At 63.5% G+C, this 57,671-nt stretch carries 48 protein-coding genes and 4 tRNA genes (1 of these 52 cut by a window edge); 35 read left to right on the forward strand and 17 right to left on the reverse strand.

The features are described from left to right. The 4 genes from recO to nagZ form a co-directional block, all read left to right on the forward strand. A protein-coding gene (gene recO, locus ABQJ48_RS04710; RefSeq protein WP_367836319.1) for a DNA repair protein RecO crosses the window boundary here: on the forward strand, positions 1–780 show its 3' portion. Its footprint begins 117 nt before the window's first position; the window shows 780 of its 897 coding nt (coding positions 118–897); its start codon lies beyond the left edge, outside the window; its stop codon occupies positions 778–780. Further along, positions 777–1,541, forward strand: a complete 765-nt coding sequence (pdxJ, locus tag ABQJ48_RS04715; RefSeq protein ID WP_367836321.1) for a pyridoxine 5'-phosphate synthase — start codon at positions 777–779, stop codon at positions 1,539–1,541. Before recO ends, pdxJ begins: the two co-directional genes overlap by 4 nt. Continuing rightward, complete coding sequence (gene acpS, locus ABQJ48_RS04720) at positions 1,541–2,008, forward strand: holo-ACP synthase (RefSeq protein WP_367836322.1); 468 nt, start codon at positions 1,541–1,543, stop codon at positions 2,006–2,008. The genes pdxJ and acpS overlap by 1 nt, the downstream gene beginning before the upstream one ends. Positions 2,009–2,078: 70 nt before the next feature. Continuing rightward, a complete protein-coding gene (gene nagZ, locus ABQJ48_RS04725; RefSeq protein WP_367836323.1) occupies positions 2,079–3,107 on the forward strand; it encodes a beta-N-acetylhexosaminidase in 1,029 nt (342 codons plus the stop codon). A gap of 112 nt (positions 3,108–3,219) precedes the next feature. On the opposite strand, the gene ABQJ48_RS04730 is transcribed toward nagZ, so the two are convergent. The 4 genes from ABQJ48_RS04730 to earP all read right to left on the reverse strand — a co-directional run bounded on the left by ABQJ48_RS04730 (position 3,220) and on the right by earP (position 7,593). Beyond that, the gene (locus ABQJ48_RS04730) at positions 3,220–4,614 is read right to left on the reverse strand and encodes a sigma-54-dependent transcriptional regulator (RefSeq protein WP_367836324.1); all 1,395 of its coding nucleotides are present in this window, start codon (positions 4,612–4,614) and stop codon (positions 3,220–3,222) included. Between the two features lie 335 nt (positions 4,615–4,949). After that, positions 4,950–5,156 carry a CsbD family protein gene (locus ABQJ48_RS04735; RefSeq protein WP_367836325.1) on the reverse strand — a complete coding sequence of 69 codons (207 nt, stop codon included), beginning with the start codon at positions 5,154–5,156 and terminating at the stop codon, positions 4,950–4,952. 275 nt (positions 5,157–5,431) lie between these two features. Then, positions 5,432–5,989: an elongation factor P gene (efp, locus tag ABQJ48_RS04740; protein ID WP_367836327.1), complete on the reverse strand. Its 558-nt coding sequence runs from the start codon at positions 5,987–5,989 to the stop codon at positions 5,432–5,434. 416 nt (positions 5,990–6,405) lie between these two features. Beyond that, positions 6,406–7,593 carry an elongation factor P maturation arginine rhamnosyltransferase EarP gene (gene earP, locus ABQJ48_RS04745; RefSeq protein WP_367836328.1) on the reverse strand — a complete coding sequence of 396 codons (1,188 nt, stop codon included), beginning with the start codon at positions 7,591–7,593 and terminating at the stop codon, positions 6,406–6,408. A 260-nt stretch (positions 7,594–7,853) separates the two neighbouring features. Between earP and uvrC the strand changes: the two genes are divergently transcribed. From uvrC to ABQJ48_RS04780, 7 genes are all read left to right on the forward strand, one after another. Then, the gene (gene uvrC, locus ABQJ48_RS04750) at positions 7,854–10,046 is read left to right on the forward strand and encodes an excinuclease ABC subunit UvrC (RefSeq protein WP_367836329.1); all 2,193 of its coding nucleotides are present in this window, start codon (positions 7,854–7,856) and stop codon (positions 10,044–10,046) included. Between the two features lie 283 nt (positions 10,047–10,329). Then, complete coding sequence (gene pgsA, locus ABQJ48_RS04755; RefSeq protein ID WP_367836535.1) at positions 10,330–10,923, forward strand: CDP-diacylglycerol--glycerol-3-phosphate 3-phosphatidyltransferase; 594 nt, start codon at positions 10,330–10,332, stop codon at positions 10,921–10,923. 228 nt (positions 10,924–11,151) lie between these two features. Next, positions 11,152–11,227: transfer RNA gene (locus ABQJ48_RS04760), tRNA-Gly, on the forward strand. 62 nt (positions 11,228–11,289) lie between these two features. Continuing rightward, a tRNA-Gly gene (locus ABQJ48_RS04765) sits at positions 11,290–11,365 on the forward strand. A gap of 112 nt (positions 11,366–11,477) precedes the next feature. After that, a tRNA-Cys gene (locus ABQJ48_RS04770) sits at positions 11,478–11,551 on the forward strand. A gap of 354 nt (positions 11,552–11,905) precedes the next feature. Next, positions 11,906–12,655 carry a TraB/GumN family protein gene (locus ABQJ48_RS04775; protein WP_367836330.1) on the forward strand — a complete coding sequence of 250 codons (750 nt, stop codon included), beginning with the start codon at positions 11,906–11,908 and terminating at the stop codon, positions 12,653–12,655. 151 nt (positions 12,656–12,806) lie between these two features. Then, a complete protein-coding gene (locus tag ABQJ48_RS04780; RefSeq protein WP_367836331.1) occupies positions 12,807–13,307 on the forward strand; it encodes a GNAT family N-acetyltransferase in 501 nt (166 codons plus the stop codon). Positions 13,308–13,371: 64 nt separating this feature from the next. Here the strand turns inward: ABQJ48_RS04780 and ABQJ48_RS04785 are convergent, their stop codons facing one another. Genes ABQJ48_RS04785 through ABQJ48_RS04795 form a run of 3 tightly spaced genes read right to left on the reverse strand, consistent with a single transcriptional unit; the run spans position 13,372 to position 15,420 of the window. Further along, positions 13,372–14,259, reverse strand: coding sequence for a cytochrome c oxidase assembly protein (locus ABQJ48_RS04785; RefSeq protein ID WP_367836332.1), 888 nt, complete (start codon positions 14,257–14,259; stop codon positions 13,372–13,374). A 9-nt stretch (positions 14,260–14,268) separates the two neighbouring features. Beyond that, positions 14,269–14,730 carry a copper chaperone PCu(A)C gene (locus ABQJ48_RS04790; protein WP_367836333.1) on the reverse strand — a complete coding sequence of 154 codons (462 nt, stop codon included), beginning with the start codon at positions 14,728–14,730 and terminating at the stop codon, positions 14,269–14,271. Between the two features lie 18 nt (positions 14,731–14,748). Beyond that, a complete protein-coding gene (locus ABQJ48_RS04795; RefSeq protein ID WP_473094100.1) occupies positions 14,749–15,420 on the reverse strand; it encodes an SCO family protein in 672 nt (223 codons plus the stop codon). A gap of 420 nt (positions 15,421–15,840) precedes the next feature. On the opposite strand from ABQJ48_RS04795, the gene otsB reads away from it, so the two are divergent. Both otsB and otsA read left to right on the forward strand, forming a co-directional pair. Further along, a complete protein-coding gene (gene otsB, locus ABQJ48_RS04800) occupies positions 15,841–16,590 on the forward strand; it encodes a trehalose-phosphatase (protein WP_367836336.1) in 750 nt (249 codons plus the stop codon). Between the two features lie 55 nt (positions 16,591–16,645). Next, positions 16,646–18,106, forward strand: a complete 1,461-nt coding sequence (gene otsA / locus ABQJ48_RS04805) for an alpha,alpha-trehalose-phosphate synthase (UDP-forming) (RefSeq protein ID WP_367836338.1) — start codon at positions 16,646–16,648, stop codon at positions 18,104–18,106. 129 nt (positions 18,107–18,235) lie between these two features. Here the strand turns inward: otsA and ABQJ48_RS04810 are convergent, their stop codons facing one another. Beyond that, positions 18,236–20,071: an ABC transporter ATP-binding protein gene (locus tag ABQJ48_RS04810; RefSeq protein WP_367836340.1), complete on the reverse strand. Its 1,836-nt coding sequence runs from the start codon at positions 20,069–20,071 to the stop codon at positions 18,236–18,238. A 704-nt stretch (positions 20,072–20,775) separates the two neighbouring features. Between ABQJ48_RS04810 and ABQJ48_RS04815 the strand changes: the two genes are divergently transcribed. From ABQJ48_RS04815 to ABQJ48_RS04825, 3 genes are all read left to right on the forward strand, one after another. Further along, positions 20,776–21,840, forward strand: a complete 1,065-nt coding sequence (locus ABQJ48_RS04815; protein WP_367836342.1) for a glycosyltransferase family 4 protein — start codon at positions 20,776–20,778, stop codon at positions 21,838–21,840. Positions 21,841–22,110: 270 nt separating this feature from the next. After that, complete coding sequence (locus tag ABQJ48_RS04820) at positions 22,111–22,956, forward strand: hypothetical protein (protein WP_367836344.1); 846 nt, start codon at positions 22,111–22,113, stop codon at positions 22,954–22,956. A 152-nt stretch (positions 22,957–23,108) separates the two neighbouring features. Next, positions 23,109–23,573 (forward strand): DUF2214 family protein, encoded by a 465-nt coding sequence (locus tag ABQJ48_RS04825; protein WP_367836345.1) that lies wholly within the window; start codon positions 23,109–23,111, stop codon positions 23,571–23,573. 239 nt (positions 23,574–23,812) lie between these two features. Here ABQJ48_RS04825 and ABQJ48_RS04830 read toward each other — a convergent pair whose 3' ends face one another. The 5 genes from ABQJ48_RS04830 to ABQJ48_RS04850 form a co-directional block, all read right to left on the reverse strand. Beyond that, positions 23,813–25,693: an ABC transporter ATP-binding protein gene (locus ABQJ48_RS04830; RefSeq protein ID WP_367836347.1), complete on the reverse strand. Its 1,881-nt coding sequence runs from the start codon at positions 25,691–25,693 to the stop codon at positions 23,813–23,815. Positions 25,694–26,111: 418 nt separating this feature from the next. Beyond that, a tRNA-Val gene (locus ABQJ48_RS04835) sits at positions 26,112–26,186 on the reverse strand. 48 nt (positions 26,187–26,234) lie between these two features. Beyond that, positions 26,235–26,969: a DNA polymerase III subunit epsilon gene (dnaQ, locus tag ABQJ48_RS04840; RefSeq protein ID WP_367836348.1), complete on the reverse strand. Its 735-nt coding sequence runs from the start codon at positions 26,967–26,969 to the stop codon at positions 26,235–26,237. 100 nt (positions 26,970–27,069) lie between these two features. Next, positions 27,070–27,516 carry a ribonuclease HI gene (rnhA, locus tag ABQJ48_RS04845; protein WP_367836350.1) on the reverse strand — a complete coding sequence of 149 codons (447 nt, stop codon included), beginning with the start codon at positions 27,514–27,516 and terminating at the stop codon, positions 27,070–27,072. Continuing rightward, positions 27,513–28,454, reverse strand: a complete 942-nt coding sequence (locus ABQJ48_RS04850; protein ID WP_367836352.1) for a class I SAM-dependent methyltransferase — start codon at positions 28,452–28,454, stop codon at positions 27,513–27,515. Before ABQJ48_RS04850 ends, rnhA begins: the two co-directional genes overlap by 4 nt. A 19-nt stretch (positions 28,455–28,473) precedes the next feature. Here ABQJ48_RS04850 and gloB point away from each other — a divergent pair, with 19 nt between their 5' ends. The 7 genes from gloB (at position 28,474) to ABQJ48_RS04885 (ending at position 38,755) form a co-directional block, all read left to right on the forward strand. Next, positions 28,474–29,265 (forward strand): hydroxyacylglutathione hydrolase, encoded by a 792-nt coding sequence (gene gloB, locus ABQJ48_RS04855; RefSeq protein ID WP_367836353.1) that lies wholly within the window; start codon positions 28,474–28,476, stop codon positions 29,263–29,265. 155 nt (positions 29,266–29,420) lie between these two features. Next, the gene (locus ABQJ48_RS04860; RefSeq protein WP_367836355.1) at positions 29,421–31,115 is read left to right on the forward strand and encodes a transglycosylase SLT domain-containing protein; all 1,695 of its coding nucleotides are present in this window, start codon (positions 29,421–29,423) and stop codon (positions 31,113–31,115) included. 199 nt (positions 31,116–31,314) lie between these two features. Continuing rightward, positions 31,315–32,556 carry an MFS transporter gene (locus ABQJ48_RS04865; protein WP_367836356.1) on the forward strand — a complete coding sequence of 414 codons (1,242 nt, stop codon included), beginning with the start codon at positions 31,315–31,317 and terminating at the stop codon, positions 32,554–32,556. A 422-nt stretch (positions 32,557–32,978) separates the two neighbouring features. Then, the gene (gene carA / locus ABQJ48_RS04870) at positions 32,979–34,133 is read left to right on the forward strand and encodes a glutamine-hydrolyzing carbamoyl-phosphate synthase small subunit (protein ID WP_367836357.1); all 1,155 of its coding nucleotides are present in this window, start codon (positions 32,979–32,981) and stop codon (positions 34,131–34,133) included. 207 nt (positions 34,134–34,340) lie between these two features. Further along, complete coding sequence (gene carB, locus ABQJ48_RS04875; protein ID WP_367836359.1) at positions 34,341–37,595, forward strand: carbamoyl-phosphate synthase large subunit; 3,255 nt, start codon at positions 34,341–34,343, stop codon at positions 37,593–37,595. A gap of 154 nt (positions 37,596–37,749) precedes the next feature. Beyond that, positions 37,750–38,226, forward strand: a complete 477-nt coding sequence (gene greA, locus ABQJ48_RS04880) for a transcription elongation factor GreA (protein ID WP_367836361.1) — start codon at positions 37,750–37,752, stop codon at positions 38,224–38,226. 19 nt (positions 38,227–38,245) lie between these two features. Further along, the gene (locus ABQJ48_RS04885) at positions 38,246–38,755 is read left to right on the forward strand and encodes a DUF4149 domain-containing protein (RefSeq protein WP_367836363.1); all 510 of its coding nucleotides are present in this window, start codon (positions 38,246–38,248) and stop codon (positions 38,753–38,755) included. Positions 38,756–38,898: 143 nt separating this feature from the next. On the opposite strand, the gene ABQJ48_RS04890 is transcribed toward ABQJ48_RS04885, so the two are convergent. Then, entirely contained in the window at positions 38,899–39,426 is a 528-nt protein-coding gene (locus ABQJ48_RS04890; RefSeq protein ID WP_367836364.1) for a YhbY family RNA-binding protein, read from the reverse strand. A 188-nt stretch (positions 39,427–39,614) separates the two neighbouring features. Here ABQJ48_RS04890 and ABQJ48_RS04895 point away from each other — a divergent pair, with 188 nt between their 5' ends. The 11 genes from ABQJ48_RS04895 (at position 39,615) to phoR (ending at position 51,979) form a co-directional block, all read left to right on the forward strand. Next, complete coding sequence (locus ABQJ48_RS04895) at positions 39,615–40,277, forward strand: RlmE family RNA methyltransferase (RefSeq protein WP_367836366.1); 663 nt, start codon at positions 39,615–39,617, stop codon at positions 40,275–40,277. 189 nt (positions 40,278–40,466) lie between these two features. After that, complete coding sequence (ftsH, locus tag ABQJ48_RS04900; RefSeq protein WP_367836367.1) at positions 40,467–42,356, forward strand: ATP-dependent zinc metalloprotease FtsH; 1,890 nt, start codon at positions 40,467–40,469, stop codon at positions 42,354–42,356. 82 nt (positions 42,357–42,438) lie between these two features. Then, positions 42,439–43,362: a dihydropteroate synthase gene (folP, locus tag ABQJ48_RS04905; protein WP_367836369.1), complete on the forward strand. Its 924-nt coding sequence runs from the start codon at positions 42,439–42,441 to the stop codon at positions 43,360–43,362. 3 nt (positions 43,363–43,365) lie between these two features. After that, positions 43,366–44,724 (forward strand): phosphoglucosamine mutase, encoded by a 1,359-nt coding sequence (gene glmM, locus ABQJ48_RS04910; RefSeq protein WP_367836371.1) that lies wholly within the window; start codon positions 43,366–43,368, stop codon positions 44,722–44,724. A 400-nt stretch (positions 44,725–45,124) separates the two neighbouring features. Continuing rightward, positions 45,125–46,156, forward strand: a complete 1,032-nt coding sequence (gene pstS / locus ABQJ48_RS04915; RefSeq protein ID WP_367836372.1) for a phosphate ABC transporter substrate-binding protein PstS — start codon at positions 45,125–45,127, stop codon at positions 46,154–46,156. Positions 46,157–46,327: 171 nt separating this feature from the next. Beyond that, on the forward strand, positions 46,328–47,326 hold the full coding sequence (pstC, locus tag ABQJ48_RS04920) for a phosphate ABC transporter permease PstC (protein ID WP_367836374.1): 999 nt from the start codon (positions 46,328–46,330) through the stop codon (positions 47,324–47,326). Continuing rightward, on the forward strand, positions 47,323–48,219 hold the full coding sequence (gene pstA / locus ABQJ48_RS04925) for a phosphate ABC transporter permease PstA (protein ID WP_367836375.1): 897 nt from the start codon (positions 47,323–47,325) through the stop codon (positions 48,217–48,219). The genes pstC and pstA overlap by 4 nt, the downstream gene beginning before the upstream one ends. 38 nt (positions 48,220–48,257) lie before the next feature. Further along, on the forward strand, positions 48,258–49,094 hold the full coding sequence (gene pstB / locus ABQJ48_RS04930) for a phosphate ABC transporter ATP-binding protein PstB (RefSeq protein WP_473094099.1): 837 nt from the start codon (positions 48,258–48,260) through the stop codon (positions 49,092–49,094). 27 nt (positions 49,095–49,121) lie between these two features. Continuing rightward, positions 49,122–49,826, forward strand: a complete 705-nt coding sequence (gene phoU / locus ABQJ48_RS04935; protein WP_367836377.1) for a phosphate signaling complex protein PhoU — start codon at positions 49,122–49,124, stop codon at positions 49,824–49,826. Positions 49,827–49,852: 26 nt separating this feature from the next. Next, positions 49,853–50,554, forward strand: a complete 702-nt coding sequence (gene phoB / locus ABQJ48_RS04940; RefSeq protein WP_367836378.1) for a phosphate regulon transcriptional regulator PhoB — start codon at positions 49,853–49,855, stop codon at positions 50,552–50,554. Between the two features lie 111 nt (positions 50,555–50,665). Next, entirely contained in the window at positions 50,666–51,979 is a 1,314-nt protein-coding gene (gene phoR / locus ABQJ48_RS04945) for a phosphate regulon sensor histidine kinase PhoR (RefSeq protein ID WP_367836379.1), read from the forward strand. Positions 51,980–52,078: 99 nt separating this feature from the next. On the opposite strand, the gene ppk1 is transcribed toward phoR, so the two are convergent. Then, positions 52,079–54,142 (reverse strand): polyphosphate kinase 1, encoded by a 2,064-nt coding sequence (ppk1, locus tag ABQJ48_RS04950; RefSeq protein ID WP_367836380.1) that lies wholly within the window; start codon positions 54,140–54,142, stop codon positions 52,079–52,081. A 181-nt stretch (positions 54,143–54,323) separates the two neighbouring features. On the opposite strand from ppk1, the gene ABQJ48_RS04955 reads away from it, so the two are divergent. Next, on the forward strand, positions 54,324–55,958 hold the full coding sequence (locus ABQJ48_RS04955) for a Ppx/GppA phosphatase family protein (protein WP_367836382.1): 1,635 nt from the start codon (positions 54,324–54,326) through the stop codon (positions 55,956–55,958). 63 nt (positions 55,959–56,021) lie between these two features. Here ABQJ48_RS04955 and ABQJ48_RS04960 read toward each other — a convergent pair whose 3' ends face one another. Both ABQJ48_RS04960 and ABQJ48_RS04965 read right to left on the reverse strand, forming a co-directional pair. After that, entirely contained in the window at positions 56,022–56,834 is an 813-nt protein-coding gene (locus tag ABQJ48_RS04960) for a GNAT family N-acetyltransferase (protein WP_367836383.1), read from the reverse strand. A gap of 200 nt (positions 56,835–57,034) precedes the next feature. Further along, positions 57,035–57,493 (reverse strand): SixA phosphatase family protein, encoded by a 459-nt coding sequence (locus ABQJ48_RS04965; protein ID WP_367836384.1) that lies wholly within the window; start codon positions 57,491–57,493, stop codon positions 57,035–57,037. Positions 57,494–57,671: the final 178 nt, after the last annotated feature.

The raw sequence follows: 57,671 nt of genomic DNA on the forward strand, positions 1-57,671 counted from the left end.
GCTGAGCGTGCCGAAGGCGAGCCGCGCAAAACGCCGGCGCGCCGCGCATCGCGCGCCGCCACATCCGAATACCGGATCGCGGAGCAACCCGCCTTCGTGCTGCATAGTTATCCGTATCGCGAGACCAGCCTGATCATCGACGTGCTGTCACGCGATCACGGCCGTCTCGCGCTCGTCGCGAAGGGCGCGAAACGGCCGCACTCCGCGTTGCGCGGCGTGTTGCAGACCTTCCAGCCGCTTGCGCTGTCGTGGTCGGGCAAGTCCGAAGTGCGCACGCTGACCGGCGCGGAATGGGTCGGCGGCATGCTGCCGCTGACCGGCGACGCGCTGCTGTGCGGCTTCTACGTCAATGAACTGCTGGTCAAGTTCTGCGCGCGCGAAGACCCGCATCCGCAACTGTTCCATCACTACGTCGTCACGATGACGCGTCTCGCCCACGACGAGCCGCCGGTGCAGGTGCTGCGTTCCTTCGAACGCGTGCTGCTGCGCGAAACCGGTTACGCGATGGCGCTCGACCGCACGGTCGCGCGCCAGGCGGTGCTGCCCGAAAGGCGCTATGTGTTCGATCCGGAGCGGGGCGTGCGTGAAGCATCCGACGACTGGCCGGCGCAATGGCCGGTAGTCGTGGGACAAACCTTGCTCGACATGGAACAGGACGATTACCATCGACCCCAGACCGTGACGCAGAGCAAAACGCTGATGCGCTTTCTGCTCAACACTTACCTTGGCGGCACGCCGCTCGCGACGCGCCAGATCCTGATCGACTTGCAGAACCTATGAGCTTCTTCCTTACGTCGCCGACCGTAATCGACCTGGGCGTGAACATCGATCACGTTGCTACGCTGCGCAACGCGCGCGGCACGTCCTACCCCGACCCCATCCGCGCAGCGCTGATGGCCGAAGAGGCCGGCGCCGACGCGATCACGCTGCATCTGCGCGAAGACCGACGCCATATCGTCGACGCCGATGTACACAAGCTGCGCCCTTTGCTGAAGACGCGCATGAACCTCGAATGCGCAGTCACCCAGGAGATGCTCGACATTGCCTGCCAGGTGCAGCCGCACGACGTTTGCCTCGTGCCGGAAAAGCGCCAGGAGCTCACCACCGAAGGCGGCCTCGACGTGGCCGGCAAGTTCGAAGCAGTGCGTGCTGCGTGCAAGCAGCTCGCCGAAGCGAACTCGCGCGTGTCGCTCTTCATCGATCCAGACGAGACGCAGATTCGCGCCGCGCACGAAGCCGGCGCGCCGGTGATCGAACTGCACACGGGCCGTTACGCGGAAGCTCACGATCCCGCCGAACAGCAGCGCGAATACGAACGCGTGGTAAGGGCCGTCGAATTCGGCATCACGCTCGGCATCAAGGTCAACGCGGGCCACGGCCTGCACTACACCAACGTGCAGCAGATCGCCGCGATCGACGGGATCGTCGAGCTGAACATCGGTCATGCGATTGTGGCGCACGCGATCTTCGCCGGCTGGGACAACGCGGTGCGCGAGATGAAGGCGATCATGGTCGCCGCACGTCTGGGCGCGCGCGCCTGATGCGGCCCGAGACGGCGGTCGCGCGCACGGCGATCTATGGCATCGGCACCGACATCGTCCAGGTCAGCCGCGTCGCCGCGGTGATGACGCGCACCGGCGGCCGCTTCGCGGAGAAGGTGCTCGGGCCCGACGAACTGCGCGTCTATCACGCGCGCCAGGCGCGCTCGGCGGCGCGAGGCCTCGCGTTCCTCGCCACGCGGTTCTCGGCGAAAGAAGCGTTTTCCAAAGCGATTGGTCTCGGCATGCACTGGCCGATGACCTGGCGAGCGTTGCAAACGCTCAACAAGCCGAGCGGCGAACCGATGGTGGTGGCATCCGGCGAACTGGCCGACTGGCTCGCCGCGCGCGGCATCACCGCGCGCGTGACGATCAGCGACGAGCGCGACTATGCGGTGTCCTTCGTCGTTGCGGAGACCACGCATGCGGGCGCGCCGGGCGTGCCGGATGCGTCGGCAGCAGCCGGATAAAAAATAGCTCGACCGCGGCACACCCCCGCCGCGTGCTCTTTTGCCCAACGCTCTTTTCCAGCGGAACTCGATGAAAACAACTCCCGGACCGGTGATGCTCGACGTAGTCGGCAAAACGCTGACTGACGACGACAAACGCCGCCTTGCCCATCCGATGACCGGCGGCGTGATCCTGTTCGCGCGCCACTATGAAAGCCGCGCGCAATTGACCGCGCTCACCGAATCGATCCGCGCGGTGCGCAAGCATCTGCTGATCGCCGTCGACCACGAAGGCGGCCGGGTGCAGCGCTTTCGCACCGACGGCTTCACCGTGCTGCCGGCGATGGGCAAGCTCGGCGCGCTCTGGGACAGCGATGTGCTGCATGCGACGAGGGTAACCACCGCGGTCGGCTATATCCTCGCGGCGGAACTGCGCGCATGCGGCATCGACATGAGTTTCACGCCGGTGCTCGATCTGAACTACGGACAATCGGAGGTGATCGGCGACCGCGCGTTCCATCGCGACCCGCGCGTGGTGACGCTGCTCGCGAAGAGTCTGAATCACGGCCTGGTGCTGGCCGGCATGAGCAATTGCGGCAAGCACTTCCCGGGGCACGGCTTCGCGCACGCGGACTCGCACATCGCGATGCCCGTCGACGACCGTCCGCTCGAGCAGATCCTGCGTGACGACGTCGCGCCATACGACTGGCTGGGCTTGTCGCTCGGCTCGGTGATTCCCGCGCACGTCGTCTACCCGCAAGTGGATTCGAAGCCGGCGGGTTTCTCGCGGATCTGGCTGCAGGACATCCTGCGCAAGAAGCTGCGTTTCGAAGGCGCGATTTTCAGCGACGATCTGTCCATGGAAGCCGCACGTCAGGGAGGCACGCTGACCGAGGGCGCCACTGCCGCGCTGCAGGCCGGTTGCGACATGGTGCTGATCTGCAATCAGCCGGAAGAGGCGGAGAAGGTGCTGGATGCGCTACGCTTCACGCCGTCGAAGGAGTCGCGCCGGCGCATCAAACGCATGCGCCCGCGTGGCAAGGCGCTGACATGGAGCAAGCTGGTCGCCGACCCCCGTTACCTGGACGCGCAGACCTTGCTGCGCAATGCGTTCGCATAGGGCGCCGAAGTCCGGCAGTCTTTGCGAGCGGGTAGAACAAAAAACAGGCGCCTCGATACGATCGAGGCGCCTGTTTTTTTGCCGGGTTCGTTTCCGAGCCGATCGACCAGGCTCAATTCAACCGCATGCGTTGCAACTTGTTGTACAGCGTCTTCGGGCTGATCCCCAGTAGCGACGCCGCCCGGTGACGTGTGCCGCCAACCGCGTCGAGCGTAGCGCGAATCAGCATCTCCTCGACGTCCGCGAGCGGCGTGCCGACGGTAACCTGCACGCGGCTGCCGTTCAGATCGCGGCCGTTGGCCGACGCCGACTCGTCGGCGCGCAGCGACTCCAGCACGTCGCCCGACGCGCGATACGCGCGCCGCACGCGGTCCTGCAACTCGCGCACGTTCCCGGGCCATTCATACGCCAGGCACTCACGCAGGAAGTTCGGTCCGATCTGCTTGGCAACCTCGGACGTGCCGCGCGCGGCCGCCTCGCGCGTCAACTGGTGATTCAATTCGTCGACCAGGGCTTGCGCAATCAGCGCCGGATCGTCGCCGCGTTCGCGCAACGGCGGCAGCGTCACCGCGGCCGCTTCGAGACGCAAGGCGAGGTCCTGGCTCAGTGTGCCGTCGGCTACCGCCGCGCGCGCGGACTTGCGGGTCGACGCGATGAGCCGGAAGTCCGTACCCACCTGCCTCGTGCCGCCGACCCGCATGAAGGTCTGCGAGTCGAGTGCACGCAACAGCGCTTCCTGCTGGGCGCGCGGCAAGTCGGCGATTTCGTCGATGAAAAGCGTGCCGCCGCTCGCCTCCTCGAACAGACCCGGCTCGCGCTGCTCGGCGCCGCCGAACGCGCCGCGTTCGTGACCGAACAGCAAGCTGTCCAGCGAACGATGCGCGCCGACGCTGCCCGCGCCACGGCAATCGAACCTGACGAACGGGCCTTTGCGGCGCCGGCTCATATCGTGCAGCGTGCGCGCCGCGATCTGCTTGCCGGTGCCGGGTTCGCCGCAAATCAGCACGGCTGCTTCGGTCGGCGCGATGCGTTCGATGGTGTCGTACACATGCTGGATCGCGCCGCTGCGCCCGAGCATCGAGCCAAAGCGTCCGAGTTGCCGCAGCGACGCACGCAGCGTCTGCACTTCCTCGGTCAGTTCGTAGGGACGCGGAATGCGCGCAAGCAGACTGCGCAAGCGCGGGATGTTGACCGGCTTGAGCAGGTAGTCCCAAATGCCATGCCGCAAACCCTCGATGGCGCTCTCCACCGTTGCGTTGCCGGTCATGACGATCACGGGCAAGGCGCCGCCTGGTGGATGCGCGGGAAGATGCTGCAACAGGTCGAGCCCGCTGCCGTCCGGCAGATTCAGGTCGACCAGCACGACATCCGGGATGAACCGGGTCAGCGCCGCCCGGGCCTCGGCGATCGTCGTCGCGGTGTCGACAGAGAAGCCGTCGGCGGCGAGGATGGCCGACAGGCCCGAGAGGCTGTTGGGATCGTCTTCAACAATCAGGGCGTGTGGCATGGCGAGCGCAGTTTTAAGTGGATGGGTACCCGTTGCACCCCGTGGCTAGTGCTTCGGCTGGCGTTCTAAACGGAACGATGGCTGGCCGGTACGATCGCCCGGGTGCCGCCGCACTAGCTCGGCGCATGCCATCGGGATGCAGCAGCCGCCGCGTGGTTGGCAGCGGGGTAGCGCCCGGCCAAACGGAGGCCGGGTGCGGCGGACGGCGATTCGATTCACGTCGTGTCGGTCCTTTGTATTGCCTCGCCGCGTCCGCTGGCCGCCGTCCGTTCAAGACGACCCGTTACGGCCACGAAGCGCGGGCGAAAGGCGTTGTAGTTCTTGCATCCGGGCGGTCAGAAGTCGCGGTTGCTGTCGAAAAACCGGCGCACCTCCAGTTCCGCCTCGTCGCGGGTTTTGCCATAGCGTTCCTGGATAAGCCCGGCAAGTTTGTCGGCGCGTCCCTCGGCCTTCGTGAGTTCGTCGTCCGTCAATTCTCCCCATGCGGTTTTTGCCTTGCCGATCATCTGCTTCCACTTGCCTTCAGCAATATCGTTGTTCATGGCGCGTCTCCCAGTTCTGGCCATCAAGTCTGCTGGCGTATTTGGGAGACGAGCATGAACTGTGCCAACGAATCCTGCCCGACTTCATCCATGGTTTATACACGGCGAAATGAGAACACCGCGGGGCGAACTGGCAATTTCGGGAATGTGCCGGTAAAGTTTTCCTCCAACATACACTTTCGCTGCAAAAAGAAAAAGCGCCCCAGCGGGCGCTTTTTGCGATTTTTCCACATGGCCGACGCTGCGTCGGCCGAGCGGGTGCAGCGTGCGGTGCTTTAGGCGCGGCTGCGATACTCGTGGGTACGGGTATCGATTTCGATCTTGTCGCCGATGTTGCAGAAAAGCGGCACCTGCAGTTCGAAGCCGGTGGTCAGCTTGGCGTTCTTCAACACCTTGCCCGACGACGTATCGCCCTTGACAGCCGGTTCCGTGTAGATGATCTCGCGCACCAGCGTGGTCGGCAGCTCGACCGAGATCGCCTTCTCGTTGTAGAACACGACTTCGCAAGCCATGCCGTCTTCGAGGTAGTGAAGGGCGTCGCCCATCATCTCGCTTTCGACTTCGAACTGGTTGTAGTCGGCGTCCATGAACACGTACATCGGGTCGGCGAAGTACGAGTACGTCACTTCCTTGCGCTCGAGCACGACGACGTCGAATTTGTCGTCTGCCTTGTACACGTTTTCCATGCCTGCGCCGGTCAGCAGGTTCTTGAACTTCATTTTGACGACGGCGGAGTTGCGGCCCGATTTGTTGTATTCGGCCTTTTGCACGACCATTGCGTCTGCGCCGATCATCACGACGTTGCCGGTGCGGAGTTCCTGTGCGGTCTTCATAAAACTGTCCTGTACGAAATGAGTAGCTTCAACTTTTGCTCAACGGCAAACGGCGCAAGCGGCTTGGGCACCCCGCTCATTGCGCGCCGCACCGCTGGGCAGCGGCATCGGGGCCTGGATGCGAGAAGCGCGGTGGGCTTGCCGCGGGGGGCGGTAACAGGCCGCATTGCGCCGCTGCCCGAGTTCCGCCATTCCCACGATCCGTTACCTGCTTTTTACCCTTTGCGGGCGTGTACACGAGTAGCGCCGAGCCACACCATACGTCCCTTTTTTGACATTTGCACCTGTCACCGGGAGGTGGTGGCACATCATGCGTTTTTCGATGCCGGATTGGTCAGGTGGCCGACCAGCCGGATTGACCGGGTTCGTTGCTGCGATTCGGACCGCGCTTGCGTCGTCGGCCGTGGGATAACCGCTTATTTTAGCTGAGTTTTTGCGAACAAGGCCAGATTTCCCGCGAGGTCGCCGACCTGGGCAAGCTCGCCGGCCCATTCGGCTGCGCGTTGCTGGAGCGCCGGATAGTGACGGCGGAAGTCGGCCCAGTCCGGCTTGCCCGCGCCGTTCCACGCATGCCAGAAGCGCGCGAGCGCTCCGCGCGCGTCTGCGGGCAGGGTGCGGGCGTAGTGGGCGAGCGCGGCGTCGAGTTTTGGCAGATGGGCGTCGTCGGCTTGCGGGTAGATATGCCAGACGAATGGCCTGGCAGCCCATTGCGCACGCACGAACGAATCTTCGCCGCGTACGAAATTGATGTCGCTCGTCCACAGCAGCGCGTCGTAGCCAGTTTGCGCGGTGAACGCAAGCGCATGCGCGCTCAGGTTGCCGCGTGCCGCGTGCATCCCCGCGTTGAACGACCGAAGGCCGAAAAAGCGCGCGACTGCGCCGGAAATGCGGCCTTCTGGCACAAGCAGCACGACCAGCCCGGCGCTGTCGCGCCATTGTTCGAGCAGGCTGTCGACGGCGGGGTTTTCGTAGGAGAACAGCGAAACGACGGTTGCATGCGCGGGCGGCGGCGCGTGCCCGGTGGCTTGCTGCCACCACGCGTTGCGCGCCGCAGGCGACGCGTCGAACGCCGCACGCGCGGCATCCAGATGTCGCTCCTTCAGTACGCCACCCGTGCCGGGGCCGAGCCCCGGGAAAAAGAACGTCTTGGACAGCGCATAGCGTGGATGAGGCGATGGACGCAGATGGAAATCCGCGACCCAGTCTTCCGCACTCAGATATTCGAGATTGAGCCAGACCGGCGCGCGTTCGCGCTCCGCCATTGCGGCGACGTAGATCGGCGGCAGTTCGCAGCCGAACGCCTCGATCACGACGTCGGCCACCTGCAGCGTGTCGCCGGCATGGGCGGGCTCGCGCCAGTGTTCGACGACAATTCCGCCGACCGTCTGGCGCGCGAGGTCCAGCACGAGCGACGGGCACAGCTTCTGGAACGCATGCAGATCGTCGACCAGCACGCGCACCTGCCAGCCGTGTTCGCTCGCGAGTTGGCGCGCGAGGCGCCAGCACACGCCGATGTCGCCGAAATTGTCGATCACCGCGCAGAAGATGTCGCAGGCAATGGCGACGGCGGCGGGGTGCTCGGTGCGAAGCGGAACGGAGGACATGGCGACCTGGCTGGCGGTGTCGAACGGTTGGCGCTTGCGCGGCGGTAGACGACCCAGCGGTGCCGGGGCGCTTGCAGCGCCGCCACCCCCGCGCGCAGCGAAAGCGTTGCCGGGTTCAGCGCAGAGCAGGGTTCGAACCCACGCGGAATGTTCTAAACTGGCGATTCTAAAGCCTCGTGCGCGATTGCGCGCGCCACTTCGCCGCGCCGCGCGGCATGCGGCACAAGGCCTCGCGAGACCGTCCAGCCAACCGACCCTGCATGACCGAACCCGAAGCAACCAACGATTTCGAGCCGAAAAAAGTGCTCGCCCAACTGCCGCATCTGCCCGGCGTCTATCGTTATTACGATGCGCACGGCGCGGTGCTTTATGTGGGCAAAGCGCGTGACCTCAAGAAGCGCGTCTCCAGCTACTTCACGAAGACGCTGCTGTCGCCGCGCATCGCGATGATGGTCACGCGCATCGCGCGCATCGAGACGACCGTCACGCGCTCGGAGGCCGAAGCGCTGCTGCTGGAAAACAATCTGATCAAGGCGCTCGCGCCACGCTACAACATCCTGTTTCGTGACGACAAATCGTATCCGTACCTCAAGCTGACCGGGCACAAGTTTCCGCGCATGGCCTATTACCGGGGCTCCGTGGACCGCAACAATCAGTACTTCGGTCCGTTTCCGAGCGCGTGGGCGGTGCGCGAGAGCATCCAGATCCTGCAGCGCGTGTTCCAGTTGCGCACTTGCGAAGATTCGGTGTTCAACAACCGCACGCGGCCTTGCCTGCTGCATCAGATCGGCCGCTGCACGGCGCCGTGTGTCGCGGCCATCAGCGAAGAAGACTACGCGCGCGACGTCGCCAACGCGTCGCGCTTCTTGCTTGGCCGCCAGGGCGAGGTGATGAAGGAGCTCGAGCAGAAAATGCACGCGTTCGCCGGCGAACTGAAGTTCGAGCAGGCGGCGGCGGTGCGCAACCAGATGAGTTCGCTTTCGACGGTCCTGCATCAGCAGGCCATCGAAGTCGGCAGCGACAGCGACGTCGACATTCTCGCGGTGGTGGCGCTCGGGGGCCGGGTCTGCGTGAATCTCGCGATGGTGCGCGGGGGCCGGCATCTCGGCGATAAAGCGTATTTCCCCGCGCATGTGGAAAGCGCGTTGACGGCGGACGAGGGCGGTCTGCACGAGGGAGGCGACGAAGCACTGGTCGATGGCGAAATGAACGGCGCAGAGGCGGCGCTGGAAGACGGTGCGAGTGGCCTTGACGAATCGGCCCTTGCGGTCGCTTCCGACGCACTCGCGATCGCGCAGGCCATGCCTCCGGAAGACGAAGATGAAGCGGCTGAAGAAGCGGAGAACGCCGCCGCCAACCTCGCCGACGCCGAACCCTCGAAGGCGCGCAGCGGGCGCGCGTCGAGCGGGATCGAAGCGGAAGTGCTCGAAGCGTTCATTGCGCAGCATTATCTGGGCAATCGCGTGCCGCCGGTGCTGGTGGTCAGCCACGCGCCGTCCACGCGCGAACTCGTCGACGTGCTGATCGAGCAGGCCGGCCACAAGGTGACGGTGCTGCGCCAGCCGCAAGGACAAAGGCGCGCATGGCTCGCGATGGCCGAACAGAATGCGCGACTCGCGCTCGCGCGCCTGCTGTCGGAGCAAGGCTCGCAGCAGGCCCGCACGCGCGCGCTCACCGACACCCTCGGCATGGAATGCGACGACCTCGCGCATTTGCGCATCGAGTGCTTCGACATCAGCCATACGATGGGCGAGGCGACTCAGGCGTCGTGCGTGGTGTATCACCACCACAAGATGCAGTCGTCCGAATACCGTCGGTACAACATCACGGGCATTGCGCCAGGCGACGACTACGCGGCCATGCGTCAGGTGCTGACGCGCCGCTACGAGAAGATGGTCGCGCAAGCCGCCGCGAATGCCGCCGACGAAGCCGCGCAATTGCAAGGCGACGCTGCCGTCGATCCTGCGCTCGCGGCGGACGCCGCGCAGCCGGCGTCCGCGGGCGGGATTTTGCCGACCATCGTGCTGATCGATGGTGGCAAGGGGCAGGTCGAGATCGCCCGCCAGGTGTTCACGGAACTCGGCCTCGATACTGGCATGCTGGTGGGCGTCGCGAAGGGCGAGGGCCGCAAGGTCGGTCTCGAAACGCTGATCTTCGCCGACGGCCGCGCGCCGCTCGAACTCGGCAAGGAAAGCGCCGCACTGATGCTGGTCGCGCAGATTCGCGACGAGGCGCATCGTTTTGCGATCACCGGCATGCGCGCCAAGCGCGGCAAGACGCGCCAGACCTCGCGGCTCGAAGAACTCGAAGGCGTGGGCGCAAAGCGGCGTCAACGGCTGCTCGCACGGTTTGGCGGACTGCGCGGCGTGGTCGCGGCGAGCGTGGAGGATCTGGCGAGCGTCGAAGGGATTTCGCAGGCGCTGGCCGAGCAGATTTATCGACAGTTGCATTGAATGTCGGGTACGGCTGCGTCAAGGAAGCCGGATCGCCGTTACGTTCGGGTACGACCAATGGGACGTGGCCGGGCGCTGAGGGTCGATCGGAGGTCGATCGTGGTTAACGTCGCGGCTAACTTAGGGCGAACAGCCGACCGGCAAACCGCAACGCCGCGCCCGAGAGGCGCGGCGCAAACGTCGCGCGCCGGCCCGCATGCCGGCCCCCGCGAGCCGCGTTGCTTGTGGCAGGCCTTGCGACACGGCACAATTGCATCTCACTCGTCAGACGCTGCGCCTGCCCATGCCGTTCAATTTCCCGATTTTCCTGACCTGGCTGCGAATCGTGCTGATTCCGCTCGTCGTCGGCGTGTTCTATCTGCCGGACATGATGATGAGCCCGGCGCACCGCAATCTGGCGGCCGCGACGATCTTCATTCTGGCCGCGCTCACTGACTGGTTCGACGGCTTTCTGGCCCGCAAGTGGAACCAGACTTCGGCATTCGGCGCGTTTCTCGATCCGGTCGCCGACAAGCTGATGGTGACGGCGGCCTTGCTGGTGCTGGTGCAACTCGCGCGGATCGACTCGGCGATTGCATTGGTGATCGTCGGACGCGAAATCGCGATCTCTGCGCTGCGCGAGTGGATGGCGCAGATCGGCGCGTCGAAGAGTGTCGCGGTGAATTCGCTCGGCAAGTTCAAGACCGTCTGCCAGATGGTGGCGATCCCGATGCTGCTGTTCTACGGACCCCTGTCGTTCGGCGGCGGCGTGGTGATCGACACGCGCGTGTGGGGCCTGTGGCTCATCTATCTGGCTGCGTTCCTGACCATCTGGTCGATGCTTTACTACATGAAGCTGGCGTGGCCGCAGATCCGGGAGCGTGGCGGCGTGGCGTGATCGTCGAGAGGGTCACGGTGCAGCTTGCAAGGCCGCATGAGCGTCAGGAAGCTCGCCGAAGCATGAGCGAAAAGTTTTCATTCAACCCGTTCGCAAAAGGGTTGACACGTTTCAGCCGGTTCTCCATAATCTCGTTTCTCCGATGCGAGCAGTGCGAAGCAACGGACGAATAGCAGAGTAGTTGAAGTCAGTAAGGCAGCACTTAGCGTAAGTAGTTAGCAGCACAATGCGGGAGTAGCTCAGTTGGTAGAGCGCAACCTTGCCAAGGTTGAGGTCGCGAGTTCGAGCCTCGTCTCCCGCTCCAGTTTTCCGAAGCACCGCGTTGTTGGCGAAGTAAAAATGCAGCGCGTTGTGAAGCAGTGCAATGCGGGAGTAGCTCAGTTGGTAGAGCGCAACCTTGCCAAGGTTGAGGTCGCGAGTTCGAGCCTCGTCTCCCGCTCCATACATAAGGGGAAGCAGCGCTTCCCTTTTTGTTTGGTGGGCCGATCGTTCTGGTTGAGCGATTGTCCGCTGAACAAAACTGCGAGCCTGCACTCAGGTTCCAGTCCGCTTGCGGCGCGATAGCAAAGCGGTTATGCAGCGGCCTGCAAAGCCGTTTAGGCCGGTTCGACTCCGGCTCGCGCCTCCAGTCGTTGATGTAAAGAAAAGCCCCGACCTGTCGGGGCTTTTCTTTTTCCCGCGGCAATCGAGTGATGGATGAAAAGGACAGCTGAATAATCGGCGTGCTTACGAGACGTGCCGCAGACGCACTGGCCGCTTTACTTGGGCTGATCCGCGAGCAGCGTTGACGGTCCCCGGAACTCATGGCGCGTGCGGCGCAAGATGTATCGTTAGCACGGCATTGCCCGATCGGACGACGAACCGTATTTTTCGCACGTCGCCTTTCTACCGCCCGACGCGTTCACGATACTGGGCGTTACTATTCCGATTGCAGAATTGCATGGCCACTTTGCGGGTAATCGCCCGTTGATCCGGAGACTACGTGTACCTACAACTCACCGGCACCAATGTGCGCCTGCTTGGCTCGATGCATCTCTTTCCGTCGACGAGCCGCAGAACGCCGCCATGGGTTACCGAGGCGTACGACTGGGCGCAAGCGCTGGTCTTCGAATCCGATCCGCCGACCATCCTGCCGCTGGTGAAGGCCAACGCGCGGCAGAGCGCCGCTCAACTGCTGCCCTTGCTATCGGCCGATGCCTGGAGCCGGCTCCAGGCAGTATGGCCCGTCGAAGGCGCATTGGCGCCGCTCGTCGAACTGCGTCCGTGGGCAGCGCTAATCGTGGCGCCGACGCTGTTTCAGCAGGTCGTCGAAGGTGTCGAGCCGCGCATGCTGCGCTCCGCGATCGCGCAAGCCAAGCCCTTTAGCTATCTGGAGACGGCGCAGGACGTGGCCGCGGCGCTCGAGACTATTCCGCTCGAAGCCATCGGCGCGGCACTCCGCTTGTTGATGGCTGATCGCGAGGAACCGCAGCGCACGCTCGAACGGATGCACGAGGCCTGGCTGAATGGCGATCTGCAAGCGGTGCAGCGAATCGCGGACGAATCGCCGATGTTCAACCTGCCGGGTATCCGTCACGCCATTCTCGACGCGCGCAATCGCGCCTGGGCCAAGCGTTTGCAGGCATGCCTCGACGAACGCGCGCGCACGCTCGTGGTCGTCGGCGCGCTGCATCTGTGCGGCCCGGGCAATTTGATCGAATGTCTCGCCCGTCCTGTCGAGGCGGTTTTATGAAGGCGGCGGCTCGGCCGTCGGCTCGCCGGCGCAACGCAGCGTGGCGGCATCGCATCGTGCGGCCGACGCGTGGCATAGCTGACGGCCGTCGCGCGCGGCATAATTGCGATTCGTCGCCCGTACCGGGGCGCCCCTTTTCCGAAAGCACTTGATGACCGCTACGCAATCAACTGCCGCCAGGCGGCTTGCAGAACTCGAATGGCGCTGGAAAATCTTCGCGGACCTCACGAATATCGAAGTCTACGAGATGCTCGCCGCGCGCAGCGCGGTGTTCGTTGTCGAGCAAAACTGCGTGTATGCCGATATCGACGGGCTCGATATGCAAGCCTGGCATCTGCTGGCTTATGGCGCTCGCGTCGACGCAGCGCCGCCGCCGCTGGCGGGTTATCTGCGGGTGCTGCTCCCCACTGCCGACGATACGGACGTACGCATCGGACGCGTACTGACCACGGCGGCATTTCGCGGCATCAAGCTGGGCAATGCGATGCTCGAACGCTCGATCGCGCAGATTCGCGCGCAGTGGCCAGGTACGCCGATCCGTCTGCATGCGCAGGCGCATCTGCAACGCTTCTATGGCGCGTTCGGCTTCGCGCCGGTGTCGGAGATTCACGACGAGGACGGCATCCCGCACGTGTGGATGCGTTCGGCCTGAATTTGACTTGGATGGCTGTCGCGCGTGCATTCAGCGTCGAGCACCGCGCACGAAGCTGAATGCGTCACTGCTGCCCGCGCGCGCCGGCTGCCGAGGCACTCTGCGCCACACCCGGCGCCGCGGGCGCACGCCGTTCGGCACGCAATCGTCCGCGTGCCGATAGCCGCATCCAGTGACGCAGTGCGATCAGCGCGCCGATCACGCTCATCATCGAACCCGGAATCCACAGCAACAGCCCGCCGATCTGTTGATCGCGCATCGGGCTGAGCCACGTGAATGCGCGGCCGCAAATCGAATAGATCGGATAAAGCTCGTGTGGCGTGAAAAAGATAAACGCCCCGAGGACGATCTGCGGCGGAATTGCCGCTATCACCACCAGCACGCGCTTGCCCGGCGACAACCGCGCGGGGGGCGCCGGCCGCGGATCCAGTACCAGCCACCAGAACAGCAGGCCGTCGATCACCATGCTCCAGTTCATCACGCGATAGAGCCGCCAGTCGAGCATCGCGACGAAATGAACCGGCGAGAGCAGCCAGAAGTAAATCAGCCCGACGAATAGTGTGACCGCGACGACCGGATGCATCACTACGTCGAGCAGCTTGCGCACCACGGGCGTCTGTAGCGCGGGCCGCACGAAGCGCTGCCGCCATGCGAACGGAATGCCGGCGCGCAACGCCGGCCCCGGATACGACAGCGCGATGAAGAACGGCCCGAGGTGATGCAGCACCAGATGCTGCAATCGATGCATGAAGAACTCATGCTCGAAGAAATAATCGAGCCGCGTGTGCAGCACCACGTAGAGCGCCACCAGCCCGAACCAGAAGGAAATGCGCCGCGCGATCGACAGCTTCGCATGCCGCGCGCCGCGCACGAACAGGATCGCCGGCACCAGCAGCGCGATCACGACAGTCGGCGAGAATACCCACGGATCGAGCCAGTAGAGCAGATTCATCACGGCACGTTAGTTGGTCTGGGCCGGCGACTTGACGATGAACGGGGTGTCCAGCGTTTCACCGTCGGAGAACTTCAGCGTCAGATGCACGGTGTCGCCCGGCGCGATCTTATGCTTCGCGTCTTCGAGCATCACGTGATAGCCGCCCGGCGCAATCGACGCCTGACCATGCGCGGGCACGGTCAGCTTGTCGACCATCACCATCTTCTGCGACGAGCCGTTCGACACCGTCTGATGCAGCATCGCATTGCCGTAGTCGTTGCTCGAAATGTCGACGAGATCGACGGGCCTGTCGCTCGCGTTCGCGAGGGTCGCGTAGCCGGCGGCAGGCAGGTTGTTGGGCAGCCAGCGCACCCACGCGTTCTTGACGCTGATCGCGTTGGGGCCGGCCGCATGCGCGGCGCCAGCGAAGCTGAACGAGAGGGCGAGCGCGCAGCTCAGGGAAGCGAACGTTTGGGTCTTGATCGACATGTAATTGACTGGGAAAGGTCAGGAATGGTCATCAATGATACGGCGCAGGTCTTGCGCGATCGTATCGGGCGTGTCGTGATCGGTTGCCAGCAGGCGCGCGCGGCCCTGGCTGTCGAACACATAAACGGCGGAACTGTGAGTGACTTCGTAGTTGCCGTTGGGGTCGCGTTTTTCCATCTGATAGGCGACGCGATAGCGTTTCGCGAGCGACTCGATCTGCCGGTCGCTGCCGGTCAAACCTTCGGCATGCCGCGGGTCGAACGCGCCGACATAGTCGTGCAGTGCCTGCGGGGTGTCGCGCGCGGGATCGACGGTGATGAACAGGATGCGCACCTTTTGCGCGTCGGGGCCGAGCTTGCCGAGCACCTGCATCAGCCGGCCCATCGTCTCGGGGCACACATCCGGACAGTGCGTATAACCGAAGTAGACGAGCGCCGCGCGTCCCTTGAACGAATCGCCGGTGACGGGGCGGCCGTCGTCGCCGGTCAGCGTGAAGTCGAGATTCGGCAGATGGCCGGTCACATTGGTCAATTGCCACGGTTCGCCGCGGTGCGTGCAAGCGGCGAGGGTAGTCAGCGCGCCTATCGTGATGGTCACGGCGAGCCGCCGCACGAGTAGGCCGATCGAGCGGCGCTCCCGCGGTGCAACGGGTTTCGGCAGCGGGTGACGGGATGGCTTGAGCGGGAACAAAGCAGGGTTCAATGACTCGATCGAAGAGCAGCGTACCAGGTGAGCAATGGCGCTCATAGCCGCCCATCAACGGCGCGGCCAGCTTGCCTGATTCTCGTGCGGCGCGTGCCGCGCCATAGTGTGCAAATATGGCTCAGGGCAGAGCGTCCGTGTGGCTGGGACTGTAGCGCAAAATCGGCGGCGTTGTCGGGCAACACCGGGGCAACACCGCTGGCGCGCGGTTTGCGAGGCAATTTGACGCATACCGGCGAAAGCTTTCTGAAGTGAGATTGCTTCTCTTTTTAATGTGAACGGACGAGCCGGGCGCGCGGCGCCCCGGTCGGCCGGGCACCCCAGCTTACTTTCTCGAAAAAATGACGGATGCGCGGTAAGATGCGCACACTTTTCCAGCCGCCGAAGGCTGAAAGGCGAACCCAGGCGATGCAAGCACTTCCGGCTGTTCTGTCTCTGAGCGAGACAGCATTTTTCTTCGATTTCGACGGAACGCTCGTCGAACTCGCACCCACGCCGGACGGCGTACTGGTGCAACCACGCGTGATCGATCTGCTGACCGAATTGCGCAACCTGACCAATGGTGCCGTGGCGATCGTGTCGGGCCGCGGCATCGACAGCATCGACGCTTTCCTCGGCATCGCCGATCTGCCGATTGCCGGTTTGCACGGCGCCGAGCGTCGCGACGCGAACGGCGATACCCAGCGCATAGGCTTTCACGACGAACGGCTGCTGCGCATGGAGCAGGTGCTCGCCCAGGTCGTCAACCAGCACCCCGGCATGCTACTGGAGATCAAGGGCGCAGCGCTCGCGCTGCACTACCGCAATGCGCCGGATCGTGAGCCGGTCGCGCGCGAAGCGACCCAGCGGCTGGTGGCCGACTATCCCGGCGCGTATGTCCTGCAGCCCGGCAAGATGGTCTACGAAATCAAACCGAAGGACGTCGACAAAGGCCGCGCGATGCGCGCGTTCCTCGACGAGCCGCCGTTCGTCGGACGCAAGCCGGTGTTTGCCGGCGACGACCTGACCGACGAGAAAGGCTTTGCCGTCGTCAACGAACGCGGCGGGCTGTCGATCAAGGTCGGCATCGGCGAGACCCTCGCGCGTGCCCGGATCGACTCGGTGCCGGCGCTGCTCGACTGGCTGGAATCCATCGTTGCAGCGGCGCGCGCAGCATGAACGCGGCGCCGCATCGCTTAACGCTAACCCTGCACTGCATCGGGAACCGCGCTTCATGAGCCGACTGATCATCGTATCGAACCGGGTTGCGCCTATCTCGGAGGGCGGTCCGGCGGCGGGCGGTCTGGCGGTCGGCGTGTACGACGCGCTGAAGGAAACCGGCGGCATGTGGTTCGGCTGGAGCGGCGATGTGCTCACGTCGGGTCAGCCACAGATCAAGGTGGAAGAACGCGGTCCCGTGACGTTCGCGACCGTCGCGCTGATGCGCCGCGACTATGACCAGTATTACCGCGGCTTTTCGAACGCCACGCTGTGGCCGGCGTTTCACTATCGTGCCGACTTGCTGCAATACGATCGGCACGACTTCGAGGGGTATTGCCGCGTCAATGCGTGGCTCGCGCAGCAACTCTTGCCGCTGCTGCGGGAAGACGATGTGATCTGGGTTCACGACTATCACCTCATTCCATTCGCGCAGGCGCTGCGGGCGGCAGGCGTCAAGAATCGCATCGGCTTCTTCCTGCATATTCCGTTTCCGGCTTCACAGGTGCTGCTCGCGGTACCGCCGCATCGTGAGCTGGTTCAGGCGTTGTGTTCGTTCGATCTGCTCGGTTTCCAGACAGCGCCCGATCTGCGCGCGTTCTGCGATTACATCGTCAATGAAGCGGCAGGCACCGCCGATACGGCGGCCCGCGGCCTGCTGACCATCCAGGCGTTTGGCCGCAAGCTGCGCGCGGCGGCTTATCCGATCGGCGTCTATCCGGACGAGATCGCCGAACTCGCGAAAGCAGGCGAGCGTGGCAAGCCGGTGCGCACGATGAAGGCGACGCTGCATTCACGCAAGCTCATCATGAGCGTCGACCGGCTCGATTACTCGAAGGGGCTGGTCGAACGTTTCCGCGCGTTCGAGCGGCTGCTCGAGCATGCCGCCGCCCAGCGCAACAAGGTGTCGTTCCTGCAGATCGCACCGCCGACGCGCGCCGACATGCATGCGTACCAGGACATCCGCCTGCAGCTCGAAGGCGAGTCGGGGCGCATCAACGGACGCTTTGCCGAACTGGACTGGACGCCGATCCTCTACATCCACAAGCAGTACGAACGCTCGGTGCTGGCCGCGCTGTTTCGCACCGCGCACGTCGGCTACGTGACGCCGTTGCGCGACGGGATGAATCTCGTCGCGAAGGAGTATGTGTCGGCGCAGGACCCGGAGAATCCCGGCGTGCTGGTGCTGTCGCGCTTCGCGGGCGCGGCGCAGGAGCTCGAAGGCGCGCTGATCGTCAATCCGGTCGACATCGACGGGATGGCTGAGGCGCTTGCGCAAGCGCTGTCGATGCCGCTGGCGGAGCGCCAGGCGCGCTATCGCGACATGATGGTGCAATTGCGCGAGAACAACGTGTCGGTGTGGCGCGATAACTTCATGCGCGACTTGCAGGGCGTGGAAAATGCCAAGGCCGGCAGAAGCAGGAAGGTCCGTGCGGGCGCCGGTAAGCAGACGGTGCCTGAAGGTGTGACGGGTTAGGCGCCGTTGGACTGCTTGCGATGCAACTGCAAGGCCGGGTAGCGAGGCCCGAGCCGAAAAACGAAAAAGCCGCTTGTCATGAGCGGCTTTTTCGTTGGCGGGTGCGGCATGTCGGTCGCGGCGCGTGCTTCAGATCACGTGCTGTTCGTCCACCTTCTTGCCGCCGATGTGTAGCGTTGCGCCCTTGCCGTACTGCTTCGAGAGCAGATCGCGGTACAGCCCCGGACGCTGGCGCAGCTCTTCCGGACTACCGTCGTCGATGACCTTGCCGGCGCTCATCACGATGATCCGGTCGAAGTTGTTCAACGTCGACAGCCGGTGCGCGATCGCGATCACGGTACGGCCGACCATCAGCCGGTCGAGCGCCCTCTGGATCGCTTCTTCCGACGCGCTGTCTAGCGCGGATGTGGCTTCGTCGAGCAGCAGGATCGGCGCGTTCTTCAGGATCGCGCGGGCAATCGCGATACGCTGACGCTGTCCGCCGGACAGCTTCACGCCGCGGTCGCCCACGATCGTGTCGAAGCCTTCCGGCATCGCTTCGATAAAGTCGGAGCAACGCGCTTCACGCGCGGCCGCGAGCACTTCTTCGCGGCTCGCGTCGGGACGGCCGTAAGCAATGTTCTCGTACACCGTGCGATGAAACAGCGAGATGTCTTGCGGCACTAGCGCGATCGCATGGCGCAGGCTGTCCTGCGTGATCGATGCGATGTCCTGGCCGTCGATCCTGATCGCGCCGCCCTGGGTCTCGTAGAAGCGCTGCAGCAGCGCCAGCACGGTGGATTTGCCCGCGCCCGACTTGCCGATCAGGCCGACGCGCTGGCCCGGTTCGATATGCAGATCGAAGTGATCGAGAATCGGGCGGCGGTGCGGATAGGCGAAGGTCACGCCTTCGAAATCGACCCGGCCGCCTTGCGGCACCAGTTCGGTCGCGCCGTCGCGGTCCGGCATGCCGTGCGGTTCGAGCAGCGTGCGGACTGCTTCCGCGAGCCGCGCCACGTGTTGCGTGACGTCGACGAGAGCGACCGCCAGATCGCGCGTGCCGTGCAAAATCGTGAAGCCCAGCGAGCTGACCAGCACGATGTCACCCGAGGTCGCTTTGCCCTGGTCCCACAGTAACAGCGCCCAGCCGAGCAACGCCGCCGACAGCAGCGCGGTAATCACCGCGTGCAGCAGGCGCAGCTTTTCCAGATACAGCAGGCTCTGTTGGCGCGCGTCCATCTCCGCCTTGACCGTCGCACCGAACCGCTGCTGTTCGCGAAACGTCATGCCGAACGCACGCACGAGACCCATATTGCTGATCACGTCGACCAGCTCGCCGTCCACTGAGGCGGCCTTGGTAGCGAAATGATGGTGACGCGCGGAGCCGCGTCCGGCGAGCTTGTACAGCACGACCGAGAGAATCGCGGAACACAGCATCAAGCCGCCGGCCATCAGTGGGTTCACCGCGACGATCATCACGATTGCGCCGAGCACCGCGATGCACGGCGGCAGTACGTTCCACGCAGTGGTGTTCTCGGCCGTGTACACCGCGTTGGAGGTCGCCGTGATCCGGCTCGCGAGCATGCCGGGCTGTTTCTCGGAGAAGTAGGTCGGCGAATGCCCGCTCAGATACTGGAACAGGTCGCGGCGCAGGTCGCCCGTCACGATGACAAATGTGTGCGCGGCGGCCCATCCGCCGATCCGCCACAGCAGGTTGTCGGCGGCAATCAGGCCGACCAGGATGGCGAACGCCCCCCACAGCGGGCCGGGATGATGCCGGCCTGCGCCGAGCACGTCGATCAGATGCTTGATCGCGTATTGTGAAGCGAGCGCACAGCCGACGGCCGCAATCACGCTGCTCAGGACGATCGCATGCGCGAGCGGATGGCGGCGGATGAAGCGGAAGAGAAACGCAAGCGGCCGGTGTGCATAGCTGGCGAGCTTGGCATCCCGGGCGTTACGCTGGGCGATGGTTAAGTGTTCCAATTGATCGTGAGGGTCGAGGTGTGTCGGAGGTGTGCATGCAACGCATGGGCCCGCGAAAAATGGGATCGCCGCAAAGCCGATGCTTCGCATTGTAAACATGCAGAAGCGATTGCGCCCTGTCTATCCGGGCCTTGGCGCGACTGATTTCGCGATGGAACTCGGCGACCATCACTTGCTCGATCCGCCGCCGGACAAGTAGTTCAAGCTGGACGCGAATGAATTCGGGATATAATTACAAATCGCATTCACGGCGCGGCGGCAATTCTTCAATGGCTGCCGGTAAAGTGAGCGCGCGGTGAGCGCGCGCTTGCAGGCGCGCCGGCTCCAAGCTTCTCGCCGGAGCACCTGCCACACTGTAGAACTCCTTTAGAAAACAAGGGTTTGCAAAGTGTTTCCCCCGTGTAACAAGGTAAAGACTTTGAAATGTTGCAGGGCAAGCCCGTCGGCGGCACCGATAATGCATGCCCTGTAGACCCCACGGAGGAATGGGGCAGGTGTCAACGCCGATGTCGGGTATGCGTTTACTGGCACATGCCCAGACGGCGAACCGCCGCGCTGGGCTCATAGACCAAGCGATTCATCGCAGAATTTCTCGAAAGAATCAGGTGCGCGCCGGCATGTCCGGCCATGCTGCCCTGGCGAGCGAAGCGAATCGCTTTTATCCAATGCAGCACTTTTGCCTTGATTTATAGGAGTTTTTCATTATGCGAATCGCTCAAATCGCTCCGTTGCACGAGGCGGTTCCTCCCAAGCTCTACGGTGGGACGGAACGCGTGGTGTCCTATCTGACCGAGGCGCTGGTCGAACAAGGCCACGACGTCACGCTCTTTGCGAGCGGCGATTCGCAGACTTCGGCAAAGCTCGAAGCGTTCTGGCCGCAGGCGTTGCGCCTCGACCCTACGATTCGCGACGTGATGGCGCCGCATATGCTGCTGCTCGAAGAAGTGCGCCGCCGCGCGGACGAATTCGACGTGCTCCATTTTCACATCGACTACTACCCGTTCTCGCTGTTCGCGCGCCAGCCGGTGCCGTTCGTGACGACGCTGCACGGCCGTCTCGATCTGCCGGAGCTGCAGCCGATCTTCAAGACCTTCAGCGATGTGCCGGTCGTCTCGATCTCGGACAACCAGCGCATCCCGCTGCCGCAGGCGAACTTTCTGCAGACCGTTTATCACGGTCTGCCCGAAGACCTGCTCACGCCGATCAAAAACGTCGAGCCGAGCTATCTTGCGTTCCTTGGCCGCATTTCGCCGGAAAAGCGCCTGGACACGGCGATCCGCATTGCCCAGCAAGCCGGCATGAAGATCAAGGTCGCCGCCAAGCTCGATAAAGCGGACCGCGCGTACTACGACGAGGTCATCAAACCGCTGATGTCGCTGCCGCATGTGGAGTACATCGGCGAAATCAGCGAAGCGGAAAAGACCGAGTTCCTTGGCAACGCGCACGCCCTGCTGTTCCCAATCGACTGGCCGGAGCCGTTCGGCCTCGTGATGATCGAGGCGATGGCCTGCGGCACGCCGGTGATCGCGTTCAACCGCGGTTCGGTGCCGGAAGTGATCGAAAACGGCGTCTCGGGCTTCGTCGTCGAAGACGAAATCAGTGCGGTCGCCGCCGTCAAGCGTCTGCACATGCTGCCGCGCGCTGGGGTGCGCAAGGCGTTCGAGTCGCGCTTTTCGTCGAAGGTCATGGCGAAAAACTACGTCGCCACCTACGAAGAACTGCTGCGCCGCAAGCACCGCACGGTGCTACGTGAAGTCAACGCCAACTGATCTGCGACGACCGATCGGCAACTGACCGACAGTAAGTCAGTACGCAATGAAGCGGGTGAACGGGTGCTTTTGAGCGCCCGCGCGCGCCGCCGGCAACGCCCCGTGAACGCTCCGCTCACGGGGCGTTGTTGCATGGGCGCCGCGTTTTTTGGCGCCGGGTGGCCGAAGCGCGGCATTCGTGAACTCAAGAATCGGCCACTGTCGGTAATATCCCTATAATGGCCGTGCCGCAAATTTTGGCTGCGGCGCCGCCGACGACAGGAGGATGCCTTGCCGAGAACCAAAGAGACGCGTGCGAACGCCGCGCCTGGCGCCGGAACCATTTTCGCGTTGCGCGCCATCGGTCTCGTGCTTGTCGCTCGCTGGCTTTTCTCGATGGCGCAGATGAACCTGGGCGCGGCGCTGTCGGCGATGGTCTCCTCGCCGTGGGCGTGCATCAACCTCGTGTTCCTGTTTCTGCTGATCTTCCTGCCCGGCGCGCGTGCCGTAGCCGAGCGTCCGTTTCACCCGCTGCCGCAATGGCTGCGACAGGCGCTGCGGCTCTTTGCCTTTCTCGGTTTCGTGTTTGCGCTCTGGTCGATCGGCGCGTTCGTGGCAAGCGCCGGCTGGCGGCGCGCCGCGCAGGCCGTGGCGGCCACTAACGGCTGGCTGATCGCCGCGCCGGTCCTTTACGCGGCGGTCATGTGGACCTGCCGGCCGCGCCCGCTGTGGCGAACGAATATCGCTGCGCGGCGCTTTGCGATCGGCCGCTACGCGGTTGCGCTCGATCCCGCTACGCGCACCGCAATCGTGTGGGCCGAGCGTCGCAAGGTCGGCCAATACGATGCGCGCGAATTGTCGGTACGCTGGGCGGCCGGGCGCGGTGTGCCCGCCACGCCCGCCGCGACGCCTGCGATCGCCTTCGGTGGGCCGGGCGAGTCGCGTGTGTCGATGCGCTCGGGCGCGGCGCCCGCGCTCGTGCATGGCCTGTTGGGCCGCCGTCCGAAGGTGGAGCTGCTATGGGATTCGCCGGCCGCGGCGGGCCACAATCGGCAAACCGTCTTCAGCACCACGCTGGCGACCGAAGGCGATCGGGTCGCGGCCCGCGCACTTGACACAACTCTGCGGCAAGTCTGAAGCTGCAAGCTTTGTGCATTCGACCACACGGCGTGGCCGATCAACACGTCGTTTATCGAGCCTTACCCGATAATGAAGTCATGGCGCCCGGCCGTCGAACGCGGGCGAGTGCGGCCTACGTCGATCAGGTCGCGCCTTTTGCAGGAGTCGTCATGCTGGTTCGCTGGTTGCTTGCCGCCGTTCATCTGCTGGCTTACGGTTTTGCGCTCGCTTCAATTCTGCGGCGCACCTGGGCGCTGCGCCGCGCCTCCGTGCCCGCCGCCCTGCGCTCCGTGTTTCGCGCGGATACGCGGTGGGGCATTTCCGCACTGGTGTTGATCGTCACCGGCTTGATGCGCGTCTTCGGCGGCTATGAGAAGGGCGCCGACTACTATGTCCACGAACCGCTCTTTCACGTCAAGATGGGGCTGCTGGTGTTGATTCTGATCCTCGAGGTCCCGTCCATGCTGGAATTGATGCGCTGGCGCGCGTCGATCAGAAGAGGCGCTGTGCCAAATCTGAAAAAAGCGCATTTTTATGCGCGCTACAGCGTGATTCAAACGGTGTTGCTCGTGCTGATGGTTTTTGCCGCAGCGGGGATGGCGCGTGGCATCGGGCTGCCGGCCGGCGCCGTGTAGCGGGGATTGTCGACTGACGTGAGACTGCTCAGCGCGTTTGCGCTCTGCTTGCGCGGCAAGTGCGTCGGCATGCAGAGCGCGACGGGGTTGCTCAACGCAGGCACCGGGCGTTCGCGCTTGCACGAGCCTCACGTGCGCCGGCAACGCGAGCGCGCCGGCGGCACTTGATTCGGGGCACGGCGCGCGCCTTCAGCGCGGCGGCGCGCGACCTGACGTTTCACGCGCCCGCTTAGCTTTATTTATTTTTCTACCAGCAAGCTGGAGTCGTCGATGCGATCCGCCTTGCGCCCGGCGATCTCCTGCATCGACTCGGGCTGCTCGGGAAAGCCCTTGATCAACGCAAGCGCCTGACGCTCGAATAGCCGTCGATACAGACCGTTCTCGCGCCGGATCAGCGTGTCATGGCTGCCTTCCTCGATTACCTTGCCCTTGTCCAGCACCAGCAACCGGTCCAATGCGCGCACGGTGGATAGACGGTGCGCCACGACGAGAGTCGTGCGTCCGACCATCAGCCGCTCCATCGCTTGCTGGATCAGCACTTCGCTTTCGCTGTCGAGGCTCGACGTGGCTTCGTCCAGGATCAGGATCGGCGCATCGGCGAGGAACGCCCGCGCGATGGCTACCCGTTGACGCTCGCCGCCCGATAGCTTGATGCCGCGCTCGCCCACCAGCGTGTCATAGCCGTCGGGCAGCGCCGTGATGAAGCCGTGCGCGCTCGCGAGCCGTGCGGCGCGCTCGATCTCGGCGCGGCTCGCACCCGGCCGCGCGTAGGCGATGTTCTCGGCAAGCGAGCGGTGAAACAGCACCGGCTCCTGCTGGACGATCGCGATCTGGCTGCGCAACGACGTTTGCCGTACCTGTGCGATGTCCTGTCCGTCGATCATGATCCGGCCGCCCGAAACATCATGAAGACGCTGGATCAGCTTGATGAAGGTCGTCTTGCCCGAACCGGAGTGCCCGACCAGACCGACACGCTCGCCCGGCGCTATGCGCAGGGAAAAGTCGTCGTAGAGCGGCCGCTCATGGCTGCCATAGTGAAACGTGACGTGCTCGAAACGGATTTCGCCCTGGCCTATTGCGATGGGGCCCGCGCCGGGGCGGTCCTCGATACCGAGCGGCTGCGCTTGCAGCGACACAAGTTCCTCCATGTCGTTGACCGAGCGTTGCAGATTGCGGATATGCATGCCGATCTCGCGCAGATAGCCCTGCAACATGAAGAACATGGTCAGCGCGAACGTGATATCGCCGACGCTCGCGCGGCCGGCCGCCCATAGCAGCAGCGCCGCGCCGAGAATGGCGGCCTGGATCAGGACCAGCATGCCGCCCTGCAAGCCGCCGTTGATCGTGCCGCGCACCCACATGCGGCGCGTGCGGTGACGCCACTTTCCGATCACGCGGTCAAGCAGCACTTCCTCACGTTGTTCGGCTCCGAACGCCTTCACAACGGCGTTGCAACTCACCGCGTCGGCGAGCGCGCCGCCCATGCGCGTGTCCCACGCATTCGCAAGGCGCGCGGCCGGCGCGACGAAGCCGAGCGACATGGTCACGGTTACCGCGATATACAGCATGGAGCCGACGCCGACCACGGCGCCCATTGTCGGCCAGCGCCAGCCGAGCAGCGCCGTTGCGCCTATCAGCATCGCCAGCGAGGGCAGCAGTGCGATCAGGAGCGTGTCGTTGAGCAGATCGAGTGCCCACATCCCCCGCGTGATCTTGCGCACGGTGGAGCCGGCGAAACTGTTGGCATGCCAGTCGGTCGAAAAGCGCTGCACGCGATGAAACGCATTCGCCGCGATCTCGCTCATCATCTTCAGCGTGAGCCTGATGATGTTGAAGTACACGCCCTGGCGAAGCAGCGTCGCGCCGAGGCCGAGCGCGGCCAGCACGCCGAACGCGGCTAGCGCCGCATGCCAGGCGGTGCGACTGGCGGCCGAACCGGACGCGATAGCGTCGACGAGGTGGCCGGCGAACATCGGCGTGAGCACATCCGCGAGGGCGGAGGACAGCGCAAGTGCGGCGATCGCGACGATGCGCCACGGCTGATGCGCCCAGTGACGGAAGGTGAAGCCGAGGACATCCCTGAAGGCCTGTCCGCGAAAGTCGAGTTTTTTGTTAGCCATTTGCGACGACCCGGCGACGCGTGAGCGCACCGAGGTTCCGATCAGAAGCGAAAGGACGAGACAGTCGGAGCGTGCCGGCACGCGGCCAGCAATCAGATCGCGTCTACGGACTGTCGTGAATTTGAGCAGCGTGCTCGTTCGAGCAGGGCTCGCCCGAGCGATAACTTGACGACTTTAAGGTCGTGCCGGCGGTCGCGGGACGCTGCGAGGAAGGGCGATATGCACTGCGAACATGTGACGCCCCCTGTGGTCGAGTGATTGAAGAAGATGGCCGGAGCGAGTGCCCGGACAGCCGACTATAGCAGCAGCGCCTGGGGCTCGCAACGGACCCGACAACCCAAAGCGAACCAAAACAGAAAAGGGCTTACGCATTGCTGCGTAAGCCCTTTGATCTTCGGTGATCGACACACCAAGATTCTGGTGGGTAGTACTGGGATCGAACCAGTGACCCCTGCCGTGTGAAGGCAGTGCTCTACCGCTGAGCTAACCACCCGAAGAGAGCCGAATTATGTCAGGGATCATCGGACCCGTCTAGTCCTTTTTAAGCGGCTTGCTCATCCGCGGCCGTCGCAGGATCGGCGCGCCACACGCTGCTGCCTTTGATCGCCTTGTCGAGACCGTCGAGCACGGCCTCGTGCGCGGCGAGTTCGTCGGCGCAGGCGGCGATCACGATCAGGTCCAGCGAGGCGAGCGCGACTCGCGGCGCATGCGCGTCGCCGCCCACATGCGATTCGCCGAGCATGTCGATGACGAGGCTTTCCTGGCCGCGCGTCATCGCCAGGTAGACTTCGGCGAGCAGCTCGGAGTCGAGCAGCGCGCCGTGTAAGGTCCGGTGCGCATTGCTGATGCCGAAGCGGTCGCACAACGCATCGAGCGAATTGCGCTTGCCCGGGAACATCTGCTTGGCGCGCGCGAGCGTGTCAATGATCTCGCCGCAATGGGTGCTCACCGGCGGCAAGCCCAACAGCGCAAACTCCGCGTCGAGAAAGCCGATGTCGAACGGCGCGTTGTGGATGATCAGGTCCGCGCCCTGGATGAAGTCGCGAAACTGATCGGCAATCTCGCCGAACTTCGGCTTGTCGCTAAGAAATTCCGTCGTCAAGCCGTGCACCGCCAAGGCCCCCGGATCGCTGTCCCGTTCCGGGTTGATGTAGAAGTGCAGGTTGTTGCCGGTCAGCCGGCGGTTCACCAGTTCGACACAGCCCAGTTCGAGAATCCGGTCGCCGGTGCGGGCGTTCAGGCCGGTCGTTTCGGTATCGAGGATCAGTTGACGCATGTGAGATAAGCCTGCCTCAAAAAATTGCAGCGAAAAGAACAGCGCGGAAAAGGGGCGGGGAGGACGTCGGCAACGCCCCCAAAACCGCGCGCGGCGTCCGTCAGATTTGGGCGAGCGATGCCACGCCGCGGTTGGCCAACTGATCGGCGCGCTCGTTTTCCGGATGCCCGTTGTGCCCACGCACCCAGCGCCATTCGATGTCGTGCTGCGCGACGAGCGCGTCGAGCCGCTTCCAGAGGTCGGCGTTTTTCACCGGCTGTTTGGCGGCAGTGATCCAGCCTTTCTTCTTCCAGCCATGAATCCATTCGCTGATGCCTTTCTGCACGTACTGCGAGTCGGTGTGCACGACTGCCTTGCAGGGGCGCTTGAGCGCCTCGAGCGCGGCGATCACGCCCATCAGTTCCATGCGGTTGTTGGTGGTGTTGGCTTCGCCGCCGTACAGTTCTTTTTCCTGGTCGCCAAAGCGCAGCAGCGCGCCCCAGCCGCCGGGGCCGGGATTGCCTTTGCAGGCGCCGTCGGTATAAATGTCGATGAAGTCGGGTGTCATTGAGTGTGGCTACGTGTGTTCGGGGCGGCGGCGGGCGCAAGGCCCGAGGCGAGTACGGGTTTCTTGACTTTGAGCGGACCGACGAGGCGCATGCCGCGCACGCGCTTGATCGCCTTGATCATGTAGGTGGCGCCGAAGATCGGCCACCAGCGGTCGCCGGCGGCTTCCATGAAGCCATAGCGGGACAGCCATTGCTCGCTGCCGAGCGGCGGACGATAGCAGCCGAAGCGTCCGCGTTCAAGGTCGAAGCCCAACAGCTTGATCCAGTCTTTCAGGCGCGTGAACGCGATGAGGTCGACCGCCGCGGGGACGAACGGCCGGCCGGTCATCTTGCCGACCGATTGCCGCGCGCCCCACAGCGACAGCGAGTTGAAGCCGAGAATGATCAACTGGCCTTCGGGCATCAGCACGCGCTCGGCTTCGCGGAGCAGCCGGTGCGGGTCGCTCGTGAATTCCAGCGTGTGCGGCATCACGATCAGATCGACGCTCTGCGCTTCGAACGGAAGATCGAGCAGGTCGCACCACAGCGCGCTGCGGCCAGGCGGCGCGGGCAGGTTCGGCAGGAGCGGCTGCGCCGCCAGATTGCCTGGCCCGTTGCTGGCGCCGCTATTCAACCCGTTGGTGAACCCGCTGCTCAACCCGTTGGCTATTCCGCTGGTTATCCCGGCATTCGGTCCGTTGCGACCACCCGCGTGCGCCGCGCCGCGCGGGAACACGTACGGCGCGCTGGCCCCGCTGGCGGCGTCGAGCACGAGACCCCGGCAGGGCATGCGGTTTTCGCGCAACGCATCGAGCTGCGGCAGGCCGAGCTGCAGCGCATGATAGCCGAACACGTCCGACACCACGCGATCGAGCTGGGTCTGCTCCCACTCGAGCACATAGCGGCCAGGCGGTGAATCGGTCCAGGCGGGCCAGTCTATAATCGCTCGGTCAGTCATATCAGAGAATGCGTCGCCTATGAATGCGCTCGAGTACGTACCGGTCCCGGCGTTTGAAGACAATTACATCTGGGTCGTTTCCGACGGAAGCCACGCGGTAGTCGTCGATCCGGGTGAGGCAGCCCCCGTGCGTGCCTATTTGGCCAAACGCGGATGGCGGCTGAACGCTATTTTACTCACGCACCACCATCAAGACCACGTCGGCGGGGTGGCCGATCTGCTGAACGGTCAGGCCGTGCCCGTCTACGGCCCCGCCGGGGAAGCGATCGCGCATCTCACGCACCGTCTCAAAAATGGCGATCAGGTGACGATTGCGGCGCCCGCGCTCGAATTCCGGGTGCTCGACGTACCCGGTCACACGAGCGGGCACATTGCCTACTTTCAGGCGGCCGACCCGCGCGGCACGCCGCACGTGTTTTGCGGCGACACGCTGTTCGCGTGCGGCTGCGGCCGGCTGTTCGAAGGCACGCCGCAGCAGATGCTCGCGTCGCTGGACGCGCTCGCCGCGCTCCCCGGTGCGACCGAAGTGCATTGCGCGCATGAGTACACGCTGTCGAATATCCGCTTCGCGCTCGCCTGCGAGCCGGAGAACGCGCAACTGCAAGCCTGGCGCGACAAGGCGAGCGAACTGCGGGCGCGCCACCTGCCCACGTTGCCGACCACCATCGCGCACGAACGCGAAGTGAATCCGTTCCTGCGCGCAGCCGTGCCGGCGGTGCAGGCGAGCTTACAGCACCAGTTGCACGAAAAGATAGCTGACCGATTGACGGCTTTTACATTGATGCGCGAATGGAAGAATCGCTTCCGTTAAGGGGACCGCATCCAGGTCTCTTCACGCGAAAAATCGGAAAAATTCGCCAAGCCCAAGATTTCCTTGATTTTTTTCCACATTTTCCGATTGACGTAAACCTTGCCGTTTCGTACTATCGGCTGCAAATTCCAGCCCTTGTGGAAGCCGAGACGTTCATGCGATTTATCTTCAGTGCGTTATTGGTCCTGACACTCGCCGCTTGTGCGAGTCAAGGACCGACAACGGCCAGTCCCACCACCGCAACCAATCCCGCCACCCAGCAAGCCGTAGCCGACGCCCTTCGCAAAACAGCCACCGCCAGGGAAACGATCAACGTAGACCAGGGTTCCGTCAGTCAACTCACCAGCGCGGACGCCGACCTGTGGGGCCGGATTCGCCGCGGTTTTCAGATACCGGACTTGCAAACCGACCTCGTCGACATGCAGGTCAACTGGTATGCGCAGCGCCCCGACTACGTGCAGCGCATGACCGAGCGCTCGCAAAAATACCTGTATCACATCGTCGAGGAACTCGAGGCGCGCCATATGCCGACCGAGCTCGCGTTGCTGCCGTTCATCGAATCCGCGTATAGCCCGCAGGCGCTGTCGGTCGCGAAGGCCGCCGGCATGTGGCAGTTCATGCCGGGCACCGGGCGCACCTACAATCTCAAGCAGAACATGTGGCAGGACGAGCGTCGCGACGTGCTCGCTTCGACCAGCGCCGCGCTCGATTACCTGTCGCGCCTGCATGACATGTTCGGCGACTGGCAGTTGGCGCTCGCCGCGTACAACTGGGGCGAAGGCAACGTGCAGCGGGCGATCGCGCGCAACGAAGCAGCGGGTCTGCCCACCGACTACCTCAGCCTGCGCATGCCCAACGAGACGCGCAACTACGTGCCCAAGCTGCAGGCGGTGAAGAACATCGTGACGAACCCGCAGATGTACGGGCTCACGTTGCCGTCCATCCCGAATCACCCGTATTTCGTCACGGTGACCACCTCGCACGACATCGACGTCGATATGGCCGCCCGGCTCGCGAACATGTCCACGGACGAATTCCGCTCGCTGAACCCGTCGTTCAGGAAGCCGGTGATCCTGGGCGCGACGCAGCCGCAGATCCTGCTGCCGTTCGACAACGCGAGCGCGTTCGAGCGCAATCTGAAAACCTATTCCGGCTCGCTGTCGTCGTGGACCACGTACACGGTCACCGAGCGCGCAGCGCCCGCGGCCATCGCGCAGAAGATCGGCGTCGACGCCGACACGCTGATGGAAGTGAACAAGATTCCGGCCGGCATGCGTCTGAAGCCAGGCTCGACGATCGTCGTGCCGCGCGGTTCGGACGACGACGAAGACATCAGCGCCGACGTTGCCGAAAGCGCGGTTCTGGCGATGGAGCCGGACGTCCCCGATACCCGCAAGATGCTGATTCGCGTGCGCCGCAATCAGACGATGGCGGCCATCGCACTGCGTTACGGCGTGTCGGTCGGCCAGTTGAAGGCCTGGAACCGTACACACCGCGACAAGGTTTCGCGCGGCCAGTTGATCGTGCTGCACGTGCCGGTCGGCAAAGCGGTACCGAGCGAGCCAGGTCCGGAGCGGATTGCGACCGACGTGCAAGGCGGCGGCGTCGAGAAGATCGGCACCCGCGTCGCCCAGACGCATGGCGAGTCGCGCGACGATAAAAGGAATGGCCACAGCCGGTCCGCCGTTGTGAAGGTCTCCGAGCCGGTAGGCAAAGGCCACATACCGACTGCCGTCAGCGCCGGCAAGGGCAAGATGACCAAGGTGTCGGTGTCCACGTCCAGCAAGGCGTCGCAGGCTGCGGTAGAGCACCACTCGAAGACAGCCGCCAGCGCGAAGAAGGCCAAATGAACGAGTAGCGGCTCCCGCTGGCGACCATCCGCATTGCGGATGCGGCGCACGGATTGCGCGCCGATCAAGCATCGTGTGTTTCCAACGCCGTCACCTCTGGTGACGGCGTTTTTCGTTACGCGGATGGCCTGCGGGCGAAGCCGGCCTATTTGCTTTATCTTTCCTGCTCTGGCCACGTCGGCCCGTCAACGCAAAACTTATGTCGTCGACCCAACTGCGCGTCTTTCTGCTGTTTTCCGCGGGCTATTTCGTTTCCTACGTATTTCGCGGCGTCAACCTCGGTTTCGCGCCGTTCATCACGCACGATCTCGGCTTGTCGGCTACCGATCTGGGCTTGCTGACCAGCCTGTATTTTCTCGGCTTCGCGGGCGCACAGCTTCCGGCCGGCGTGTTGCTCGATCACTTCGGCGCGCGGCGGGTGACGGCCGCCACTTTGCTGTTCGCCGCGCTGGGCATCTGGGTGTTCGGCGCTGCGCAGAGCCTGGGCACGATGATGATCGGGCGCCTGTTGATCGGCATCGGCGTGTCGGTGTGCCTGGGCGCCGCATTCAAGGCGCTGGCGCAGCATTTCGCGAGCGCGCGACTGCCGTTGATGAACGGGCTCGTGATGGCGATCGGCGGGCTCGGCGGCGTGATGGTCGGCTCGCCGCTCACGTGGCTGCTGGGATTCGCCGGCTGGCGCGCGGTCTGCGTCGGGCTAGGGTTGCTAACTGTGCTGGTCGCGCTCGCGCAATGGACGCTCGCGCCCGAGCTGAACGAATCGCGCCATCAGGCGAGCCTCGGCGTGCAGTTCAAGGGCACTTTGCACATTTTGCGCAGCGCGGCGTTCTGGAGAATCGGTTCGTTTTCGATCGTCACGCAAGGTGTTTTCTACGCGATGCAGTCGCTGTGGGTCGGCGCGTGGATGCGCGACATGCAGGGCTTGGGGCCGCGCGAGGCAGCCGCGCTCGTATCGATTCTCGGCTTCGCGATGATGGCCGGCTGTGTTGGTTTTGGCGCGGCGGCGCGCACGCTCGAGCGGCGGGGCATCTCGCTGTATGCGTTTTGCGGGATCGGCATGGCGCTGTATGTGCTGACCCAGTTGCTGATCATGTTCGACGCGCCGTTGCCTGCCGGGCTGCTGTGGGCGTCGTATGGGATTTTCGGCGGGACGGGCATTCTCAGCTATGCGGTGATGGCCCGGCATTTCCCGGCGCAGATGATCGGCAGGGTGAACACCACGCTCACGCTGATCATTTTCCTGCTGATATTCGGTTTCCAGGTTGGCGTCGGCGCCGTGTTGTCGCACTGGCCCGCGAACGGCGGGCACTATCCGCCGGCCGCGCATCTGAGCGCATGGGGAATCCTCGTGACGCTGCAGGTGTTGAGCGCCATCTGGTACATGTTGCCTAACCGCAAACCGGTCCGCGCGGGCGAAGTGCGCGCCGAGCAGGAGGCCTGATCCGGCCCGCGCAGGAATTGCCCGCGCGCCATCGCGTGGTAGCGCCGAACTTTTTGCTCATCGGCTTGCATGCCATAGCCAGCAAGGCTTTGGCTGCGGCGCAGGTACGCGTTCCGGCGGTGGCGCGCCATCTCGAATTTGGAGGAAAAGGCGGTTTTCGGCTATAATTCGAAGGTTTGAGCTTATCAACCCGCACCCTAGCGCCTACCTCTCCCATACCGTTCATCCGCCGCGCGCCGTTGGCGTAGCAAGAAGGGCCTGCACCCAGCCGATCCGTCCATACAATGGACTCATCGCGCCCCTTGCAAATGTCAACAGCTGGTCGCGAGCGAGTCTGCGCGCGCATCCTGTCGATGTGCTTCGCTGCGGCTCGCAGTCGGATAGGCTGGTCGGCAACAGGGTGTTCCCCCAAGGAGTCTCCCGTGTTGCCGTCATTTTCTCCCGCTCTGCTCGCGCTCGCCGACGGCACGGTCTTTCGTGGCTACTCGATCGGCGCCCCCGGGCATACCATCGGCGAAGTCGTGTTCAACACCGCGATCACCGGCTATCAGGAAATCCTGACTGACCCGAGCTACGCGCGTCAGATCGTGACCCTCACGTATCCGCATATCGGCAACGTCGGCGTGAACGCCGAAGACGTCGAAGCTGCGAAAGTCCATGCCGCCGGTCTGATCATTCGCGATCTGCCGGTTCTTGCGTCGAACTTCCGCATGGAGCGCACGCTCCCGCAATACCTGCAGGACGAAGGCGTGGTGGCCATCGCCGGCCTCGACACCCGCAAGCTGACCCGCGTGCTGCGCGACAAGGGCGCGCAGAACGGCGCGATCCTGGCGGGTTCGGACGACGAAGCCAGGGCCATCGAACTCGCCCGCTCGTTCCCGGGGCTCTCCGGCATGGACCTCGCGAAGGTCGTGTCGACGAAGGAAAGCTACCAGTGGAGCCAGACCGAATGGCGCTTGGGCACCGGCTACGGCAAGCAGAACGCGCCGAAGTACCGCGTGGTCGCGTTCGACTACGGCGTGAAGTACAACATCCTGCGCATGCTGGCCGAGCGCGGTTGTCACGTGACCGTGCTGCCGGCGCAGGCCAGCGCGGCGGATGCGCTGGCGCTCGATCCGGACGGGATCTTTCTGTCCAACGGCCCCGGCGATCCGGAACCGTGCGATTACGCTATCGCGGCGACGAAAGAATTCATCGAACGCGGCATTCCGACCTTCGGCATCTGCCTTGGCCACCAGATCATGGGCCTCGCAATCGGCGCCAGGACCATGAAGATGAAGACAGGTCACCACGGTGCGAACCATCCGGTGAAGGATCTCGATGACGGCCGCGTGGTGATCACGTCGCAGAACCACGGCTTCGCGGTCGACGCCGACACGTTGCCTGCCAACGCCCGCGTCACTCACGTATCGCTCTTCGACGGCACGCTGCAGGGTTTCGCGCTCACCGACAAGCCGGCGTTCTGTTTTCAGGGCCACCCGGAAGCGTCGCCTGGTCCGCACGACATCGCCTATCTGTTCGACCGCTTCACCGCTCTGATGGACGCGCAGCAGAGCGGCAAGAGCGCGGCGGCATAGGGCCGGCACAGAGTGGCTTGGCGCCGTGGGCCTGGCTCGAGGGCGGCGCCGCGGTGCGCCGCTCGCAACGCGACTGGCGCACCGCCACACACGGCGCACCAAGGCGCAACAAGGTGAGCGGCACGACCCCGGGTAAGCAAAGCGCGCGCAACGCAGCAGGGACGCGCGCCGACGGAAAGAATTCAGGAATACATTAGCGAGAGCGTTATGCCCAAGCGGACAGACATCAAGAGCATCCTCATCATCGGCGCGGGTCCGATCATCATCGGCCAGGCGTGCGAGTTCGATTACTCGGGCGCACAGGCATGTAAGGCGCTGCGTGAGGAAGGCTACAAGGTCATTCTCGTCAACAGCAATCCGGCGACGATCATGACCGACCCGAACACGGCCGACGTGACCTACATCGAGCCGATCACGTGGGAAGTGGTCGAGCGGATCATCGCCAAGGAGCGCCCCGACGCGATCCTGCCGACGATGGGCGGCCAGACCGCGCTGAACTGCGCGCTCGACCTGCACGCGCACGGTGTGCTGGAGAAGTACGGCGTCGAGTTGATCGGCGCGTCGCCGGAAGCGATCGACAAGGCGGAAGACCGCCAGAAGTTCAAGGACGCGATGACCAAGATTGGCCTTGGTTCGGCCAAGTCGGGCACCGCGCATTCGATGGAAGAAGCCCTGCAGGTGCAAGCTGATATCGCGGCGCAAACCGGCAGCGGCGGCTATCCGGTCGTGATCCGTCCGTCGTTCACGCTGGGCGGCTCGGGCGGCGGCATTGCGTACAACCGCGACGAATTCGAAGAAATTTGCAAGCGCGGACTCGACCTGTCGCCCACGCGCGAGCTGCTGATCGAAGAATCGCTGCTCGGCTGGAAAGAGTACGAGATGGAAGTGGTCCGCGATACAAAAGACAACTGCATCATCGTCTGCTCGATCGAAAACCTGGACCCCATGGGCATCCATACCGGCGACTCGATCACCGTCGCGCCCGCGCAAACGCTGACCGACAAGGAGTATCAGATCCTGCGCAACGCGTCGCTCGCGGTGCTGCGCGAGATCGGCGTCGACACGGGTGGCTCGAACGTGCAGTTCTCGATCAATCCGAAAGACGGCCGGATGATCGTGATCGAAATGAATCCCCGGGTGTCGCGCTCGTCGGCGCTCGCGTCGAAGGCGACCGGCTTCCCGATTGCGAAGGTTGCGGCCAAGCTGGCGGTCGGCTACACGCTCGACGAACTGAGGAACGAAATCACCGGTGGCCAGACCCCGGCATCGTTCGAACCGACGATCGACTACGTCGTCACCAAGATTCCGCGTTTCGCGTTCGAGAAGTTTCGCGAAGCAGATTCGCGCCTGACCACGCAGATGAAGTCGGTCGGCGAAGTGATGGCGATCGGCCGCACCTTCCAGGAGTCGTTCCAGAAGGCGCTGCGCGGCCTGGAAGTAGGTGTCGACGGTCTCGACGAAAAGACCGCTAACCGCGACGAGATCATTCGCGAGATCGGCGAAGCCGGTCCGGACCGCATCTGGTACGTCGGCGACGCGTTCCGCGTCGGCATGACGGTCGCGGAGATTTTCGAAGAGACCGCGATCGACCCGTGGTTCCTTGCGCAGATCGAACAGATCGTGCTGAAGGAGAAGGCGCTGGTCGGCTGCACGCTCGCGAGCCTCTCCAAGGAAGAGCTGAAGTATCTGAAGCAGAGCGGTTTCTCGGATCGCCGCCTTGCAAAGCTGCTTGGCGCGAAGCCGGCGCAGGTGCGCCAGCGCCGTATCGAGTTGAACGTGCGCCCGGTGTACAAGCGCGTGGACACCTGCGCGGCCGAGTTCGCCACCAGGACCGCCTACATGTACTCCACGTACGAAGAAGAATGCGAAGCGAACCCGACCGACAACCGGAAGATCATGGTACTGGGCGGCGGCCCGAACCGGATCGGTCAAGGTATCGAGTTCGACTACTGCTGCGTGCACGCCGCGCTCGCGATGCGCGAAGACGGCTATGAGACGATCATGGTCAACTGCAATCCCGAAACGGTTTCCACCGACTACGACACGTCCGACCGTCTGTATTTCGAATCGCTGACTCTCGAAGACGTGCTCGAAATCGTCGACAAGGAGAAGCCGGTCGGCGTGATCGTGCAATACGGTGGGCAGACGCCGCTGAAGCTCGCCCTCGATCTCGAGGCGAACGGGGTGCCGATCATCGGCACGTCGCCGGACATGATCGACGCCGCCGAAGACCGCGAGCGTTTCCAGAAGCTGCTGCAAGACCTCGGGCTGCGTCAGCCGCCGAACCGCACCGCGCGTGCCGAAGACGAAGCGCTCAGGCTCGCCGACGAAGTCGGCTACCCGCTGGTGGTGCGTCCGTCGTACGTGCTGGGCGGCCGCGCGATGGAAATCGTGCACGAGCCGCGCGACCTCGAGCGTTATATGCGCGAAGCCGTGAAGGTGTCGAACGATTCGCCCGTGCTGCTGGACCGCTTCCTGAACGACGCCATCGAGTGCGACGTGGATTGCATCTCCGATGGCGAAGCGGTGTTCATCGGCGGCGTGATGGAGCACATCGAACAGGCGGGCGTGCATTCGGGCGACTCGGCCTGCTCGTTGCCGCCGTATTCGCTGTCGAAGGAAACCGTGGCCGAGCTCAAGCGCCAGACTGGCGCGATGGCGAAGGCGCTGAACGTGGTCGGCCTCATGAATGTCCAGTTCGCGATCCAGCAGGTCGCGCAGGCGGACGGTTCAAAGCAGGACGTCATCTACGTGCTCGAAGTGAATCCGCGCGCGTCGCGCACGGTGCCATACGTGTCGAAGGCGACCAGCCTGCCGCTCGCGAAGATCGCGGCGCGCGCGATGGTCGGCCAGAAGCTTGCCGATCAAGGCGTGACGAGAGAAATCGACCCGCCGTATTTCAGCGTCAAGGAAGCGGTATTCCCGTTCGTCAAATTCCCGGCCGTCGACCCGGTGCTCGGACCGGAAATGCGTTCGACCGGCGAAGTGATGGGCGTGGGCCAGACGTTCGGCGAGGCGCTCTTCAAGTCCCAGCTCGCGGCGGGTTCGCGTTTGCCGGAGTCGGGCACGGTGCTCCTGACCGTGATGGACGCCGACAAGCCGAAGGCCGTCGAAGTCGCGCGCATGCTGCACGAACTCGGTTATCCGATCGTCGCGACCAAGGGCACGGCCGGTGCGATCGAAGCGGCCGGCGTGCCGGTGAGGGTGGTCAACAAGGTAAAGGATGGCCGTCCGCATATCGTCGACATGATCAAGAACGGCGAGATCGCGCTGGTCTTTACGACCGTCGACGAAACGCGCGCCGCGATCGCCGATTCGCGTTCGATCCGCATGAGCGCGCAGGCGAACAAGGTCACGTACTACACGACGATGTCCGGTGCGCGGGCCGCGGTGGAAGGCTTGCGTTATCTGAAGAACCTGGAAGTCTATGATTTACAAGGGCTCCACGCTCGCCTAAACTAAGGCTTCGAATATCTGTCCAAGATGTAAGTGCCGCGGTTAAGCGGCGTTCCGCAGGAGCAGGGGCTCGGGTTACGCCCCGCGGTGCTGGCTCCTGGGGGATGCACTTAACCGCGGTGATTTTTTTTACGGCCGTTTTTTGCCTCTAGAGTTGTTTATGAGCACTATTCCATTGACTAAGCGCGGTGCAGAGATGTTGCGCGATGAACTGCAGCGTCTGAAATCGGTTGAACGTCCGGCGGTGATCAACTCGATCTCGGAAGCGCGGGCGCAGGGCGACCTGTCGGAAAACGCGGAATACGACGCGGCGAAGGAAAAACAGGGCTTTATCGAAGGCCGCATTGCCGAGATTGAATCGAAGCTGGCCGGCGCGCAGGTCATCGACCCGTCAAAGGTCGACGCGGACGGTCGCGTGGTATTCGGCGCGACGCTGGAACTGGAGGACCTGGAGTCGGGTGCCTCAGTCAAGTATCAGATCGTCGGCGACGACGAAGCGGACATCGACCACGGCCTGATCTCGATCAGCTCCCCCATCGCGCGCGCATTGATCGGCAAGTCCGAGGGCGACGTGGCGTCGGTCCAGGCGCCGGGCGGCGTACGCGAGTACGAGATCATCGCGGTCAGCTACGTCTGAGGGTGACACGGTGTCGCAAATGCCACATCGGGTTTTTCGTCTGCTGACCGTGGTGTGGGTCGGTAGCCTGCTGACTATCGGCTATGCGGTCGCGCCGGTGTTGTTCACGTCGCTCGACCGGATGACGGCGGGCGCAGTGGCGGCGCGGTTGTTTCACGTGCAGGGCATTCTGGGTGTGGTGTGCGGCATTTTGCTGCTCGGTCTTGCGAATCTGCTGGTTCGTCGCGGCAACGAGACTTATCGCCGGTCGCGCTGGCTGGTCGCCGGCATGCTGGTGTGCGTGCTGGGCGGTTACTTTGCGCTGCAGCCGTTCATGAACGCTATGCGCATGGCGGCCCTCGAAGCGGGCAGCGATGTGGGGCATTCGGTGTATGCGACGCGCTTCGGCATCCTTCATGGCGTGTCGAGTCTTTTCTATTTGATCGAAAGCCTGCTCGGCCTCGGACTCGTGTGGATACTGCCTGCGGGCTCCGACGGGGCGACGACGCAGCGGGGCGCTCGCGGTGCCGCAGAAAAACTGGCGGGCTGAGGCGCCGAAAGTGAACGGCTTCTGTGTGCTTCCGCCGTCTTGCGGGTTTCTCTAAGCGCCTGCGGCTTTGCGCGCGCTCGGGTTCTCGTTTCGAGCCGGTCTCTGCCAAGGTGCGGACTGCATCACCGCACCTCACCCGCTGCTTACTTCGATGATTGATGCGAGCGCTTCGCGCTGGCCTGGCGCTTCTTCGCACGCTTGATGTTGCCGCCTTGCGTGACACGTTCGTTGCCGCGCACCACGACCGCTTTGGGCTTCGGCTTGCGCATCGGAATTTCGCTGGGTTTCACCACCTTGACGACACGCGGTGCGCGGCCCTTGCCGGGTTTGGCTTCAGCGGCCGCTTCGCGGGCGCTCGGCAGGGCGCCGCGCCTGCTTTTCACCGCCGGTTGAGCCGCTTCCGGCTTCCAGATCACCAGTAGCTTGCCGATGTGCTGGATCGGCGCGGCATTGAGCGTGTCGCAGATCTGTTCGTAGATTGCGATGCGTGCTTCGCGATCGTCGCCGAACACGCGAATCTTGATTAGTTGATGGGCGTCAAGGTGCACCTTTATCTCGGAGAGCACGGCGTCGGTCAGGCCTTCGGCGCCGACCAGCACCACCGGTTTGAGCGCATGTGCCTGGGAGCGCAACTCGGCGCGTTGGTCGGAAGATACTTTAAGGGCGGGCATGGAAAGTGGGAGACTCGACTAAAATGGCGGCACCTGCGGCTCCGATCGATTTGCTCGATCGGTCGATTCAACAGGGCGGCGCGTGAACAACAGAATCGCGGATGGCCGTCAGTTTGACGGTGGCCGCGCGAAATAACCGCATATTATCCCCTAAAGCGCGATACCACGCAGCAAGAGTTCAATCTTTAATGGCAAAAAACAAGTTCAACACCGCTTGGCTGCACGACCACATCAACGACCCGTACGTGAAAATGGCGCAGCGGGAAGGCTATCGTGCCCGCGCGGCCTACAAGCTCAAGGAAATCGACGAGCAGGACAAGCTCATCCGTCCCGGGCAGGTCATCGTGGACCTCGGCTCCACGCCGGGCAGCTGGAGCCAGTACGTGCGCAACAAGCTCGCCAAGGGTTCGCAGCGCGACGCCGAACGCGAAGGCGGGATCGACGGCACGATCATCGCGCTGGACCTTCTGCCGATGGAGCCGGTGGCGGACGTCCATTTCATCCAGGGCGACTTCCGCGAGGATGCCGTGGTGGGTCGACTGGAAGAATTGGTCGGAGAACGCCAGGTCGACCTTGTAATTTCCGATATGGCGCCCAACCTGTCGGGGGTAGCGGTGGCGGATGCCGCGCGAATCGAGCATCTGTGCGATCTCGCGCTGGAGTTCTCACAAAATCACCTGAGACCGGATGGTGCCCTTTTAGTCAAATGTTTCCACGGAAGCGGTTACAGCCAGATTGTCGAAAAGTTCAAGCGTCAGTTCAAGGTGGTTGCGGCCCGCAAGCCTAAGGCTTCGCGGGATAAATCGTCAGAAACGTTTATTTTGGGTAAGCATCTCAAGCGCCCCGCTTAGGGCCGCTGCGGTACGGTTTCGCATCTGCCCGTGAAGTGGCTTGGAGCGTCGGGAATCGGTGCTTTTATGGCCTGCTACGCTATTTCCGTGGTGGCGAAGCTTATGGCAGGGGTCTGCGGACTGGATTAGAATGCTTTTGTGGAGCCGCAAGGCAAATGTAGGCGCCCGTCTAAGTGAAGGAGTGGTGCTTTGAACAACAATATGTTTTCGAAGGCAGCAGTGTGGCTGGTTATCGCACTGGTGCTGTTTACGGTGTTCAAGCAGTTTGACAAGCCCCGTGTCCAGGAAGGCGTTTCGTATTCGCAGTTCATGGACGACGCAAAGAACGGCAAAGTCAAGAACGTCATTGTCCAGGGGCGTAACCTCACGGTCACTCCAGCAGACGGCCAGAAATATCAGATCGTGTCGCCCGGCGACATCTGGATGGTCGGCGACCTGATGAAGTACGGCGTACAAGTGAGCGGCAAGGCTGACGACGAACCCAATGCGCTCGTCTCCGCGCTGTACTACCTTGGGCCGACCATCCTGATCATCGGCTTCTGGTTCTACATGATGCGACAGATGCAGGGAGGCGGCAAAGGTGGGGCGTTCTCGTTCGGCAAATCGCGTGCGCGCCTGATCGACGAGAACAATAACGCTATCAATTTCACCGACGTCGCCGGCTGCGACGAGGCGAAGGAGGAAGTCTCCGAACTGGTCGACTTCCTGCGCGATCCGCAGAAGTTCCAGAAGCTCGGTGGCCGCATCCCGCGCGGCGTACTGCTGGTCGGCCCGCCGGGAACGGGTAAGACGCTGCTGGCGCGTGCTATTGCCGGGGAGGCGAAAGTACCCTTCTTCAGCATCTCGGGTTCTGACTTCGTCGAAATGTTCGTGGGTGTCGGCGCGGCTCGTGTGCGCGACATGTTCGAGCAGGCTAAAAAGCACGCACCGTGCATCGTGTTCATCGACGAAATCGACGCGGTGGGTCGCCATCGCGGCGCCGGCATGGGCGGCGGCAACGACGAACGCGAGCAGACGCTCAATCAGATGCTGGTCGAAATGGACGGCTTCGAGGCGAACTCGGGCGTGATCGTGATCGCTGCAACCAACCGTTCCGACGTGCTCGACAAGGCGCTGCTGCGTCCTGGCCGTTTCGACCGTCAGGTGTATGTCGGTCTGCCGGACATCCGCGGTCGCGAACACATCATGAAGGTCCACCTGCGCAAGGTGCCGATCTCCAACGACGTCGACGCGGCAGTGATCGCGCGCGGCACGCCGGGCTTTTCGGGCGCCGACCTCGCGAACCTGGTCAACGAAGCCGCGCTGTTCGCGGCTCGTCGCGGCAAGCGCATCGTCGAAATGACGGACTTCGAAGATGCCAAGGACAAGATCTTCATGGGTCCGGAGCGCAAGTCGGCCGTGATTCGCGAAGAGTCCAAACGCGCCACGGCATACCACGAGTCGGGCCATGCCGTGATCGCGAAGCTGCTGCCCAAGGCCGATCCGGTGCACAAGGTCACGATCATCCCGCGCGGCCGTGCATTGGGCGTCACGTGGCAATTGCCGGAGCACGACAACGAAACCTATTCGAAAGACTACCTGCTGGATCGTCTCGCGATCCTGTTCGGTGGCCGGGTCGCGGAAGAGTTGTTCCTGAATCTGATCAGCACGGGTGCGTCGGACGACTTCAACAAGGCGACGCAGACGGCGCGCGCAATGGTGGCTCGCTTCGGCATGACCGACGCGCTGGGGCCGATGGTCTACGTCGACGACGAAAACGACGCAACGCCGTTCGGCCGCGGCTTCACGCGCACCATTTCAGAAGCGACGCAGCAGAAGGTCGACGCGGAAATCCGCCGGGTGCTGGACGAGCAGTACAACCTCGCGAAGCGGTTGCTTCAGGAAAACCGCGACAAGGTCGAAGCGATGACCGCCGCGCTGATGGAGTGGGAAACGATCGACGCGGATCAGATCAACGACATCATGGCGGGCCGTCCGCCGCGTTCGCCAAAGAGCTCGCCGCCATCGGCCAGCGACGCCTCGTCGGGCGGCAGCCCGGGCACCGAGGTCAAGCCCGGCAGCGCGACTGCGCCGGCCTGACAGGCAATCAGTAGAAAGTGCGGGCCGGTGTGCTTCACACCGGCCCGTTTGCATTTATCCGTCCTATGTGAAGCCTCGTTACGTGTCGAAAGCCGCTCTCTCTTCTCTTCCGATTCCCGCGCCGCTGCAATGCGGCCGCTTCAAGCTGACTTTTGAACGCCCACTGGTCATGGGTATCCTCAATATCACCCCCGATTCGTTTTCCGATGGCGGCAAATACGCGACGCGCGGCGATGCGCTGCGCGAGGCGGAGCGCATGATCGCCGAGGGGGCCGACATCCTCGACATCGGCGGCGAATCGACCCGCCCCGGGGCGCCGCCCGTGCCGCTCGACGAAGAACTGGCGCGCGTGATCCCGCTTGTCGAGCAACTGCATGCGATGAACGTGCCGTTGTCAGTGGATACGTACAAGCCGGAAGTGATGCGTCACGCATTGAGTGCGGGCGCCGATCTGATCAACGACATCTGGGGCTTCCGGATGCCCGGTGCGATCGACGCGGTCCGCGACAGCGCATGTGGTTTATGCGTGATGCACATGCTGGGCGAGCCGCAGACCATGCAGCTCGGCGAACCGGCCTATGAGGACGTGGTGAGCGAGGTTCGCCGTTTCCTCGAGGAGCGAGTCGCCACGCTACAGCAAGCCGGTATCGCGCGCGAGCGCATTAGCGTCGACCCGGGCTTCGGCTTCGGCAAGGCGGCCGTCGAGCACAACTACGCGTTGCTTGCCCATTTGCCGGACACCGCACCGCAGGCCGTGCCGCCGTACCCGATTCTCGCCGGCATGTCGCGTAAGTCGATGATCGGCGCGGTGATCGGCCGTCCGCCCGCGGAGCGCGTCGCCGGCAGCATCGCCGCCGCTGTGTGCGCAGCCGAACGGGGCGCGGCGATCCTGCGCGTGCATGATGTCGCGCAAACGGTAGATTCGTTGAAAATATGGGCAACCATGCGCGACGCGGCGAATCACGGCCGCGCGCGTCATTCGTCCCCAAGCAAGGGAGATAGGTAAAACATGGCACGTCGTTACTTCGGAACGGACGGGATTCGGGGCAAGGTCGGTGAAGGGCCTATTACGCCGGAGTTTGTATTGCGGCTGGGTTATGCGGCAGGCAAGGTACTCGCGGGCGCGGATCGTCGGACCAAATCGAGCACCCGGCCCACGGTGCTAATCGGTAAAGACACGCGGGTGTCGGGCTACATGCTCGAAGCCGCGCTCGAGTCGGGCTTTTCGGCAGCCGGCGTCGACGTGATGCTGGCCGGCCCAATGCCGACTCCCGGCATAGCGTACCTGACGCGCGCCCTGCGGCTCGCTGCGGGCGTTGTGATCAGCGCCTCGCATAACCCGTACTACGACAACGGCATCAAATTCTTCTCCGCCGACGGCAACAAGCTGCCGGACGAGGTGGAAGCGCAGATCGAGGAGCAGCTCGAGCTGCCGCTCGCCTGTGCGGCATCCGAACAGCTTGGCAAGGCGCGGCGACTTGACGATGCGGCTGGCCGCTACATCGAGTTCTGCAAGAGCACGTTTCCGGCTGCGTTCGACCTGCGCGGGATGAAGCTGGTGGTCGATTGCGCGCATGGCGCCGCGTACGACATCGCGCCGCACGTCTTTCACGAACTCGGCGCCGAGGTGATCCCCATCGGTGTCGCGCCGAACGGCTTCAATATCAACGACGGTGTGGGCGCGACCGCGCCCGACGCGCTGGTGCGCGCCGTGTGTGCGAATCACGCGGATCTCGGCATTGCGCTCGACGGCGACGCCGACCGTCTGCAGGTGGTCGACGCGGCTGGCCGTCTGTACAACGGCGACGAACTGCTGTACGTGCTGGTGAAGGACCGCATCGCGACCGCGGGCAAGGTCGACGGCGCGGTCGGCACGTTGATGACCAATATGGCGGTCGAGGTCGCGCTGCAGGAGGCGGGCGTGAAGTTCGTCCGCGCGGCGGTGGGCGACCGCTATGTGCTCGAGCAGTTGCGCGAGCATGGCTGGCAACTCGGGGCCGAAGGCTCCGGCCATATTCTGTCGCTGGACCGCCATTCGACCGGCGACGGCATCGTCTCCGCGTTGCTGGTGCTGGCGGCGATGCAGCGCAGCGGCAAATCGCTCGCCGAACTGCTCGACGGCATCATCCTGTTCCCGCAGAAGCTGATCAATGTACGGATGAACCCCGACGCGGACTGGAAGGGCAGCGACACCATCCGTCGTGCGATCGGCAAGGCGGAGCACGCATTGAACGGCCGCGGCCGCGTGCTGATTCGCGCATCCGGCACCGAACCCGTGTTGCGCGTGATGGTCGAGGCGCAGAATATCGACGACGCGGTTCATCATTCGGAAGCCATTGCCGACGCGGTGAAGCAGGCCACCGCCTAAGGCGCGCTTTCAAGGCCTGGTTGGCGCAGCGGCGGGACGGCAGTACGATGTTCCGCCGCTTGCACATCCGGCGCCAGACTCGCAAGCGTTCGCACGCCGTCCAAACGCAAGCCGCCGGCTTTTTGTTCACGCCGTGTTGGGTCCCCGCAGCTTGCTATTTTCCGGGCATGCTGCCTCGTATTTCGCTCGCAAACGTTCGCGCCCGGTCTTTTTTCGCCTAATCTCCAGAACATCGTGATCAGCGTCGTGCAACCGTCGATGTGTCTCGCCTGCGAGCCTTTCATCTCGTAATGTCACTGTCACATCGCTATCACGAACCGTCACGTTACTGTCACAAAGAGCCCCTAAGCTTCGCGGTATTCGGGTTATTCGCTCACACCGCTCACACCTTGGAGGTCTCATGAAATTGATGCAAACCGTGCTCGCTGGCGTCGCTGGCGCGCTTTTCGCAGTCGCAGCGCAAGCCACAGACATCACCGGCGCGGGCAGCACCTTCGCAGCACCGATCTACACGAAGTGGGCCGACGCCTATCAGAAGAGCGGCGGTGGCAAGGTGAACTATCAGGGTATCGGTTCGTCCGGCGGCGTGAAGCAGATCGTCGCAAAGACTGTCGATTTCGCAGGCTCGGACGCTCCGCTGAAGGACGACGAACTCGCCAAAGACGGCCTGTTCCAGTTCCCGACGGTGGTCGGCGGCGTAGTGCCGGTCGTCAACGTGCCGGGTGTGAAGCCGGCTGAACTGACGCTGTCGGGCCAGGTGCTCGGCGACATCTACCTGGGCAAGATCAAGAAGTGGAACGACCCCGCCATCGTCGCGCTGAACCCGAAGCTCAAGCTGCCGGATACCGACATCGCCGTGGTGCGCCGCGCCGACGGTTCGGGTACCAGCTTCATCTGGACGAACTATCTGTCGAAGGTCAACGCGGACTGGAAGTCGAAAGTCGGTGAAGGCTCGACGGTCAGCTGGCCGACCGGTACGGGTGGCAAGGGCAACGACGGCGTGGCGGCATTCGTGCAACGTCTGCCGGGCGCGATCGGTTACGTGGAATGGGCGTATGCCAAGCAGAACCACATGACGTATGTGGCGCTGAAGAATTCGTCCGGCACGGTAGTCGAGCCGAAGACGGACACCTTCAAGGCAGCTGCAGCGGGCGCGGACTGGTCGAAGTCGTTCTATCAGATCCTGACCAACGAGCCGGGCAAGAACGCCTGGCCGATCGTCGGCGCGACCTTCGTGCTGCTGCACACGGCGCAGGATAAACCGGCGCAAGGCGCCGAAACGCTGAAGTTCTTCGACTGGGCCTTCAAAAACGGCACACAGGCGGCGAACGACCTGGATTACATCCCGTTGCCGGATTCGGTTGTGTCCGAAATCCGCACGCAGTGGAAGCAGAAGGTGAAGGACGCTGCGGGCAAGCCGATCGCCGACTAAGCTTGGCAATGGGCAAAGGCATCACGCAACACGTTGGCCGTCGTCATCCGAGGACGGCCAACGGCACCAAACCAGGCATCAACCCAGGCATCAAACCAGGCATCAACCCGAGCATTACCGGCCGCACGACACCTGTCATACGGCAACTGTAAACAGGTCCATCAGGCTCTCATGTCCGATATCCATTTAGCGTCTGGCGCAAGCAGGGCCAACCCGCCCGGCAGCACCTCGCAGAAGGCGCCCGGCCGCGTCGGCGACGTGATCTTCGGCGGCCTGGCGCGCCTTGCCGCCGTCATCACGCTGCTGCTGCTGGGCGGCATCATCGTTTCGCTGATCGTGGCTTCCATGCCGTCGATCAGGGCGTTCGGTCTGAGCTTCCTGTGGACCGCCGAGTGGGATCCGCCCAGCAAGCAATTCGGCGCGCTAGTGCCGATCTACGGCACGGTCGCGACCTCGATCATCGCGCTCCTCATCGCGGTGCCGGTCAGCTTCGGCATCGCGCTGTTCCTGACCGAACTCGCCCCCGCGTGGCTGCGTCGGCCGCTCGGCATCGCGATCGAACTGCTCGCCGCGATTCCGTCGATCGTGTACGGCATGTGGGGCCTGCTCGTGTTCGCGCCGATCTTCGCGACGTGGTTCCAGAAACCGCTCGGCGCGGTGCTCGGCGGCATTCCGTTTTTCGGCGCGCTGTTTCGCGGCCCGCCGATCGGCATCGGCATTCTGTGCGCGGGCGTGATTCTCGCGATCATGATCATCCCGTATATCGCGTCGGTGATGCGCGACGTGTTCGAAGTCACGCCGGTGCTGCTCAAGGAATCGGCATACGGCATCGGCTGCACGACGTGGGAAGTGATGTGGAAGATCGTGCTGCCCTTCACCAGGAGCGGCGTGATCGGCGGCGTCATGCTGGGCCTCGGCCGCGCGCTCGGCGAGACCATGGCGGTTACGTTCGTGATCGGCAACACCAATCTGCTCGACAACGTTTCGCTGTTTTCGCCCGGCAATAGCATCACGTCGGCGCTCGCCAATGAATTCGCGGAAGCAGACCCTGGCCTGCATACGTCGGCGCTGATGGAGCTGGGCCTGATTCTGTTCGTGATCACTTTCATCGTGCTGGCGATTTCGAAGATCATGCTGCTTAGGCTCGAGAAAGGGGAGGGCGCGAAATGAGCCGATCCTCGTTGAACATGCCCGGTTCGCACGACGCCGCCGCGCTCGAAGCGATGCGCGTGCGTTTGCAAGGCCGCCGCCGGATGACCAACGCATTCGCGCTGACGATGTCGCTCGTCGCGATGGCATTCGGTCTGCTGTGGCTCATATGGATTCTTTATACGACGCTGCGTCTGGGCGTCGGCGGCTTGTCCGTCGAGCTGTTCACGCAATCGACGCCGCCGCCCAACACCGACGGCGGCGGCCTTGCCAACGCAATCGTCGGCAGCGTGTTGCTGGTTGGCCTCGCCACGTTCGTCGGTACGCCGATCGGCATTCTGGCGGGCGTTTATCTCGCTGAATACGGCCAGAAAGGCTGGCTGGGCAACTGCACGCGGTTCATCAACGACATCCTGTTGTCCGCACCGTCGATTGTGATCGGCCTGTTCGTGTATGCGCTGGTGGTGGCGAAGATGGGCCACTTCAGCGGCTGGGCAGGGGTGTTCGCGCTCGCGCTCCTGCAGATTCCGATCGTGATCCGCACCACCGAAAACATGCTGAAACTGGTGCCGAACGCGCTGCGTGAAGCGGCTTTCGCGCTCGGCACGCCGAAGTGGAAGATGGTGCTGTCGATCACGCTGAAGGCGTCGATTGCCGGCATCGTGACGGGTGTGCTGCTCGGGGTCGCGCGGATCGCTGGCGAAACCGCGCCGCTGCTGTTCACGGCGCTGTCCAACCAGTTCTTTACCGCGGACATGAACCAGCCGGTCGCGAACCTGCCGGTCACTATCTACAAGTTTGCGATGAGCCCGTTCGCGCAATGGCAATCGCTCGCGTGGGCCGGCGTCTTCCTGATCACGCTCGCGGTGCTCGGACTGAACATCCTCGCGCGCACGATCTTCTCGAACAAGTAAGGGCGGAGTGTAATCCCATGAATATGGCAGAAACTCAAATGAATCGGACCGCGGGTCGCACTGCGGCCGCGGCGCCCGGCAGCTCCGATCCAGTGCAAAGCGGCCAGGCGTCGTCGCCGTCGCGTCCGAAGATCGAGGTCAATGACCTGAACTTCTTCTACGGCAAGTATCACGCGCTGAAAAACATCAACCTGAAGATTCCCGAGGGCAAGGTGACCGCGTTCATCGGCCCGTCGGGCTGCGGCAAGTCCACCTTGCTGCGCACCTTCAACAAAATGTATGCGCTCTACCCGGATCAACGTGCCGAAGGCGAAATCCTCATGGACGGCGAAAACCTGCTGACGTCCAGGCGAGATATCTCGCTGCTGCGCGCGCGCATCGGCATGGTGTTCCAGAAGCCGACGCCCTTTCCGATGTCGATCTACGACAACATCGCGTTCGGCGTGAAGATGTTTGAAACGTTGCCGCGCTCGGAGATGGACGATCGCGTCGAATGGGCGCTCACCAAGGCCGCGTTGTGGAACGAAGTGAAGGACAAGCTCGGCCAGAGCGGCTACGGTTTGTCCGGTGGCCAGCAGCAGCGTCTGTGTATCGCACGCGGCATCGCGATCCGCCCGGAAGTGCTGCTGCTCGACGAGCCCTGCTCGGCGCTGGACCCCATCTCGACGGGCCGTATCGAAGAGCTGATCGCCGAATTGAAGAGCGATTACACGGTGGTGATCGTCACGCACAACATGCAACAGGCGGCCCGCTGTTCGGACTACACTGCCTATATGTATCTCGGCGAACTGATCGAGTTCGGCGACACCGAAAAGATCTTCATCAAGCCGGTCCGCAAGGAAACCGAGGACTACATTACTGGCCGCTTCGGCTAATCGGCCGAACCCACCACGGAGTACGACATGTCCGATAAGCATCTGTCCAGCCAGTTCGACGCCGACCTCAATCTGGTTTCGTCGAAGGTGCTCGAAATGGGCGGCCTCGTCGAATCGCAGATCGTCAACGCGATGCAGGCGCTCAACGAGTTCGACCTCGACATCGTCGAGCAGGTGATCGCCGCCGAAGACCGCCTGAACAAGATGGAAATCGACATCGACGAGGAGTGCAGCAACATCATCGCGCGCCGTCAGCCGGCCGCGCGCGATTTGCGTCTGTTGATCGCAATCTCGAAGACCATCACCAATCTCGAACGCGCCGGCGACGAAGCGGAAAAAATCGCCAAGCGCACCAAGCGTCTGATGGAAGACGGCGCGTCGCGCACCATCAATATCGCCGAGATCAAGCTCTCGGGCGACATGGCGGTGTCGATCCTGCGCCGCGCGCTGGACGCGTTTGCGCGCCTCGACACGGTCGCCGCCGCACAGATCGTGCGCGACGACAAAGCGATCGACGAGCAATTCCGCGCGTTCGTGCGCAAGCTCATTTCCTACATGACCGAAGATCCGCGCTCGATTTCCGTGGGCCTCGATTTTCTGTTCATCGCCAAGGCGATCGAACGCATCGGCGACCACGCGAAAAACATCGCCGAATTCATCATCTATATCGTGAAGGGCACCGACGTGCGGCACAAGTCGCGCGACGCGCTCGAGCGCGAAGCGCTCAGTTAATCCAGACATTAGGACCAGAGGTGCCGATGCCCAGCAGCATTCTCGTCATTGAAGATGAGCCCGCCATTTCGGAATTGATTTCGGTCAATCTTCAACACGCCGGACACTGCCCGATTCGCGCATACAACGCGGAGCAGGCGCGCAACCTGATCAGCGACGTGCTGCCCGACCTGGTGCTGCTCGACTGGATGTTGCCGGGAAAATCGGGTATCGCGTTCGCCCGCGATCTGCGCGAGAACGAGCGCACGAAGCACATTCCGATCATCATGCTGACCGCCCGCGGCGATGAGCAGGACAAGGTGCTCGGCCTCGAAATCGGCGCGGACGATTACGTCACCAAGCCGTTCTCACCGAAAGAACTGATGGCGCGCATCAAGGCGGTGTTGCGCCGCCGCGCGCCGCAACTGACCGAAGACCTGGTCGCGATCAACGGCCTGAAGCTCGATCCGGCTACCCACCGTGTGGCCGCGCATGCCGAAGGCAGCGAGATCAAGCTCGATCTCGGCCCGACGGAATTCCGTCTGCTGCACTTCTTCATGACCCATCCCGAGCGCGTGCACAGCCGCACGCAACTGCTCGACCAGGTGTGGGGCGATCACGTGTTCGTCGAGGAACGCACGGTGGATGTGCACATCAAGCGTCTGCGGGCGGCGCTCAAGCCGGCCGGGTGCGATGCTATGATTGAGACGGTACGCGGCAGCGGCTACCGGCTCGCGAAGAGCGCCTGACATCGGACAGCGGCGCTTGTGCCGCGGCAGTTCACACACGTCACTTTCGCGACGCGAGGCAACCGCCGCGTGGCGCGTGGCACATCGGCTTTTCTCTTCGATCGCTAGACCATGAACATCATCTGGGCGCGCTACATCGTGTCGGTCGTGCTGCTCGCTGTTGCCTGCGTAGTGATCGGCGCACTGGTGAATGTCAAGGCCGCACTCGGTCTCGCGATCGTCATGCTGCTTGCGCAGAGCCTGTTCAGCACCTTTCACAAACAGCGGCTGTGGCGTTTGCTCGACGCGCCGGTGTACGGCGAAGTGCCGAGCGCGCCGGGCATCTGGGGCGAAATCTACTACCGTCTGCACAAGCTCGCGAAGCGCTGGCACGCGCAGGTGCGCCAGGTCGAGCAGCAGCACTCGCGTTTCATTCAGGCGATCCAGGCGTCGCCCAACGGCGTCGCGATGCTCGACGACCACGATCAGATCGAGTGGTGCAACGCTATTTCCGAGAGCCACTTCGGTCTCGACGCGAAGCGCGACCTGCGCCAGCACATCACCCATCTGGTGCGTCATCCCAACTTCATCCGCTACCTGAACTCGCACCGCTACGAGGAAATGCTGATCATGCGCGGCATGGGCGAGAAGCGCCAAAACGTGCTGTCGGTGCAGGTGTTTCCTTATGGCGAGAATCGCAAGCTGGTGTTGTCGCAAGACATTACCGAGCTGGAGCGCACCGACGCGATGCGGCGCGACTTTGTCGCCAACGTCTCACATGAGCTGAAGACGCCGCTCACCGTGCTCTCCGGTTTTCTGGAGACGATGCGCGAGTTGCCGCTGGGCGAGCGCGAGCGCACGCGCTATCTCGAACTGATGGAGCAGCAGGCGTCGCGCATGCGCCATATCGTCAACGATCTGCTCGTGCTCGCGAAGCTCGAGGGCGACAACAAGCCGCCGAGCGATCAGATGATCGACATGCGCGCGGTGTTGCGGCACTTGCGCGACGACGCGCAGAGCCTGTCGAGCGACCATCACGAGATCATGTTCGACGTGGACGAAGGACTGACGGTGACCGGTGTCGAAACGGAGGTGCTCAGCGCGCTCGGCAATCTGGTGACGAACGCGATCCGCTATACGCCCGACGGTGGCGCCATCAAGGTAAGCTGGCAGGCGCAAGGCGCGCAGGCGGTCTTCAGCGTCACGGATAGCGGTCTGGGCATTCCCGCCGCGGATATCCCGCGGCTCACTGAGCGCTTCTATCGTGTGGATCGCAGCCGTTCGCGCGACACCGGCGGCACGGGTCTCGGTCTGGCGATCGTCAAGCACGTGCTGCAGCGGCACGATGCGCAGCTAGACGTGAAGAGCGAAGAGGGACGCGGCAGCACGTTCACCGTGCGCTTTCCGGTGTATCGCACCGCGCGGCGGCAACCGGCGCCGGTTTGACGAAAACTCGATAAAAGCATCGGCATGAAAAAACCGCCTGAAAAAAGGCGGTTTGTCTTGCGTTGCGAAGGCTCGCCAATACGGCGAGCCGCGTCGGCTTCACGGACAGAACTTCCCAAGCAGACTGATCTGCGCATTGCGCGACGACTTGCCCGGCCGCCGCCGGCGATAGTGACCGTCGCTTTGCATCAGCCACGCCGACTGATTGTCGCCGAGGAACGCCGACAGTCCCTCGGCGATCACCCGCCGTTTCAGGTGCCGGTTGTTGATCGGGAACGCGACTTCCACGCGCCGGAAGAAATTGCGGTCCATCCAGTCGGCGCTGGACAGATAGACTTGCTCCTTGCCGCCGTCGTAGAAGTAGAAGATGCGATGGTGTTCGAGAAAGCGCCCGACAATCGAGCGCACCGTGATGTTCTCCGACAACCCCGGCACGCCAGGCTGCAGCGAACACACGCCGCGCACGATCAGATCAATCTTCACCCCCGCCTGCGATGCTTCGTACAACTCAGCAATCACCGTCGGTTCGAGCAGCGCGTTCATCTTCGCGACGATGCGCGCCTTGTTGCCGGCACGCGCGTGCTCGGCTTCGGCGCGAATCGCGTCGACCAGTTTGGGGTGCAGCGTGAAAGGCGACTGCCACAACTCATGCAGCCGCAATTCGCCGCCGATGCCGGTCAGTTGCTGGAATACGTGGTGCACGTCTTCGCAGATTCGCTGGTCGGCGGTTATCAGACCGAAGTCGGTATAAAGACGCGCGGTGCGCGGATGATAGTTGCCGGTGCCCAGATGCGCGTAGCGCTTGAGCGTGGTCTTGCCGGCTTGCGACACGCGCCGCACGATCAGCATCATCTTGGCGTGGCACTTGTGGCCCACTACCCCGTACACGACGTGCGCGCCGACTGCTTCGAGTTGCGACGCCCAGTTGATGTTGGTTTCCTCGTCGAAGCGCGCCAGCAACTCGACCACCACCGTGACTTCCTTGCCGTTGCGCGCGGCCTGCATGAGCGCGTCCATCAGCGGCGAGTCGGTGCCGGTGCGGTAGATGGTCTGCTTGATCGCCATCACGTTCGGGTCTTTGGCCGCCTGCAGCAGCAGTTCGAGCACCGGCTGAAAGCTCTCGTAGGGGTGGTGCAGCAGCACGTCGCCCTGATCGATCACGTCGAACATGCTGGTGCTGTTGGCGATGCGCGTCGGGGTGGCGGGAATGTGCGGCACGAACTTCAGTTCCGGCCGGTCCACCATCTCGGGCAATTGCATCAGCCGCACCAGATTCACGGGGCCGTTCGCGTAGTAGCAGTCCTTATCGGACAGGCTGCTTTCGTCGAGCAGACGCCGCACCACATGCGCGGGCGTTTCCGCCGACACTTCGAGCCGCACCGCATTACCCAGATGCCGGGCCGGCAATTCGCCCTGCAGCGCGACGCGCAGATTGGTGATCTCGTCCTCGTCGACGAACAGTTCGCTATTGCGCGTGATACGAAACTGATTGCAGCTGCGCACCACCAGGTTCGGAAACAGCTCGCCGACAAAGCGTTGCAGAAGCGAGCTGAGGAGCACGAAGCCATGCGGATAGCCCGACAGGTCCTGCGGCATGCGCACGAGCCGTGGCAGCGCGCGCGGCGCCTGCACGATGCCCATCATTGCCTGGCGGCCGAACGCGTCCTTGCCTTCGAGTTCGACGACGAAGTTCAGGCTCTTGTTGAGCACGCGCGGAAACGGATGCGCGGGATCGAGTCCGATCGGCGTGAGCACCGGCAGCAGTTCGTCGAAGAAGTAGTCGCGCGCCCATTCGGTCTGCGCTTCGTTCCACGCCTCGGTGCCGTGAAAATAGATGCCTTCCGCTTCGAGAGCGCTCAGCACGGTATCGTGCAGCATCGTGTACTGGCGATGCACGAGCTTCTGCGCGCGCTCGACCACGAGGTCATACACATGCTGCAGCGACATGCCGTCGGGCGACAGCGCGCCCGGATTGTCGCGCATCTGTTCCTGCAATCCGGCCATGCGGACTTCGAAGAATTCGTCGAGATTGCTACTGGTGATGCAGATGAAGCGCAGGCGTTCGAGCAAAGGCACGGCGGGGTCGGCAGCTTGTGCCAACACACGCTCGTTGAAACCCAGGATGCCCAGTTCGCGATTCAATAAGGGATAGCGGATGGACATCGGCAGCGAGAATGATATGTTGGGAAGAGAGGCGGAAAGACGCTCGGAAATTCTCACAGTATGATGACGTTGTTATGGCATTCTCGATGGTTTAAATTCTACGCTGTATTCGCCCGGTGTCGTCAACATGACGCAATGCTTATGGGACGCTAGCGCAAACCCATCGTTGCGAGGTGACATCATGAGCTCCGGTACGCTTAGAATGGCGTCTTTGAGCAGCGCGGCCGGTCATGAGGCGCCCAGAGCAGCGGGCCGACCCGCAGCCGCCGCCACCGCGCTAGCGCGCATGGAGTCCGCTTACCCGATGGTCAATACGCCCCAACTTCTCGCTGCCGTGGATCTCGGTTCGAACAGCTTCCGGCTGATCGTCGGCCGGGTGGAGGAAACCGACGCGGGCAGCCAGATCTACCAGGTCGACGCATTGCGCGAGCCGGTGCGCCTTGCTGCCGGTCTGTCGCGCGACAAGATGCTCGATCGCGCGTCGCAGGTGCGTGGCTGGGACGCGCTCAAGCGCTTCGGCGAACGGCTGCGCGACTTTCACCCCGATCACGTTCGCGCGGTCGCCACCAACACGCTGCGCATCGCCAAGAACGCCAGTGAATTTCTCGGCGAGGCGCAGGCCGCGCTCGGCTTCCCCATCGAAGTGATCGCCGGGCGCGAGGAAGCGCGCCTGATCTATGCGGGCGCTGCGCACTCGGTGCCGGCGCACGCCGGCAAGCGGCTGGTGGTCGACATCGGCGGTGGCTCGACGGAATTCATCATCGGTTCGCACTACACGCCGATCAAGATGGAGAGTCTGTATATCGGCTGCGTGAGTCATAGCCGCGGTTTTTTCCCCGCCGGCAACGTCGACGAATACACGATGCGCCAGGCCGAACTCGCCGCCGGCCGCGAAATCCAGATCATTTCCGCCGACTACAGGAAGACGGGCTGGGAACAGGCAATCGGCTCGTCGGGCACGGCGCGTGCATTAGCCGAGCTGGTGGAGGCGAACAACTTCAATGACCCGGGCGTGACGCATGGCATTTCGCGCGGCGGGCTGGAGCGGCTCAAGCGCGCGTTGATCAAGGCGGAGAACGTCAACCGGCTGAAGCTGGTCGCGTTGAAGGCCGACCGCATTCCGGTGCTGGCCGGCGGCCTGTCGATCATGATCGCGGTGTTCGACGAACTGGGCGTCGATTACGTCGACACGACGGACGGCGCATTGCGCCTCGGCGTGATGTACGACCTGCTCGGCCGTTCGCAGCATGAAGACATGCGCACGGTCACGGTGGAAGGCTTCATGCGCCGCTATGGCGTAGATCGCGCACAGGCTGCGCGAATCGGTGAGCTGTCGGTGAGCTTCTACAATCAGTTCGCCGAGCCCGACGAAGAACGCCGCGTGGAAAACCGCACGTTCATCGGCTGGGCGGCGGCCCTGCATGAGATCGGGCTGTCCATTTCGCACAGTGCCTATCACAAGCATTCGGCCTACATCGCCAGCAACGCGGACATGCCTGGCTTTTCGCGCACCGACCAGGCGCGCCTCGCGGCGCTGGTGCTCGGTCATGCGGGTAAGCTCGGCAAGCTGTCGCAAACTCGGGAAGTGGAGTGGCCCTTGCTATTCTGTCTGCGGCTCGCGGCGCTGCTGTGCCGCCGCCGTGCGGATGTCGGCTTGCCAGGCATCATGGTCGCGCAGGCCAACGGCGGCTACGAGGTGCGCTTGCCGAACGAATGGGTAACCAATAATCCGTTGACCGATTACAGTCTGATTCAGGAAGCGGCGGAATGGGAGAAGGTTGGCATTCCGTATCGTGTCGTTTATACGGACGACTGATATGCGCCCGTTCGCCATGCCCGCCTGAACGGATGAGGCAAACGCCCATCGTGCCCTGTGCGTTCAGCGCGGCAACGCATCGCCCAGAAAGTGACGGGCATAGCGTGCATTGATATCGGACAGACGCAACAGCGTGAGAAAGTCGGCGGTATTGAAGTCGGGGTCCCATGCCGGCGCGCCACAAATCTTCGCGCCCAGTCGTAGATAACCCTTCACGAGCGGCGGCGGCGCGACGGTGGCGCCCGTCTGCAATTCATCGACCGGCAGCGGGGTGTGCGCGAACGCGCGATACTCCGGCGCGGTCAGCGCGTTCTCGCGCAGCGAGCAATACAGATTCGCCGCATAGTGGCCGCCGTCCACCATCCCGACGCTCGCGCAGCCGAGCATCGTCTCATAGCCGTTGTGCTTCATGTACGCGGCGAGCCCGGCCCACAGCGACATGATCACCGACCCGCTGCGATAGTCCGGATGCACACACGAGCGGCCCACTTCGACCATCCTGGCGCGCAGGTGCGTGAGACGCGACACGTCGAATTCGCTTTCCGCATACAGCCGGCCGATGCGCACGGCCTGATGCGGCGGCAATGCGCGATACGTGCCGACCACTTTCAGCGTGTCGAGATCGCGCACTAGCAGATGATCGCAGTAGGCATCGAATGCATCGACATCCAGACCGGCGGGGCCCGCCAGACGCGCGCCCATTTCGTCGGCGAACACGCGGTAGCGCAGACGCTGCGCTTCGCGCAGTTCGTCGTCGGTGCGCGCCCAGCTGACCTGCAGGCGATGCAGCGCGGTGGCCGTTTCCTCGGCGCGCGGCAGGCGGCGCGTATCGAAGATCGAAGCGAGGGGCAAGGTGGGCGTCGGCAGTTCTCGCATTGGGGTCCTGATCGAAAAAAGGGGGAATCTTTTTTCGCCAATGTAGTAACGCCGGGTGACGCTCGCATGGCAAAGCCGTGACGATTGGATGACTACCCGTAAGTCGCGGGCACGCGAATTGTAAGGGGTAGCAGCGGTCGCGCGAATGGAGTATTCGCGCGACCGGTGACGGGGGCCTGGGGATTTTCAGGCGCCTCGCTTCAGACGAGATCGGGCGTGATCGCCGCGCGCAACACGGCCTGTTCGCTGCCGTCGCGTTCGCGGCTCGCAATCCACCAGACACCGGCTTTCTTCAACGGCCAACTGGCCCAGCTGTTGCCCAGCAACTGCGCGGCGACGTGGCCGAGCGTCGGTTGATGACCGACGATTACCACTGTCTGCGCGATACCACTGGGCCAGCCGGCCGCCGCGAGCACGTCGGCCGCGCTCGCGTTGGGCGCGAGTTCGCGTACCACGCGATACTGGTCGCTCAGCGTTTCAGCGGTCTGGATGGTGCGCGCGGCCGGGCTTGCGAGTACGACGGCGTCGGCCGGCAGGCGCGTGCGCAGCCACTTCGCGACGCTTTGGGCCTGCTTGCGGCCGCGCGTCGTGAGCGCGCGGGCGAGGTCGCCCGCGGCGAAATCTTCGGCTTCGGCGTGACGCCAGAGAATCAGATCCATGCTTGCCTCCTTGACTCTGGTTGCCGCGGATGAGCTGCGCGGGTCTTTGCCCACTGTGGCATGCGGGCAGGTAGTTCGCAACCGAAGGGTTCGGGGAGCCGAGCGGCGGCTCGGCGGTCAACCGTGCAGTGGACGACGCACCTGAACGACGCACATCGAAGGCCCAGGCAAAAAGCAA

The sequence above is a fragment of the Paraburkholderia suaedae genome, assembly GCF_040812055.1.
Lineage (GTDB): Bacteria > Pseudomonadota > Gammaproteobacteria > Burkholderiales > Burkholderiaceae > Paraburkholderia.

Bases quoted from the DNA above. Each gene is read 5' to 3' on its own strand.
- phoR (WP_367836379.1), top strand. From the start codon at position 50,666: ATGAACATCATCTGGGCGCGCTACATCGTGTCGGTCGTGCTGCTCGCT.
- pstB (WP_473094099.1), top strand. From the start codon at position 48,258: ATGAATCGGACCGCGGGTCGCACTGCGGCCGCGGCGCCCGGCAGCTCC.
- otsB (WP_367836336.1), top strand. From the start codon at position 15,841: ATGCAAGCACTTCCGGCTGTTCTGTCTCTGAGCGAGACAGCATTTTTC.
- ABQJ48_RS04960 (WP_367836383.1), bottom strand. From the start codon at position 56,834: ATGCGAGAACTGCCGACGCCCACCTTGCCCCTCGCTTCGATCTTCGAT.
- pstC (WP_367836374.1), top strand. From the start codon at position 46,328: ATGTCCGATATCCATTTAGCGTCTGGCGCAAGCAGGGCCAACCCGCCC.
- greA (WP_367836361.1), top strand. From the start codon at position 37,750: ATGAGCACTATTCCATTGACTAAGCGCGGTGCAGAGATGTTGCGCGAT.
- pstS (WP_367836372.1), top strand. From the start codon at position 45,125: ATGAAATTGATGCAAACCGTGCTCGCTGGCGTCGCTGGCGCGCTTTTC.
- phoU (WP_367836377.1), top strand. From the start codon at position 49,122: ATGTCCGATAAGCATCTGTCCAGCCAGTTCGACGCCGACCTCAATCTG.
- uvrC (WP_367836329.1), top strand. From the start codon at position 7,854: ATGACCGAACCCGAAGCAACCAACGATTTCGAGCCGAAAAAAGTGCTC.
- earP (WP_367836328.1), bottom strand. From the start codon at position 7,593: ATGTCCTCCGTTCCGCTTCGCACCGAGCACCCCGCCGCCGTCGCCATT.
- ABQJ48_RS04785 (WP_367836332.1), bottom strand. From the start codon at position 14,259: ATGAATCTGCTCTACTGGCTCGATCCGTGGGTATTCTCGCCGACTGTC.
- ABQJ48_RS04735 (WP_367836325.1), bottom strand. From the start codon at position 5,156: ATGAACAACGATATTGCTGAAGGCAAGTGGAAGCAGATGATCGGCAAG.
- carB (WP_367836359.1), top strand. From the start codon at position 34,341: ATGCCCAAGCGGACAGACATCAAGAGCATCCTCATCATCGGCGCGGGT.
- dnaQ (WP_367836348.1), bottom strand. From the start codon at position 26,969: ATGCGTCAACTGATCCTCGATACCGAAACGACCGGCCTGAACGCCCGC.
- pgsA (WP_367836535.1), top strand. From the start codon at position 10,330: ATGCCGTTCAATTTCCCGATTTTCCTGACCTGGCTGCGAATCGTGCTG.
- acpS (WP_367836322.1), top strand. From the start codon at position 1,541: ATGCGGCCCGAGACGGCGGTCGCGCGCACGGCGATCTATGGCATCGGC.
- ABQJ48_RS04730 (WP_367836324.1), bottom strand. From the start codon at position 4,614: ATGCCACACGCCCTGATTGTTGAAGACGATCCCAACAGCCTCTCGGGC.
- nagZ (WP_367836323.1), top strand. From the start codon at position 2,079: ATGAAAACAACTCCCGGACCGGTGATGCTCGACGTAGTCGGCAAAACG.
- phoB (WP_367836378.1), top strand. From the start codon at position 49,853: ATGCCCAGCAGCATTCTCGTCATTGAAGATGAGCCCGCCATTTCGGAA.
- ABQJ48_RS04815 (WP_367836342.1), top strand. From the start codon at position 20,776: ATGCGAATCGCTCAAATCGCTCCGTTGCACGAGGCGGTTCCTCCCAAG.
- ABQJ48_RS04825 (WP_367836345.1), top strand. From the start codon at position 23,109: ATGCTGGTTCGCTGGTTGCTTGCCGCCGTTCATCTGCTGGCTTACGGT.
- ppk1 (WP_367836380.1), bottom strand. From the start codon at position 54,142: ATGTCCATCCGCTATCCCTTATTGAATCGCGAACTGGGCATCCTGGGT.
- ABQJ48_RS04780 (WP_367836331.1), top strand. From the start codon at position 12,807: ATGACCGCTACGCAATCAACTGCCGCCAGGCGGCTTGCAGAACTCGAA.
- ABQJ48_RS04890 (WP_367836364.1), bottom strand. From the start codon at position 39,426: ATGCCCGCCCTTAAAGTATCTTCCGACCAACGCGCCGAGTTGCGCTCC.
- pstA (WP_367836375.1), top strand. From the start codon at position 47,323: ATGAGCCGATCCTCGTTGAACATGCCCGGTTCGCACGACGCCGCCGCG.
- ABQJ48_RS04965 (WP_367836384.1), bottom strand. From the start codon at position 57,493: ATGGATCTGATTCTCTGGCGTCACGCCGAAGCCGAAGATTTCGCCGCG.
- ABQJ48_RS04885 (WP_367836363.1), top strand. From the start codon at position 38,246: ATGCCACATCGGGTTTTTCGTCTGCTGACCGTGGTGTGGGTCGGTAGC.
- gloB (WP_367836353.1), top strand. From the start codon at position 28,474: ATGAATGCGCTCGAGTACGTACCGGTCCCGGCGTTTGAAGACAATTAC.
- ABQJ48_RS04850 (WP_367836352.1), bottom strand. From the start codon at position 28,454: ATGACTGACCGAGCGATTATAGACTGGCCCGCCTGGACCGATTCACCG.
- otsA (WP_367836338.1), top strand. From the start codon at position 16,646: ATGAGCCGACTGATCATCGTATCGAACCGGGTTGCGCCTATCTCGGAG.
- ABQJ48_RS04865 (WP_367836356.1), top strand. From the start codon at position 31,315: ATGTCGTCGACCCAACTGCGCGTCTTTCTGCTGTTTTCCGCGGGCTAT.
- ABQJ48_RS04955 (WP_367836382.1), top strand. From the start codon at position 54,324: ATGAGCTCCGGTACGCTTAGAATGGCGTCTTTGAGCAGCGCGGCCGGT.
- ABQJ48_RS04895 (WP_367836366.1), top strand. From the start codon at position 39,615: ATGGCAAAAAACAAGTTCAACACCGCTTGGCTGCACGACCACATCAAC.
- efp (WP_367836327.1), bottom strand. From the start codon at position 5,989: ATGAAGACCGCACAGGAACTCCGCACCGGCAACGTCGTGATGATCGGC.
- ABQJ48_RS04790 (WP_367836333.1), bottom strand. From the start codon at position 14,730: ATGTCGATCAAGACCCAAACGTTCGCTTCCCTGAGCTGCGCGCTCGCC.
- ABQJ48_RS04860 (WP_367836355.1), top strand. From the start codon at position 29,421: ATGCGATTTATCTTCAGTGCGTTATTGGTCCTGACACTCGCCGCTTGT.
- pdxJ (WP_367836321.1), top strand. From the start codon at position 777: ATGAGCTTCTTCCTTACGTCGCCGACCGTAATCGACCTGGGCGTGAAC.
- rnhA (WP_367836350.1), bottom strand. From the start codon at position 27,516: ATGACACCCGACTTCATCGACATTTATACCGACGGCGCCTGCAAAGGC.
- ABQJ48_RS04830 (WP_367836347.1), bottom strand. From the start codon at position 25,693: ATGGCTAACAAAAAACTCGACTTTCGCGGACAGGCCTTCAGGGATGTC.
- glmM (WP_367836371.1), top strand. From the start codon at position 43,366: ATGGCACGTCGTTACTTCGGAACGGACGGGATTCGGGGCAAGGTCGGT.